General features: G+C 72.6%; 23 protein-coding genes and 1 pseudogene. 13 read left to right on the forward strand and 11 right to left on the reverse strand.

Annotated features, from left to right (window positions below; translation table 11 throughout):
- Together ABT324_RS28515 and ABT324_RS28520 are read right to left on the reverse strand one after the other, a co-directional pair.
- Nucleotides 1-15,593 (reverse strand): non-ribosomal peptide synthetase (locus ABT324_RS28515; RefSeq protein WP_351183764.1); only part of this gene is annotated, 15,593 nt, incomplete at its 3' end.
- Between the two features lie 11 nt (nt 15,594-15,604).
- Nucleotides 15,605-19,309 (reverse strand): annotated as a pseudogene (locus tag ABT324_RS28520) (condensation domain-containing protein); the annotation flags it as partial.
- Between the two features lie 200 nt (nt 19,310-19,509).
- Here ABT324_RS28520 and ABT324_RS28525 point away from each other — a divergent pair.
- Nucleotides 19,510-19,740: a hypothetical protein gene (locus tag ABT324_RS28525; RefSeq protein WP_351183722.1), complete on the forward strand. Its 231-nt coding sequence runs from the start codon at nt 19,510-19,512 to the stop codon at nt 19,738-19,740.
- 23 nt (nt 19,741-19,763) lie between these two features.
- On the opposite strand, the gene ABT324_RS28530 is transcribed toward ABT324_RS28525, so the two are convergent.
- Complete coding sequence (locus tag ABT324_RS28530) at nt 19,764-21,278, reverse strand: amidase (protein WP_351183723.1); 1,515 nt, start codon at nt 21,276-21,278, stop codon at nt 19,764-19,766.
- A gap of 312 nt (nt 21,279-21,590) precedes the next feature.
- On the opposite strand from ABT324_RS28530, the gene ABT324_RS28535 reads away from it, so the two are divergent.
- The gene (locus ABT324_RS28535) at nt 21,591-23,465 is read left to right on the forward strand and encodes an AfsR/SARP family transcriptional regulator (RefSeq protein ID WP_351183724.1); all 1,875 of its coding nucleotides are present in this window, start codon (nt 21,591-21,593) and stop codon (nt 23,463-23,465) included.
- Here ABT324_RS28535 and ABT324_RS28540 read toward each other — a convergent pair.
- From ABT324_RS28540 to leuC, 6 genes are all read right to left on the reverse strand, one after another.
- Nucleotides 23,449-24,402 (reverse strand): ornithine carbamoyltransferase, encoded by a 954-nt coding sequence (locus tag ABT324_RS28540; RefSeq protein WP_351183726.1) that lies wholly within the window; start codon nt 24,400-24,402, stop codon nt 23,449-23,451. The genes ABT324_RS28535 and ABT324_RS28540 overlap by 17 nt on opposite strands.
- 124 nt (nt 24,403-24,526) lie before the next feature.
- On the reverse strand, nt 24,527-25,888 hold the full coding sequence (locus tag ABT324_RS28545) for a sodium/glutamate symporter (protein ID WP_351183728.1): 1,362 nt from the start codon (nt 25,886-25,888) through the stop codon (nt 24,527-24,529).
- A gap of 7 nt (nt 25,889-25,895) precedes the next feature.
- On the reverse strand, nt 25,896-26,810 hold the full coding sequence (locus ABT324_RS28550) for a LysR family transcriptional regulator (RefSeq protein ID WP_351183730.1): 915 nt from the start codon (nt 26,808-26,810) through the stop codon (nt 25,896-25,898).
- A 1-nt stretch (nt 26,811) separates the two neighbouring features.
- Entirely contained in the window at nt 26,812-27,936 is a 1,125-nt protein-coding gene (solA, locus tag ABT324_RS28555) for an N-methyl-L-tryptophan oxidase (protein ID WP_351183732.1), read from the reverse strand.
- Nucleotides 27,937-28,015: 79 nt separating this feature from the next.
- Complete coding sequence (leuD, locus tag ABT324_RS28560) at nt 28,016-28,633, reverse strand: 3-isopropylmalate dehydratase small subunit (RefSeq protein ID WP_351183734.1); 618 nt, start codon at nt 28,631-28,633, stop codon at nt 28,016-28,018.
- Nucleotides 28,633-30,033, reverse strand: a complete 1,401-nt coding sequence (gene leuC, locus ABT324_RS28565) for a 3-isopropylmalate dehydratase large subunit (protein WP_351183736.1) — start codon at nt 30,031-30,033, stop codon at nt 28,633-28,635. Before leuC ends, leuD begins: the two co-directional genes overlap by 1 nt.
- A gap of 246 nt (nt 30,034-30,279) precedes the next feature.
- Here leuC and ABT324_RS28570 point away from each other — a divergent pair, with 246 nt between their 5' ends.
- On the forward strand, nt 30,280-30,762 hold the full coding sequence (locus ABT324_RS28570; RefSeq protein WP_351183738.1) for an Lrp/AsnC family transcriptional regulator: 483 nt from the start codon (nt 30,280-30,282) through the stop codon (nt 30,760-30,762).
- A gap of 167 nt (nt 30,763-30,929) precedes the next feature.
- The gene (locus tag ABT324_RS28575) at nt 30,930-31,376 is read left to right on the forward strand and encodes a hypothetical protein (RefSeq protein ID WP_351183740.1); all 447 of its coding nucleotides are present in this window, start codon (nt 30,930-30,932) and stop codon (nt 31,374-31,376) included.
- Here ABT324_RS28575 and ABT324_RS28580 read toward each other — a convergent pair.
- Nucleotides 31,373-32,701 carry a GntP family permease gene (locus ABT324_RS28580; protein ID WP_351183742.1) on the reverse strand — a complete coding sequence of 443 codons (1,329 nt, stop codon included), beginning with the start codon at nt 32,699-32,701 and terminating at the stop codon, nt 31,373-31,375. The two genes, ABT324_RS28575 and ABT324_RS28580, sit on opposite strands and share 4 nt — an antisense overlap.
- Nucleotides 32,702-32,989: 288 nt before the next feature.
- Here ABT324_RS28580 and ABT324_RS28585 point away from each other — a divergent pair, with 288 nt between their 5' ends.
- From ABT324_RS28585 to ABT324_RS28605, 5 genes are all read left to right on the forward strand, one after another.
- Nucleotides 32,990-33,349 (forward strand): cupin domain-containing protein, encoded by a 360-nt coding sequence (locus ABT324_RS28585; protein ID WP_351183744.1) that lies wholly within the window; start codon nt 32,990-32,992, stop codon nt 33,347-33,349.
- Nucleotides 33,350-33,736: 387 nt separating this feature from the next.
- Entirely contained in the window at nt 33,737-34,231 is a 495-nt protein-coding gene (locus tag ABT324_RS28590) for a DinB family protein (protein WP_351183746.1), read from the forward strand.
- A gap of 285 nt (nt 34,232-34,516) precedes the next feature.
- Nucleotides 34,517-37,396: an FAD-binding and (Fe-S)-binding domain-containing protein gene (locus ABT324_RS28595; protein ID WP_351183748.1), complete on the forward strand. Its 2,880-nt coding sequence runs from the start codon at nt 34,517-34,519 to the stop codon at nt 37,394-37,396.
- Between the two features lie 50 nt (nt 37,397-37,446).
- Nucleotides 37,447-38,790, forward strand: coding sequence for a TRAP transporter large permease subunit (locus ABT324_RS28600; RefSeq protein ID WP_351183750.1), 1,344 nt, complete (start codon nt 37,447-37,449; stop codon nt 38,788-38,790).
- A gap of 11 nt (nt 38,791-38,801) precedes the next feature.
- Nucleotides 38,802-39,032 (forward strand): hypothetical protein, encoded by a 231-nt coding sequence (locus tag ABT324_RS28605; protein ID WP_351183752.1) that lies wholly within the window; start codon nt 38,802-38,804, stop codon nt 39,030-39,032.
- A 5-nt stretch (nt 39,033-39,037) separates the two neighbouring features.
- On the opposite strand, the gene ABT324_RS28610 is transcribed toward ABT324_RS28605, so the two are convergent.
- Complete coding sequence (locus ABT324_RS28610; RefSeq protein WP_351183754.1) at nt 39,038-39,751, reverse strand: GntR family transcriptional regulator; 714 nt, start codon at nt 39,749-39,751, stop codon at nt 39,038-39,040.
- Nucleotides 39,752-40,097: 346 nt separating this feature from the next.
- Between ABT324_RS28610 and ABT324_RS28615 the strand changes: the two genes are divergently transcribed.
- The 4 genes from ABT324_RS28615 (at nt 40,098) to ABT324_RS28630 (ending at nt 45,864) form a co-directional block, all read left to right on the forward strand.
- Nucleotides 40,098-43,463: a TM0106 family RecB-like putative nuclease gene (locus ABT324_RS28615; RefSeq protein ID WP_351183756.1), complete on the forward strand. Its 3,366-nt coding sequence runs from the start codon at nt 40,098-40,100 to the stop codon at nt 43,461-43,463.
- Nucleotides 43,464-43,700: 237 nt separating this feature from the next.
- On the forward strand, nt 43,701-44,390 hold the full coding sequence (locus tag ABT324_RS28620; protein ID WP_351183758.1) for a DUF3159 domain-containing protein: 690 nt from the start codon (nt 43,701-43,703) through the stop codon (nt 44,388-44,390).
- Nucleotides 44,391-44,439: 49 nt separating this feature from the next.
- A complete protein-coding gene (locus ABT324_RS28625; protein WP_351183760.1) occupies nt 44,440-45,642 on the forward strand; it encodes a cytochrome P450 in 1,203 nt (400 codons plus the stop codon).
- A 27-nt stretch (nt 45,643-45,669) separates the two neighbouring features.
- Complete coding sequence (locus ABT324_RS28630) at nt 45,670-45,864, forward strand: ferredoxin (protein ID WP_351183762.1); 195 nt, start codon at nt 45,670-45,672, stop codon at nt 45,862-45,864.
- Nucleotides 45,865-45,993 lie beyond the last annotated feature (129 nt).

The raw sequence follows: 45,993 nt of genomic DNA on the forward strand, positions 1-45,993 counted from the left end.
CGCTGCTGCGCGACGAGTTCGGCGAGCGCATCACCAGGCAGCAGGCGGTGCGCCGGGGCCAGCACCAGGCAGGCGCCGGACAGCAGGCCCATGCACATCTCCCACGCCGCCGCGTCGAAGCTCAGCGACGCGAACTGGAGCACCCGGCTGGTGCGGTCCACGCCGAGCGCCCCGCACTGGGCGGTCAGCAGGCTCGCGATGCCGGCGTGGGTGACCACCACGCCCTTCGGGCGGCCGGTCGAACCCGACGTGTAGATCACGTACGCCGCGGCCGACGGCGGCAGGTCCCCGCGGTCGGCGGCGGTGACCTCGGTGCCCGGCATGCCGGGCAGGGCCGCGGTGGTGTCCGCGCCGTCCAGCACGACCAGCCGGACGTCGGTGCCAGCGAGGGAGCCCGCGCTGGCCTGGTCGGTGAGGACGAACTCCGGCTCGCCGTCGGCGAGCATGTGCTCGATGCGTTCCCGCGGGTAGGACAGGTCGATCGGCAGGTAGGCCGCGCCGGTCTTGAGCACGGCCAGCAGCGCCACCACCAGGTCCGCCGACCTCGGCAGCGCGACGCCGACCAGCCGTTCCGGCCCGGCGCCCCGGGTGATCAGCCAGTGCGCCAGCTGGTTGGCGCGCCGGTCGAGTTCGGCGTAGTCGAGGGTGGTGCCCTCGAAGGCCACCGCGGGGGCGTCCGGCTGCTGCCGCACCTGGTCGGCGAACAGCTCCGGGAAGCTGCGCGGTTCGACCGGCTGCGCGGTGTCGTTCCACGCGGTCAGGATGCGCTCGCGTTCGGCGGTGTCGAGCAGCTCGACCTCGCCGATGCGGCGGCCGGGGTCGGCCGCGACCGCGGTGAGCAGCCGCTCGAAGCGGTCGACGATCGTCCGGACGGTGTCGGCGGTGAACAGGTCGGTGGCGTACTCGACGACGCCTTCCACGCCGTGCGGGCCCTCTTCGAGGCTGAACGCGAGGTCGAACTTGGCGACCCCGGTCCCGGCCCCCTCGAGCTCGACGCGCAGACCGGGCAGCGCCACTTCGCCGCCGCTGTCCTGGAGGTCCAGCAGGACCTGGAACAGCGGGTGGTGCGACAACGACCGCGTCGGGTTCAACACCTCCACCAACCGCTCGAACGGCACATCCTGATGCGCATACGCCGCCAGATTCGCCTCACGGACACGGTCCAGAAGTTCCTCGAACGACGGATCACCCGACAAGTCGTTGCGCAGCACCAGATTGTTCACGAAGAACCCGACCAGATCCTCCACCGCAGCATCCGAACGACCCGCCACCGGAGTACCGATCGGAACATCAACCCCAGCACCCAACCGCGACAACACCGCAGCCAAACCAGCCTGCAACACCATGAACACCGTCACCCCACGAGACCCCGCCAAGTCCACGACAGACCGGTGCAGGTCGGGGCCGAAGGTGAACTCCAGCAGGTCGCCGCGGTGCGAGGCGACCGCCGGGCGCGGGTGGTCGGTGGGCAGTTCGATGCGCTCCGGCAGGTCGGCCAGGGCACTGCGCCAGAACTCGACCTCCCCGGCCAGCAGGCTCGTCGGGTCGTCCTCGGAGCCCAGCAACTCCCGCTGCCACAGCGCGTAATCCGCGTACTGCACCGGCAGCTCCGCCCACTGCGGCGCCGCACCGCGTTGGCGCGCCGCGTAGGCCTCGGACAGGTCGCGCAGCAGCGGTCCCTGCGACCAGCCGTCCCCGGCGATGTGGTGCAGCAGCAGCATCAGGACGTGCTCGTCGCCGCCCTGCCACAGCGTGGCGCGGATCGGCAGTTCGGTGCTGATCTCGAACGGTCGCCGCGCGGCTTCGGCCAGTTCGCGCTCGGGGTCGGTCTCCCGGACCTCGAACACCGCCTCCGCTTCGGACAGCACGAGCTGGTGCGGCGTGCCGTCGGCGTCCGGGAAGACGGTGCGCAGGCTCTCATGCCTGCCGACCACGTCGTGGAACGCTGCGCGCAGCGCCGGGACGTCCAGCGGACCGGACAACCGCAGCACGAATGGCATGTTGTAGGTCGCGCTCGGCCCTTCGAGCCGGTGCAGGAACCACAGCCGGTGCTGCGCGAACGACAGCGGCACCCGCGCCGGGCGGGGTCCGGCGACCGGACCCGAGCGCGCGCCACCGGCCGCGTCCAGCGCACCCGCCAGCCCGGCGGCGGTCGGGTGCACGAACAGCTCGCGGATTGGCAGCTCCACGGCGAACTCCGCGCGGATCCGGCTGATCAACCGGGTGGCCAGCAGCGAGTGGCCGCCCAGGTCGAAGAAGCCGTCGTCGATGCCCACCTCCGCGACACCGAGCACCTCGGCGAACAGGTCGCAGAGCGCCTCTTCGCGCCGGTTGCGCGGGGCGCGCCCGGAGCCGGTGAACTCCGGTTCCGGCAGCGCCCCGCGGTCCAGCTTGCCGTTGGGCGTCAGGGGCAGCTCGTCGAGCACCACGAACGCCGCGGGCACCATGTACTCGGGCAGTCGCCGCCGCGCCAGCTCGCGGAGCTCGTCGACGTCCGGCACCGCACCCGGCTCTGGCACCGGGTAGGCGACGATCCGCTGGTCGGTGCCCGAGTCGCGCACCGCCACCGCGACCTGCGCGAGGCCGGGGTGGTCGGCCAGGCACGCCTCGACCTCGCCCAGCTCGATGCGGAACCCGCGCACCTTCACCTGGTCGTCCACCCGGCTGAGGTAGTCGAGCTGGCCGTCCTCGCGCCACCGCACCAGGTCCCCGGTGCGGTACATGCGCTCGCCCGGAGCACCGGCCGGGTCCGCGACGAACCGCTCCGCGGTCAGCCCGGCCCGGTTGGCATAGCCGCGCGCGACACCCAGACCGCCGATGTAGAGCTCGCCCGGGACCCCGACCGGGACCGGCCGCAGGTGGTTGTCGAGCACACGCACGGTGGTGTTGCCGATCGGCCGCCCGATCGGCGGCGCGCCGTCGACGCGGTCGAGGGTCGCGGAGGCCGACCAGATCGTGGTTTCGGTCGGGCCGTAGAGGTTGGTGACCCGCCCGCCGAGTTCGACGAGTTCCGCAGCCAGCTGCGCCGGAAGCGCCTCCCCGCCGATCAGCACCCGCAGGCCGCGCAGGCGGTCCGGCGCACCCGCGACCAGCGCGTGCCACAGCGACGGCGTGGCCTGCGCGTGGGTGACGCCGGTCCGCTCGATCAGCGCGCCGAGCGCCTGCGGGTCGCGCACGGTGTCCTCGTCGGCGAGGACGACGGTGGCACCGACCGACAGCGGCAGGTACAGCTCCAGCCCGGCGATGTCGAACGACACCGTGGTGACCGCGAGCACCCGGTGGTCGGCGGCCAGGCCGACGTCCTCGCGCATCGACGCCAGGAAGTTGTCCAGGTTCGCCCGCGTCACCTGCACGCCCTTGGGGCGCCCGGTGGAACCGGAGGTGTAGATCGCGTACGCCAGTTGCTGCGGGTCCCGCGCCACGACGGGGGTCGCCGAGTTCTCCGCGGCGAGATCCACCGCGTCGACGAGCACCCGCCGGGTGCCCTCCGGCACCGGGACCTCGGTGGTCCGGTCGGTGGCCAGGATCGCGGGCCGGGCGTCCTGCAGGACGTGCGCGAGGCGTTCCGCCGGGTGGTTCGGGTCGATCGGCAGGTACGCCGCCCCGGCCTTGGCCACCGCCAGCAGCGCCACCAGCAGTTCGGGCGTGCGGGGCAGGGCCACCGCCACCACGGTCTCGGGACGTGCACCGGCGCTGATCAGGTGGTGGGCCAGCTGGTTCGCGCGCTGGTCGAGCTCGCGGTAGCTGAGCTGCTGCGTCGCCGTGATCAGCGCGCACGACTCCGGGTCCGCCTGGGCGCGGGCCTGGAACTGCGCCACGAACGTCTCGTCCGGGACGTCGCGGCGGGTGTCGTTCCAGGCGCGCAGCTGCGCGTGCTCGCTGTCGGAGAGCACCTCCAGCTCAGCGGTGGTGCGCCGCGGGTTCGCCAGGGCGTCGCGCAGCAGCCGCTGGAAGCGCTCGACCAGGGAGTTCGCCGTGCTCGGGTCGAACAGGTCGGCGGCGTACTCCAGATCGCCCTCGATGCCAGCCGGGTTGCCCGCCGCGTCGAAGGTCTCCCGCAGCTCCAGCGACAGGTCCATGGTGACCGCACCGGTGTCCAGCCCTTCGACCTCCGCGCGCAGGCCGGGCAGGCCGAGGTCGTCGGCACCGGCGTCGTGCACCGTCATCATGACCTGGAACAGCGGGTGGTGCGACAACGACCGCGTCGGGTTCAACACCTCCACCAACCGCTCGAACGGCACATCCTGATGCGCATACGCCGCCAGATTCGCCTCACGGACACGGTCCAGAAGTTCCTCGAACGACGGATCACCCGACAAGTCGTTGCGCAGCACCAAGTTGTTCACGAAGAACCCGACCAGATCCTCCACCGCAGCATCCGAACGACCCGCCACCGGAGTACCGATCGGAACATCAACCCCAGCACCCAACCGCGACAACACCGCAGCCAAACCAGCCTGCAACACCATGAACACCGTCACCCCACGAGACCCCGCCAAGTCCACGACGGACCGGTGCAGGTCAGCACCGAACCGGACGTCGACGGCTCCGCCGCGGTAGCTCGCGGTGGTCGGGCGCGGCCGGTCGGTGGCGATCTCCAGCCGATCCGGGATGCCCGCCAGCTGTTCGCGCCAGAAGGCCAGCTGCGCCTCGGCGAGGGCGGTGGGCGCCCCTTCGTCGCCGAGCAGTTCGCGTTGCCACACCGTGTAGTCCGCGTACTGCACCGGCAGCGGTTCCCAGTCCGGGAGCCCACCGCTGACGCGGGCGGAGTACGCCGCCGCCAGGTCGCGCAGCAGCGGTTCCGTGGAGCCACCGTCCGCGGCGATGTGGTGCAGCAGCACCAGCAGCGCGTGGGAGGTGCTGTCCTCGCTGAACAGCGTCGCCCGGACCGGCAACTCGGAACCGAGGTCGAACGCGTGCTGGGCGGCCTGCACCAGGTCCGCGTCCAGCGCGGTGGTGGACACCGCCTCGAACACCGGCTCGCGGTCCACCACCACCTGGTGCGGCACGCCACCGGTCTCGGCGAACAGGGTGCGCAGGCTGTCGTGTCGGGCCACCACGTCCGCGAACGCTCGCCGCAGCTGCGCCACGTCCAGCTCCCCGGAGAGCTTGAGCACCAGCGGGATGTTGTAGGTCGGGCTCGGCCCGTCCAGCTGGTGCAGGAACCACAGCCGCCGCTGCGCGTAGGACAGCGGGACCCGCTCGGGCAGCGGCTTGCGGCCCAGTGCGGGGCGGGCTTCAGCCGCGCCGGACAGCCGCGCGGCCAACCCGGCGACGGTCGGTGACTCGAAGACCGCGCGCACCGGGACCTCCACGCCGAAGGCGGCACGGACCCGGCCGGTCAGCTGCGTCGCGCGCAGCGAGTGCCCGCCGAAGGCGAAGAAGTTGTCGTGCAGGCCGATCTCCTCGACACCCAGCACCTCGGCGAACAACCCGCGCAGGGCCTCCTCCTCGGGTGTCGACTCGCGGTCCTCGTGCACGGCCTCGACCACGGCCTGCTCGACGTGGAACTCCAGCAGGCCGTCGGCGCGCCAGCGGGCGCGGTCCCCGATCGGGCACATCAACGGGCCGCCCGTGCCGAAGGGGTTCTCGATCCCGTCGACCAGCCGGGCGGTGCTCACGTGGACCTCGCCGAACACGCCGGGCGGGACCGGCCGTTGCTGGTCGTCCAGCACGTAGACCGCAACCCCCGGGGCGGGCCGCTCGGCGCCGTGCTCGCCGGTCGTGATCGCCCCGGTTCCCGGTCGACCGCGCCAGAACTCGACCGCCACGGCCGGGAAGCGCTCCCGGAAGGCGGCCAGGTCGGCGGAACCGGTCGCGCCGAACCCGACCAACCGCTCGAGGCTCGCGGGCAGGAACTCCTGCTCCACCGCGACGCGGCACACCTGCTCCAGCAGGTCGTGGGACAGCACGACCTCCTCGACCTCGTCCCAGTCCAGCCAGCCGAGCAGGTCCGAGGCGCTGCCGACGACCTCCTCCGGCGCCGCCACCCCACCGTCCACAGCGGACGGATCGATCCCGGCGACGGCGATCTCCGACGCCTCGGGCGCGGTCGCGACCGCAGGCAGCACGATGGCCAGCTCGTCCTCGTCGAGCAGCGCCACCTCGCTCGGCCGCGCGTCCGGGTCGGCGACCAGCGCTTCGAGCAGCGTCCGCAGCCGCCGCGCCAGCTTGCCCGCGGTGGCCCGGTCGAACAGGTCGACCGCGTACTCCAAGTCGCAGCTGATCCCGCCACCGTCCCGCGCCAGCAGGTGGAGGACGAGGTCGAAGCGGGCCGCGGACATCTCGACGTCCAGCGGTTCGGCCCGCAGGCCGGGCAGCGCGAAGCTGCTCCCGGCGTCGTTGTCCACCACCACCATCACCTGGAACAGCGGGTGGTGGCCGAGCGAGCGGACCGGGTTCAGCTCCTCCACGAGCCGGTCGAACGGCACGTCCTGGTGCGAGAACGCCGCCAGGTCGGCGTCGCGCACCCGGCCGAGCAGCTCCCGGAACGTCGGGTCGCCCGCGGTGGAGGTGCGCAACACCAGCGTGTTGACGAAGAAGCCGACCAGGTCCGCCAGCGCCTCGTCGTCGCGGCCCGCCACGGGCGTGCCGATCGGGATGTCGGTGCCCGCGCCGTGCCGGGTCAGCAGCGCCGCCAGCGCCGCCTGGACCAGCATGAACAGCGTCGTGTCGGTCTTGCGCGCCAGCTCCAGCAGGTCCGCGTGCAACTCGGCGGGCAGCACGAAGTTGAGCTCGTCGCCCTGGTGGGAGGCCACCGCCGGGCGCGGCCGGTCGGTCGGCAGCGCCAGGACGTCCGGCAAGTCGGCCAGCGCCGCCCGCCAGTGCGCGAGCTGCTTGGACACCAGGCTGCCCGGGTCGTCCTCGCCGCCGAACAGCTCCTGCTGCCACAGTGTGTAGTCGGCGTACTGCACCGGCAGCGGCGACCACTGCGGCGCCTCGCCCCGCAGCCGCGCGGCGTAGGCCGTGGACAGGTCGCGGGCGAACGGCTCCTCCGAACCGCCGTCGGTGGCGATGTGGTGCAGCAACAGCAGCAGCACGTGCTCGTGCTCGTCGACCTCGAACAGCGTTGCCCGCAACGGGCATTCGGCGGTGAAGTCGAAGGCGTGCTGCGATGCCGCGGTGAGCTGCGCGGTCAGCTCCGCCGGTGCCACCCGCGCGACCCGCAGCCCCGGGAAGGTGTCCACGACGACCTGGTGCGGTTCGCCGTCGACCTCCGGGAAGACCGTGCGCAGGCTCTCGTGGCGGTCGAAGACGTCCCGGACCGCCGCTTCCAGGGCGGTGGTGTCGACTTCGCCGGTCAGCCGCAGCACGATCGGCACGTTGTAGGTCGCGCTCGGGCCCTCCAACCGCGACAGGAACCACAACCGCTGCTGCGCGAACGACAACGGCACGCGCTCCGGTCGCGGCTTGGCGGACAGCGGGACGCGTGGTGCGTTCGCCGCGTCGTCCAGGCGACCGACGACACCGGCCACGGTGGGCTCGGTGAACAGGGCACGCACCGACAGCTGCACGCCGAAGGTGGCACGGATCCGGCTGAGCAACCGGATCGCCGACAGCGACTGCCCGCCCAGCTCGAAGAAGCTCTCGTCGACCGCCACCGGCCGGTCCAGGCCGAGCACCTCGCCGAACAGGCCGCACAGGATCTCCTCGCGCGGCGACCGCGGGCCCCTGCGCCCGGCGCGGCGCGACAGCACGGGCAGCGCCGCGTAGTCGGTCCCGCCTGCCGCGTCCACCGGGAGCGACTCCAGCGGGATGCACCTCGCGGGCACCATGTACTCCGGCAGCGCCGTCTCGGCGTGCGCACCGACCGCCGCCGGATCGGTGGCGTAGGCGACCAGCTGCCCGTCGTCGTCGGCGACCACCGCCACCGGCCCGGCCGCGGACAGGACCTGCTCGACCTCGTCCAGCGACACCCCGATCCCGCGCACCTGCACCCACCGGCCGGGACGCGCGACGACCTCGACCTCCTCGCCCCTGCGGCGCGCCCGAGCGCCGGTCGTCACCGGCCCGTCGGCCCCGACCAGGTGCAGCTCGCCGACCACACCGGGTGGCAGCGGGCGCCCGGCCTCGTCGAGCACGAGCTGCTGCGCGTCTGGTGCCGGGAACTCCTCGGGTGCCAAAACTTCCAGGTCCCCGAGCCGCCGCCCGGGGTCAGCGGTGGCGCTGCGCAGCAGCCGCAGCAGCCGCTCGCCGAAGGCGTCGACCGTGGCGCGGTCGAACAGGTCGGTGGCGTACTCGATCTCGCCGACGATCCCGGCGTGCGCGCCGTCCGGGGCATAGCGCTCCTGCAACCGGATGTCCATCGCGAACTTCGCCACGCCCGCGACGACGTCCTCCAGCTCCACCTCCAGCCCGGGCAGCGCGACCTCGACCTCGTCGAAGTTCTCGAAGGTCAGCATCACCTGGAACAGCGGGTGGTGGGCCAGCGACCGGGTCGGGTTGACCGCCTCCACGATCCGATCGAACGGCACGTCCTGGTGCGCGAACGCCGCCAGGTCGGTCTCCCGCACCCGGTCCAGCAGCTCCCGGAACGACGGGTCCCCGTGCGTGCGGGTGCGCATCACCAGCGTGTTGACGAAGAACCCGAACAGGTCCTCCAGCGCCTCGTCGGTGCGGCCCGCGACCGGCGTGCCGATGGGGATGTCCTCGCCCGCGCCCAGCCGGGTCAGCAGGGCGGCGACCCCGGCCTGGATCACCATGAACTGCGTAGTGCCAGTGCTGCGCGCCACCTCGTCGATGGCCCGGTGCAGCTCGGCGTCGATGCGCAGCGGTGCCTCGTCGCCGAGGTAGCTCGCCACCGCGGGGCGCGGGTGGTCGGTGGGCAGCTCGATCTTCTCCGGCAGCCCGCGCAGCGCGTCCGCCCAGAAGGCCATCTGCCGGTTGATCGCGCTGTTCGGGTCGGACACGTCGCCGAGCAGCTCCCGCTGCCACAGCGTGTAGTCGGCGTACTGCACCGGCAGCACCGCGAACTCCGGCGCGGTACCGCGGCAGCGGGCGGCGTAGGCGGTGGCGAGGTCGTTGCCCAGCAGCGACTCCGACCAGCCGTCGCTGATGATGTGGTGCATCAGCGGCAGCAGCGCGTACCGGTCACCGCCCAGGCAGAACAACCACGCGCGGATCGGCAGCTCGGAGGTGATGTCGAAGTGGTACCGCGACGCCTCGCGCAGCGCCTCCTGGAGCCCGGCCTCGGCGACCTCGACGACCTCGAGCACTGGCTGCGCCTGCTCCGGCGGCAGCACGACCTGGTGCGGAACACCGCTGTGCTCCGGGAAGACCGTGCGCAGCGACTCGTGCTGCGCGACGACGTCGGCGAACGCGGTGCGCAGGGCGACGACGTCGAGCTCACCGGTCAGCCGCAGCACCAGCGGCACGTTGTAGGTGGCGCTGGGACCTTCCAGCCGCGACAGGAACCACAGCCCCTCCTGGACGTAGGACAGCGGCATCCGGTCCGGGCGCGGCATCGGCCGCAGCGCGACCCGGGCGCGTTCGGCGGCGTCCAACCGCTCGGCGAGCCCGGCCACCGTCGGCGTCTCGAACAGGGCGCGCAGCGGCAGCTCCGCGTCGAAGGCCGAGCGGATCCGGCTGACCAACCGGGTCACCAGCAGCGAGTGGCCGCCCAGGTCGAAGAAGCTGTCGTCGATGCCGACCCCGGAGACCTCCAGCACGTCCGCGAAGAGCCCGCACAGGACCTCCTCGCGCTGGTCGCGCGGCGCGCGGCCACCGGCCAGCACCGACAGGTCCGGCGCGGGCAGCGCCTTGCGGTCCAGCTTCCCGTTGGCGGTCAGCGGGAGCGCGTCCAGCTGCACCACCGCGGTGGGCACCATGTACTCCGGCAGCGCCGCGGCCACCTGCCGCCGCACGTCGGCCGGGTCGACCGGCTCACCGGCCACGACGTAGCCGACCAGGCGCTTGTCGCCCGGCTTGTCCTCGCGGACGACCACGGCGGCCTGCGCCACCGCCGGGTGCGCGAGCAGCTGCGCCTCGATTTCGCCCAGCTCGATGCGGAACCCGCGGATCTTGACCTGGTCGTCGGCCCGGCCGAGGTACTCCAGCACGCCCTCGGCGTTCCACCGCACCAGGTCCCCGGTGCGGTACATCCGCGAGCCCGCGCGGCCGAACGGGTCGGCGACGAACCGCTGCGCGGACAGCCCGGCCCGGCCGAGGTACCCGCGCGCCAGCCCGGCGCCGGAGACGTGCAGCTCCCCGGCGACACCGGGCGCGACCGGCTGCAGCGATCCGTCGAGCACGTACAGCCCCAGGTCCGGGATGGCCTCGCCGATCGGGCTGCGCAGCTCGGCGGTGTGCGCGGCCGCCAGCGGGAAGTAGGTGACGTGCACGGTGGTCTCGGTGATCCCGTACATGTTCACCAACCGCGGCGCGTCCTCGCCGTGGCGCTCGTACCAGCCGGCCAGCTTGGCCGGTTCCAGCGCTTCCCCGCCGAAGACCACGCAGCGCAGCGCCAGCCGGTCGCCGAGCTCCGGGTCCTCCTGGTCGGCCTGGACGAGCTGGTGGAACGCCGACGGGGTCTGGTTGAGGACCGTGACCCCCTCGCGAACCAGCAGTTCCAGGAACTCCTTCGGCGAGCGGCTGACCAGGTGCGGCACCACCACCAGGCGACCGCCGTGCAGCAGCGGCCCCCACAGCTCCCACACCGAGAAGTCGAAGGCGTAGGAGTGGAACAGCGTCCACACGTCCTGTTCGTCGAAGCCGAACCAGGGCTCGGTGGCGGTCAGCAGCCGGTGCACGTTGCGGTGCGGCACGACGACGCCCTTCGGGCGGCCGGTCGAGCCCGAGGTGTAGATGATGTAGGCCGCGTTGTCCGGACCGGCGACCGCGCCGAGGTCGCTGCCGTCGCGCCCGGTGAGGTCGAGCTCGTCCAGCACCAGCCGGGGCACGTCGGTGTCCAGTGTGGACGACGCGGCGGTGAGCAGGATCGTCGGTGCGGCGTCGGCCAGCATGAACTCGATGCGGTCCGCCGGGTAACCCGGGTCCACCGGGAGGTACGCGCCCCCGGCCTTGAGCACGGCCAGCAGCCCCACCAGCAGCTCGGCCGAGCGCGGCAACGCCAGCGCGACCACGTGCTCCGGACCGACACCGCGCTCCACGAGCACTCGCGCGAGCTGGTTGGCCCGCGCGTTGAGCTCGCCGTAGGTCAGCCGGGTGTCCTCAAAGACCAGCGCGGTGGCGTCCGGGACGCGGCGCGCCTGCGCCTCGAACAGCTCGGGGATGGTGGCCGCCGCGCGGTCGCTGTCCGGCACCGCCGGGAGCAGCGCGCGGCGTTCGGCCGCCGAGAGCAGGTCGATGTCGTCGACGCGGCGCTCCGGGTCCGCCACGACGGCCGACAGCAGCCGGACCAGCCGCTGCCCCATCGCCTGCACCGTGTCGCGGTCGAACAGGTCGGTGGCGTACTCGATGAGCCCGGCCATGCCCAGCGGGGTGCCGTCCGCGGCGTAGTCCTCGCGGAAGTCGAAGTCCAGGTCGAACTTGGACGACCCGGCACCGATGTCGTGGAAGCTGGCGCGCAGCCCGGGCAGGTCCAGCTCCGCCTCGGCGTTGTTCTGGAACAGCACCATGACCTGGAACAGCGGGTGGTGCGCCATCGAGCGCGGCGGGTTGAGGACCTCCACCAGCCGCTCGAACGGCACGTCCTGGTGGGCGTAGGCGGCCAAATCGTTCTTGCGCACCCGGCCGAGCAGTTCCCGGAAGCTGGGCCGCCCGGAGGTGTCGGTGCGCAGCACCAGGGTGTTGACGAAGAACCCGACGAGCTCCTCCAGCGCCTCGTCGGAGCGACCGGCGATCACGCTGCCCAGCGGGATGTCGGTGCCCGCGCCGAGCCGGGTCAGCAGCGCCGACAGACCGGCCTGCACGACCATGAACAGCGTGGTCCCGGTCTGCCGCGCCAGCTCCACCAGACCACGGTGCAGCTCGGCGCTGATCTCGAACTCGACCTCGCTGCCCCGGTAGGACGCCACCGCCGGACGAGGCCGGTCGGTGGGCAGCTCCAGCCGCTCCGGCAGCCCGGCCAGGTTCTGCGACCAGAACGCCAGCTGCTGCGACACCAGGCTCTGCGGGTCGTCCTCGTCGCCGAGCAGGTCCCGCTGCCACAGCGCGTAGTCGGCGTACTGCACCGGCAGCGGTGCCCACTCCGGTGCCGCGCCCCGCAGCCGCGCCGCGTAGGCGGTCGAGAGGTCGCGGCTCAGCGGCGCGTCCGACCAGCCGTCGCTGGCGATGTGGTGCAGCAGCAACAGCAGCGCGTGCTCCTGCTCCCCGAGCTCGAACAGGCAGACGCGCAGCGGGAGTTCGGTGGACAGCTGGAAGCTGTAGCGCCCGAGGTCGCGCAGGTGCTCAGCGAGCCCGGCCTCGTCGGTGCGCACGAACTCGATCTCCGGCACCGACTGCTCGGGGCTCAGCACCACCTGGTGCGGGGTACCGTCGGTCTCCGGGTAGGTGGTGCGCAGCGTTTCGTGCCTGCCGACCAGGTCCGCGACGGCCGCGCGCAGCGCCTCGCGGTCCAGTGGCCCGGACAGCCGCAGCAGCAGCGGCTCGGTGTAGGTGGCGCTGTCCTCCTCCAGCTGGTGTAGGAACCACAGCCGCCACTGGGCGAACGACAGCGGCATCGGCTCCGGTCGCGGGCGGGGTTCGAGCGCCGCCCGGGTGTCGGTGGCGGTGCCGAACTCCTCGACCAGCGCCGCGACCGTCGGCTTCTCGAACAGGTGCCGCAGCGACAGCTCGACGCCGAACATCGACCGCAGCCTGCTCAGCAGCCGGATCGCCGACAGGGAGTGCCCGCCGAGCTCGAAGAAGCTGTCGTCGATGCTGACCTCGGCCACGCCCAGCACGTCCGAGTACAGCCCGCACAGGATCTCCTCCTGCGGGGTGCGCGGCGCCCGCGCCGCCTCCTGCCGCTGCACACCACCGTCGGCCGCTCCGGCGACCTGCAGCCGCTCGGCCGCGGCGAGCACCCCGGTCTGGCCAACCGGCTGGTCCGGTCGCTCGACGATGTCGCGCAGCAGCGCGAACATCTGCGCCGAGAGGCGCTCGATGCTCGTCCGCTCGAACAGGTCCGGCCGGTACTCGAAGCGCAGCCGCAGGGCCTGCCCCGGGATGACCGACAGGGTCAGCGGGTAGTGCGTGGCGTCGTGGTCCTCCAGGCCGGTGACGTCGATGCCGGGTGCCGGGCTCCAGGACTGGCCGGGCTCGTGCGGGTAGTTCTCGATCACGGTCAGCGCGTCGAACAGCTCGCCCGCGCCCACCAGCTGCTGGATCTCGTTGAGGCCCAGGTAGTGGTGGTCCAGCAGGCGCGACTGCTCGTCCTGGATGCGCGCGAGCAGCTCGCCCAGCGACTCCTCGGCGCGCAGCTGGACGCGCACCGGCACGGTGTTGATGAACATGCCGATCATCGACTCCACGCCGGGCAGCTCCGACGGGCGGCCCGCCACCGTGCTGCCGAAGACCACGTCCGCGCGGTCCAGGTTGCGGGCCAGCAGCAGGCCGAACCCGCCCTGCACCGCGGTGTTGAGCGTCAGGCCCCGGCCGCGGATCCACTGCTGGAGGCGGTCGGCGAAGTCGGCGGGCAGGTCCAGCACGACCTGCTCCGGCGTGACCACGGCACTGCCACCGGCGCCGAGCAGGGTCGGCTCGGTGCCCGCCAGCGCGCTGCGCCACGCCTCGGCGCTCGCGGCCTGGTCCCGGTCGGCCAACCAGGCCAGGTAGTCGCGGTAGGGCGTGACCCGCCCCAGCTCCGCGCCCGCCCTGCGGTAGGTGGCGAACAACTCGTCCAGCAGCGACTGCATGGACCAGCCGTCGAACAGGATGTGGTGGTTGGTGACCACGAGCCGGTGCTCGCCGGGGTTGAGCCGCAGCAGGGTGAACCGCAGCAGCGGCGGCCGGGTCAGGTCGAAGCGGCGGGCCCGGTCGGCGGCGGTAAGCCGGTCGACCTCGGCCACCTGGTCGTCCACATCGGACAGGTCGAGCTCCTGCCAGGGCAGCTCCACCTCGTCCGGCACCACCTGCACCGCGCGCGGCAGCCCCTCGTAGCGGAACCCGGCGCGCAGGTTGTCGTGCCTGCGCAGCAGGCCCGCCACCGCCTCGCGCAGCGCCACCGCGTCCAGCGGCCCGTCGACGCGGAAGACCTCCTGCACCGCGTAGACGTCCGGCGCCTGGTCGTCGTAGAGGGCGTGGAACAGCAGGCCTTCCTGCAGCGGCGCCAGCGGCAGGACGTCGCGGACCGGACCGGCCTGCTCCAGCTGCTCGACCTGGCTCTGCGACAGCGACACCAGCGGCAGGTCGGACGGGGTCAGCCCGGCGCTCGTGCGCTGCTCGCCGAGCAGCCGCAGCGCGGCGAAGAACGCGTCCAGCAGTTCCGCCACGCGCCCCTCGTCGAGCAGTTCGCCCGCCCAAGTGCAGGTGACCTTCAGCTGCGGGCCGGACGGGCGGTCCTCGGTGACGGCGTCGATCTCCAGCGGGTAGGACAGCGGCAGCCCGGCGTCGGCACCGCCGCCCAGCGCCTCACCCACCACGGCCCAGTCCTCGGTGGGCTCCCCCGCGCTGAACCGGCCGAGGTAGTTGAACCCGACCTGCGGCGTGCAGCCGGGCAGCGAGTCGCGGAGCACCCCGTAGCCGATGCCGTTGTCCGGAACCGCGCGCAGCTGCTCCTTGACCAGCTTGAGCACGCGGCCGCGGGTGCGGGCGTCGGCCAGCTCCTCCAGCCGCCGCACCCCGGCATCCAGCCGGACCGGGTAGGCGCTGGTGAACCAGCCGATGGTGCGGGACAGGTCCAGCCCGTCGGTGATCTCCTCGCGGCCGTGACCCTCCAGCTCGACCACCACCCGGGACTCCCCGGTGCCCCAGCGGTGCTGCACCTCGCCGAGCCCGGCGGCCAGTCCCGCGAGCAGCACCTCGTTCGCGCGGCCGCGGATCGCGGCCGTCACGTCGGTGAGCAGCGCCCGGGTCAGCTCGGTCGGCAGTTCGCGGGTCAACGTCCGGGCCGTGCCCCGCACGTCGCGGGCGTGGTCCAGCACCAGCTCGCCGAACGGTTCCGACCGCTCGGCGACCACGTCCGTCCACATCGGAACTTCCGGTTCCCGGGACGCGGCGGCCCCGCGCAGCGCGTGCGCCCAGTGCCGGAACGACGTGCCGACCGGGTCCAGCCGCACCGGCCGCCCGGCCCGCACCGCTTCCCACGCGGCGCGCAGGTCAGCGCCGAGGATGTGCCAGGACACGCCGTCCACGGCGAGGTGGTGCACCAGCACGAGCAGTCGCCCGGGCTCGTCCCCGGCATCCAGCCACACGACCTGCAGCACCCGCCCGGCACGCGGGTCCAGCCGCGCCTGCGCGTTCCCGGTCTCGCGCGTGACCAGCTCGTCGAGGTCGTGGCCCCGGGCGTCGACGCGGTGCACCAGACCGGACCCGACCTCGCGAGAGACGACCAGCTGGTCCTCGGCCAGTCGCATGCGCAGCACGTCGTGGTGCGCGACGAGGGCTGCCACCGCGGCGGTGAGGTGCGCCTCGGTCAGCTCGACGGGCGCGCGGAAGACCGTGGACTGGTGGTAGCCGTCGATGTCCCCGCCGCGTTCCAGCAGCGTGCGCATGATCGGCGTCAGCGGCACGTCACCGTGCGCGTCCGGTGCCGGAGCGGCGGCGGGCCGGTCGGTGTCCTGCGCGGCGACCGCGGCCAGCCGGGCGACGGTCCGGTGCTCGAAGACGTCGCGCGGGGTGAGCACCAGCCCCGCCTTGCGGGCGCGGCTGACCAGCCGGATGGCGACGATGCTGTCCCCGCCCAGGTCGAAGAAACCCTCGTCCACGCCGATGTCGGAGACCCCGAGCACCTCGGCGAACAGCTCGGCGAGCCCCACCTCCTGCGGGGTGCGCGGGCGGCGGACCGCCGCGTCCCGGACCGGTTCCGGCAGCTGGTCCACCTCGACCTCGCCCCCGGCGCCGCGCGGGAGCGCTCCGAGCGCGACGAAGTCCGCGGGCACCAGGTACGACGGGACGCGCCGTTCCAGGTAGCCGCGGAGGTCCTCGGTGCGCGCCTCCGCGACGACGTAGGCGACGAGCCGGTCACCGCGCCCGATGACCGCGGCGTCCCGCACCGCCGGGTGCCCCAGCAGCTCGTCCTGCGCGCGGCGCGGGTCCAGGCGGATGCCGCGCACCGTGATCTGCTCCGGGCTGGTGACGTGCGTGCGCTCCTGCGGCGCGAGCAGTTCGAGCTCGGTCAGCCGGGTGTCCGGGTCCTGGATGGCGGAGCGCAGCACCTGGGCCAACCGCTCCCACAGCAGCGCCACGCCGTCGCGGTCGAAGAGGTCCGTGCTGTACTCGATGATCCCGTCCGCGCCCTCCGGCACGCCCGCCGCGCTGCGGTGCTCGCGCAGCCGCAGGTCCAGGTCGAACTTGGCGACGCCGATCGGGACCTCGTCCACCTCGGCCCGCGCGTCCGGGAAGTCCGGGCGCGCCTCGGCGAGGGTCTCGAAGGTCAGCATCACCTGGAACAGCGGGTGGTGCGACAGCGAGCGGGCCGGGTTGACCGCCTCCACGACGCGGTCGAACGGCACGTCCTGGTGGGCGAAGGCGGCCAGGTCGGTCTCCCGCACCCGCGCCAGCAGCTCGCGGAACGACGGGTCGCCGTGCGTGCGGGTGCGCAGCACCAGCGTGTTGACGAAGTAGCCCACGACGTCGTCCACATCGGACGAGTCCCGCCCGGCCACCGGGGTGCCCAGCGGGATGTCCTCGCCCGACCCGAGCCGGGTCATCAGCGCGGCGAGCCCGGCCTGCACGACCATGAACGTGCTGGTGCCGGTGGCGCGGGCCAGCTCCGCCAGCGACCGGTGCAGCTCGGCGTCCAGCCGCACCCGCAGCACGTCGCCGCGGTGCGTCGCGGCTGCCGGGCGCGGCCGGTCGGTGGCAGCTCGACCAGTTCCGGCAGGTCCGCGAGCTGCTCCGCCCAGAAGGCGAGCTGCCGGGACAGGCGGCTGCCCGCCGCGTCCGCCGAACCGAGCGCCGCGCTCCTGCTGCGCATCTCCGCGGCGTAGTCGGTGGGCAGCACCGCCCACCGCGGGACCTCCCCGGCCAGGCGGGCCCGGTAGGCGTCGGCGAGGTCGCGCACCAGCGGGCGCTCGGACCAGCCGTCCGCGGCGATGTGGTGCATCAACAGCAGCAGGACGTGCCGCCGCGGCCTTGGCGAGAGCACTCGCACCCGGAAGGGGACCTCGGCCCGCAGGTCGAACGCGTGGCGGGCCTCCCGCACGAGCTCCTGCTCCAGCTCCGCCTCGTCGACGGTGCGGAAGTCGACGTCCACCGCGACGTCGGAGACCTCCGCGCGGGGCTGCCCGTCGTCCTCGGGGAAGATTGTCCGCAGCGTCTCGTGCCGGTCGGCCACGTCCTGCACGGCCTGGCGCAGCGCGGCCTGCTCCAGCGGGCCGTCCAGCCGCACGATCAGCGGGATGTTGTAGGTGGCGCTCGGCCCCTCCAGCCGGTGCAGGGACCACAAGCCCTGCTGCGCGGCGGACAGCGCTGGTCCGCCTTCGACGGGAGCGACCCGCGCCGCGACCTGCGCCGCACCGGTGAGCCGCTCGGCCAACGCCGCCGGGGTCGGTGCCTCGAAGATGTCGCGGACCGCAACCTCGACCCGCAGCCCGGTGCGGATGGCGGTGGCCAGCCGGGTGGCCAGCAGCGAGTGCCCGCCGAGCTCGAAGAAGCTGTCGTGCACGCCGACCCGCGCCACCCCGAGGGTGGTCGCGAACAGCTCGCACAGCGCCGCCTCCCGCGCGTCGCGCGGTGCCGCGCCCGCACCGGAGGCCGCCCAGGGGTCCGGCAGCGAGCGCCGGTCGACCTTCCCGTTGGGCGCCAACGGCATCTCGTCCAGCACCGCGAACGCGGCCGGGACCATGTGCTCGGGCAGCACCTCCGCCACCCGCTGGCGCAGGACGTCCACCGAGACCCGCTCGCGCGGCACGACGTGGGCGACGATCGCGGGCTCACCCGCCGGGGTCTCCCGCACCACCACCGCGGCCTGCGCCACGTCGGCGAAACCGGCCAGCACCGACTCGACCTCGCCGAGCTCGATGCGGAAACCGCGGACCTTGACCTGGTCGTCGGCGCGGCCGAGGAACTCCAGCTGGTCCCCGTTCCAGCGGGCCAGATCCCCGGTGCGGTACATGCGCTCCCCCGGCGCCCCGAACGGGTCAGCCGGGAACCGCTGCGCGGTCAGGCCGGGCCGGTGCAGGTAGCCGTGCGCGAGCTGGATCCCCGCGACGTAGAGGTCGCCCGGTTCGCCGGGGGCGACCGGGCGCAGCCGCTCGTCCAGCACGTGCACCCTGGTGTTCCACAGTGGACGTCCGATGGGCAGCGGGCGGTCCCCGACCGCCGGGTCGTAGTCCCAGTAGGTGACGTCGATGGACGCCTCGGTCGGACCGTAGAGGTGCGCCAGCCGCACGCCCCAGGTCGCCACCACGTGGGCCGCCAGCGCGGGCGGCAGGACCTCACCGGCCACGAACACCAGGCGCAGCCGCAGCGTGCGCCCGCCGAGCTCGACCCCCGCGGCCACCGCCAGCAGCGACGGGACGAACTGCGCCACGGTCACCTCGTGCTGCTCGACCAGGTCCAGCAGCCGCTCCGGGTCGCGCACCACGTCGGCCGGTGCCAGGCACAGCGAGGCACCGACGACCAGCGGCAGCCAGACCTCCGTCCCGGCCGCGTCGAAGCTGATCGCGGTGCGCGCCAGCACTCGGTCGTCGGCGCGCAGCCTCCACTCCTCGGCCTGCCACCGCATGTGGTTGACCACACCGGCGTGCGGCACGACGACGCCCTTGGGGCGCCCGGTGGAACCCGAGGTGTAGATGACGTAGGCCGGGTGCCGGGGCGTGGCGAGCGGTCCCGGGTTCGTGGCCGGGAACTGGTCGTCGTCGGCGACCAGCTCCACCGGTGCCGCGGCATCCGGCAGCACCGGGGCGATCTCCGCGGTGGTCAACAGCAGCGCGGGCTGGGAATCGGCCAGCATGAAGGAGATCCGCTCCGCCGGGTAGCCCGGGTCGACCGGCAGGTAGGCGGCGCCCGCCTTGACCACCGCGAGCAGGCCCGCGACCAGCTCCGGTGTGCGCGGCAGCGCCAGCGCGACCAGGTCGCCCGGCCGCACGCCCGACGCGATCAGCCGGTGCGCCAGCCGGTTGGCGCGCTCGTTGAGCTCGCGGTAGCTCAGCTCCTGGGCGCCGAACCGCACGGCGACCGCGTCGGGAACCCGCCGCGCGCTGCGCTCGACCAGCTCGGCCAGGGTGGCATGCCCGTCCAGGTCGCGCCCCACCAGATCATCCATGCCGACCCACAACTCCTCGCACCACGCAGTCCTCGCTTTTCCGGCGAGGCTAGGCAGCGCGATTTTCGGGTCGTTATCGTGCGCATTTCCGCAGCGCAGCACGCCTCCGCCGGGCGCGGCCAGCAGGGCGTAGCATGCGCCTGCCGGTTCCCCGCGCTACGGGCGGCGGGAACGGAAATCCGCGCGGAAAGGATTCCAGGATGGACAATCTGGACACCGGTGTCATCTCCCTGCTGATCGCCTCCACCACCTTGCTGATCGCACTGTTCGGCTACTCCAGGATTCAACGAAATCGACTTTCCCGGGAATTTCAGGAGAAGAACGCGCAAACCCAGCAGTTGGCCGCCGAAACCCGGCAAATGCGCGCGGAGTTGGCCGCGCTCACCTCGGAGATCTCCGAACTCCGGCGGCTGCTGACCGAAGCCGCTTGAGAGCCCGCCGCGGAAATCGCTGCTCAGCCGACGCCCGGCGGTTCGAAGGCGGGCGGGAACCAGGCCGGATTGGCCCGTTCGAAGGCGTGCGCGATGCGCAGCAGGACCCGTTCCGACCAAGCCCCGGCCAGGAACGTGACACCGACCGGCAGCCCGCGCACCGCGCCCGCTGGCACGCTGATCGCCGGGTACCCGGCCAGGCCCGGCAGCAGCGCGCTGCCCCGCGCGGGTGGATCGCCGTGGACCAGGTCGATCTTCCACGCGGGCCCGCCGGTGGGGGCCACCAGCGCGTCGAGCTGGTGCTCGCGCAGGACCGCGTCGATGCCCTCGTCCTGCGACAACCGGCGCATGGTGGCCAGCGCCGTCGTGCACGCCGGGTCGGCGAGGTCCCCGCTGAGCCCGTCCACCAGCTCCAACGTCTCCTGTCCGAAGTGCGGCATCTCGACGTCGGCGTGCGCGCGGTTGTACGCGATCAGCTCCCCGATGCTGCGCGGGTGCTCGCCCGGCGCGGCCGCCAGGTAGGCGTCGAGGTGGTGCTTGACCTCCTGCAGCTGCGCGAACATCAGGTTCTCGTCGGACAGGATCTGGGACAGGCTCGGAATCTCGGTGCGGTCGACGATGGTCGCGCCCGCAGCCGCCAGCACCCGGACCGCCTCCTCGGCGACGGCGTCGGCGTGGTCGTCGAACCCGAAGAACCCCTCCCGCGCCACCCCGATCCTGGCCCCGACCAGCGCGTTCTGCTCAAGGCAGTCCTGGTATCCGGTGCGCGTGGCGGCGCTGGTGGCCGGGTCCCGCGGGTCCGCCCCGGCCAGCACCTCCAGCACCGCGGCGGCGTCGGCGACGCTGCGGCACAGCGGACCGACCGAGTCCAGGCTCGGCACGCCGGGGATCATCCCCGCCCTGCTGGTCAGCCCCACCGTCGGTTTCAGCCCGACGACGCCGTTGACCCCGGCCGGGCCGAGGATCGACCCGATCGTCTCCGTGCCCAGCGCGAACCCGCACAGCCCGGCGGCGACCGCGGCGGCCGAACCCGAGCTCGACCCGTGCGGTGACCGGTCCAGCCGGTGCGGGTTGCGGCCCTGCCCACCGCGCGCGCTCCACCCAGCCGAACCGCTGATCCAGCCGCTCTTGTTGGTCTTGCCCAGCACGATCGCCCCCGCCGCGCGCAACCTCGCGACCACCGTCGCGTCCTGCTCGGGGCGCAAGCCGAGCAGCGCCGTGGTGCCGTTGCTGGTGCGCAGCCCGCCCGCGGTTTCGAGGTTGTCCTTGACCAGGAAGGGGATGCCGTGCAGCGGGCCGCGAACCGCTCCGCGCCGCCGCTCGGCGTCGCGCTCCTCGGCGACCTCCTCCGCCTGCGGATCGGTCTCAAGCACCGCGCGCAGCTCGGGCCCGCGCAGGTTCAGCCGGTCGATCCGGTCCAGGTGGAACCGGACGAGCTCCACCGCGCTGAACCGACCGGACTCCTGCCCGGCCTGCAACTGGTCGATCGTCGCTGCGGCAACTGCCACACCGTCCGCTGTTGTGCCAGTGGTTGTCAATTTCTCGCCACTCTCCCTTTCGCTTCGTTATCGATGCCTTATTGATCCGCCAGGGCCAGAACACGAGCCTCGCTCGGCTTTTTCACCATCCCCCCAGGTCGAGCAGTTCTCCCGTTCCGAGACCACCCGAACCAGGCGGATTGACCGGATCAACCCGACGGAACCGCGGAGTTGCAAACGCCGTCAAAGCCCCGGGGTTGGTCACTACCACTCGATAAGATGAACGTTGTGCCATCCAGGGCACTCCAGGGGGGATTGCGTTGGGCACGGCAACAGTTGCTCGTGGGCCGCGAGCAACAGGAAGAAGATTTCATGACCGACCGTCTCAATTTCGGGCTGCTCGGGCCCTTGCACCTCGAGTTCGCGGAACGGAGGATCTCCATCGGCGGACCCCGCCAACGCATCGTGCTGGCCATGCTGCTGCTGAACGCCGACCGGGTCGTCTCGATCGACCGGATCTCGGAAGCGATCTGGAACGGCCACCCCCCGGCGACGGCCCGGACCCAGGTGGCGATCTGCGTCGCGGAACTGCGGAAAACCTTCCGCTCCTTCGGTTTTCGCGACGACGTGCTGCTGACCTACTCGCCGGGGTACCTGCTGCGCCGCAGCCAGCACGAGATCGACCTGCTGTCCTTCCGCACCAAGGTGGCTGAAGCCCGCGCCCTCACCGACCGCCGCGAGATCGTGCCGGCCACCGAGCGCTACGACGCGGCGCTGGCGCTGTGGCGGGGCCGCGCGCTGTGCGACATCAACTCCGCCGTCATCGAGCTGGAAGCCGAACGGCTCGAGGAGCAGAAGCTCGCCGTCCAGGAGGAGCGCACCGCGCTGCACCTGCAACTCGGCAGGCACCGCGAGCTGATCAGCGAACTCACCGCGCTGGTCGAGGAGAAGCCGCTCCGGGAGCAGACCCGCGCCCAGCTGATGCTCGCCCAGTACCGCGCGGGGCGCCGCGCGGAGGCGATGCGGACCTTCCGCCAGGGCCGCCAGCACTTCATCGACGAGATCGGCCTGGAACCCGGTCCGGTGCTGCAGGAGCTGCACGAGGCGATCCTCAACGACGACCCGGCGATCCAGGAACCCGCCCAGCCGCGGCAGGTCGCGCCCCCGGTGGCGCGGCCGAGCGCCGTTCCCGCTGACGTCCTCGCGTTCCGCGGCCGGGACGCCGAACTCGCCGCGCTGGACGGGCTGGCCGACGCGCCGGGGCCGAGTGCCGCCCTCATCACCGGTTGCACCGGCATCGGCAAGAGCGCGCTGGCCGTGCACTGGGCGCACCGCAAGGCCGAGGAGTTCACCGGCGGCGTGCTGTACGTGAACCTGCACGCGTGCTGCCGCGGACCGCAGGAGCTCGACGCCCGGGACGCGGTGCACCAGCTGCTCCGGCAGCTCGGCGTCGCCGCGGCCGACCTGCCCGCCGACCTGGACGCCGCCACCGCCCTCTACCAGGACCTGATGCGCGACCGGAAGGCCCTGGTGCTGTTGGACAACGTCGCGACCTACCGGCAGATCAGCCGTGCGCTGCCGCCCGGACCGCGCAGCACGGCGCTGATCACCAGCCAGAACCAGATCAGCGAACTGGTCGGCGACGCGCTGTGGTTGCGGCTGCGCCCGGTCAGCGAGCAGGAAGCAGTGGACCTGCTCGGCTCGCTGATCGGCAGCCGGGCCGAGGCCGAACCCCGCGCCACCGCCGAACTCGCGGAGCTGTGCGCCCGACTCCCAGCGGCGCTGCGCATCGCTGCCACCAAGCTCATCGCCAAGCCGCACTGGACGATCCAGCGGCTGGTGAACCGGCTCGCCGAGCCGCGGACCCGGCTGGACCAGTTCGAGCACGGCGAGCAGCGGCTGCGCAGCCGACTGCAGGCCAGCTACCAGCGGCTGAGCCCGGACGTGGCGCGAATGTTCCGGCTGCTGGGCCGGTTGGACACCACCGAGTTCGGCCTGCACGACGCCTGCAACCTCCTGCGACTGGACCCGGACGAGGCCGAGCGGCTCATCGAAGACCTGGTGGACGCGCACCTGCTGGACGGCGTTCCCGGACCGGACTCGGAGGACGCCCGGTACCAGTTCCAGCCGCTGCTGCGCACGTTCGCGGCGGAGCTGGACCACGACGAGGTGCGGGCGGCCGAGACCACCCGGGCCCCCCGGCTGGTGGGCAGGTCCGCCAAGGCCGACCTCAGGTTCGCGAACTGAGCGCCCACTCCAGCACCGCCATGGCGCCGTGCATCTTGTTCTCCGCCTGGTCGAAGGCGATCGACCGCGGTCCGTCGAGCACGGCCGCGGTCGTCTCCTCGCCGCGGTGCGCGGGCAGGTCGTGCATGAACCGCGCCTCCGGGTATCGGTCGAGCAGCTGCTCGTCGACCTGGAACGGTTGGAACACCGCGCGCCAGTCGGGGTCCGCCTTGGTGCTGCCGGTGGTCTGCCACCGGGTGGTGTAGACGATGTCGACGTCGGCGGGCAGCTCGGCCATGTCGTGGGTTTCCCGCAGCACCGAACCGGATTCCGCCGCGTACTGCTCGGCCTGCGACCGCACGCGCGGGTCCAGCCCGTAGCCGGGCGGGGTCCGCAGGTGCAGCTCGGTGCCCTCGAAGCGGGGCAACGACAACGCCAGCGCGGCAGCGGTGCTGTTGCCCTCGCCGACGTAGAGCACCCGGGCCCCGTCAACGCGACCGAGGTGCTGCTGGAGCGTGATGAGGTCGGTCAGCGCCTGCGTGGGGTGCTCGTGGGCGCTCATCGCGTTGATCACCGACATCCCCGGTGGCGCGGCGAGCGCCCGGAGCTCCTCGGTGCTGCCCGCGGTGCGGCACACCAGCCCGTCGAGCATCCGGGACAGCACCTGCGCGGTGTCCTCGACCGTCTCCCCGGTGTTGAGCTGCAGGTCGTCCGGCCCGTAGGCGATGATGCGCGCGCCGAGCCGCAGCGCCGCCGCGGAGAACGCGGTCCGCGTCCGGGTGGAGGTCTTGCGGAAGTAGATGCCGATGACGGTCCCGGCCAGCGGCTCCCCGGCGCGCTTCCCGCGGCCGAACGCGGCCCCGTTGCGCACGATCTCCCGGATCTGCGCCAGATCCAGGTCCGCCAGCGAGATGAGATCACCGCGCTGGGCGACGGGGACCGAACTAGCCGCTGCCATGACACCCTCCTGCGAACGACGACGAGCAACCGCGTTGCCCCAAGGCCCGTGCAGCCTGGCACCCCGCGTTATCTGCCCCATATCGCCAATGCACCAGCCCGAACCGAGCAGGAGTCCGCTGTGCTCAGCCGGTACGCTGCGCGGTTCGCCCCGCATCGCGGGTCGGTGCCCGCCGGACGAGCAGGAACGGCACACCCAGCGCCAGCACCGCGATGCCGCCCCAGATCCCGGCGATCGCCCAGCCCGCGCCCGCTAGCGCGAGCACCGGGGTGAAGGTCACCGCCGTCACCTCCACCGGCAGCAGGGGCAGGTAGGCGATGGCGAAGTCCTCCAAGGTCCGCGAGCGCAGCCGCGGGTCGATGATGCGCAGCAGCGCGAGCCCGGTGGAGACCGACCCGGTCGCCCAGCCCCAGGTGAAGACCTGCTTCTCGAACCACGCGTCGCCGAGCATCCGCGGCGCCACGACGACGCCGAGCAGCAGGCACAGCGCCAGCCCGACCGCGAACAGGACCAGCAGCGGCAGCCAGTACCCGGTCACGAAGCTCGGCACGATCGAGGCGATGCCGCACACCACGAGCACATCGGTGGCGCTGCCCGAGATCGACTTGAGCGACTCGGGGTCGACGAACCGGCTCGTCCGGGTCGCCGACAGCAGGCCGCGCAGGACCAGGCCCACCACGAACGCGATGGAGAACAGCGGGAACGACACCGCCGGGAACGCTTCGCCGAGCAGCACGTTCACCCCGTAGGCCGCGGCGGAGACCACCAACACGACGGAGGCCTGGAAGCCCAGCGACTCGATCGAACCGCTGGAGAAGGTGTGCGTGCCGACCACCGGCCGGTCGTCGTCCCCGCGGAGCACCCCCGTGCGCAGGTGCTCGGGGAGCGCGTCGAGCCCTTCGAACTCCTCGGCCCAGCCGCGCTTGGCACCGACCTTCGCCTGGATGATGCCGCCGACGATGCCGACCAGCAGCCCGACGGTCGCGGCGGTGAACGCCAACGACTGCGCCTCGGTCCAGCCCCCTTCGCCGAAGACCGCCCCCATCGCCGCCGCCGAGCCGAACCCGCCGGCCCACCCGGCGAACAGCAGCAGCCCGAACCCGTCGTGCGTGCCGAACAGCGGGCCCAGCACCAGCAACCCGAGCACGACGCCGACCACGACCTGCGCCGCGTAGAACAGGACGCCGTAGCTGGCGAACCCGGCCACCGAGCGGCCGAGCCGCCGTAGGTCCACGTCGCCGGTCAGCGACAGGCAGGCGAACACCACCACGATGAGCACCGACGAGTACGCGCCGAGCTGGTCGGAGAAGGGCAGCAGGCCGAGCACCTCGGGGCCGAGCACGAGGCCGAGCACCCCGGCGAGCACGCTGGCCGGGACCATCAGGGTCTGGAGCAGTCGGACGGTCGCGCGCAGGACGGCCCCGACCACGAGGAGCAGGCCGATCAATCCGGCGTCGACGAGCAGCGACCAGGCTGAGTAGTCCACGGGACTCCTACGGTGTTGGTGCGGATGCGGTGGGGTGCCGGGCGGGCTCGCCGAAGCCCAGCGAGCGCTGGGCGGACCGGAAGGCGCGCTCGACGACCGGTAGCAGCCCGAGCGGGTCGCCGCTGGCGACCCGGGCGCGCAGCGGCGACCGGGCGGTCGTGCCGGGCAGCGGCAGGAACCGCACGCCCGGCCACGGGGTGAGGCCGGTGATCTCGGAGACGATCGCCACGCCGTGCCCGGCCGAGACCAGGCCCAGCATCGCCTGCTCGCTCTGCACGTGGGCCACCGGCTCGGCGGAGAACCCGGCTTCGGCGCAGGCCGCGGCGATCGCGTCGAAGGCGACCGGGGCTCGGTCCCGGCCGAACAGCACGATCCGCTCGGTGGCCGCGGAGCGCAGCGAGGCGGTGTCCGACCGGGCCAGCGGGTGGTCCAGCGGCACGGCGAGCAGCAGCCGCTCGTCGGCCAGCACCACGTGGTCCGGGGAGTCGTCCGCCCACTCCCGGAGGATGGCCAGGTCGATGCGCCCGGCGGCCAGGGCGTGCCGCTGCTCGGAGCTACCGAGGTCGACCACCACGGGGTCCCACTCGGCCAGCTCCGGCAGCAGCGCCGGGAGCAGGGCCGGGAAGGCGGAGGTGACCGCGGCGACGCGGACCGGTGCGCGACCGGATCCCCCGCGCACCAGCGCCTTGGTCTCCGAGGCCCGGCGCAGCAGGAAGTTCGCCTCCGGGTAGAGGACGTCGGCGGCGGTGGTCGGCCACACCGAGCGGCTGGTCCGCTCGAACAGCCGCACCCCGAGCTCGTGCTCCAGGTTGGCGATCGCCTGGCTCACCGGCGGTTGCGCGGTGTGCAGGCGGCGCGCCGCGGCGGTGAAGCTGCGTTCCTCGTAGACGGCCACGAAGTGGCGCAGGAGCCGGAGTTCCACCTCAACCCCCGAACCGGGCCGGGGAGAACCGCGAGATGTCGTGCTGCTGCGGCAGTCCGAGCGCCGAGCGCGCCGCGATCTCGCCGAACGCGGGCGCGAGCTTGAAGCCGTGCCCGGACAACCCCGCGACGACCACCACCCCGGGCTGGACCGCCCCGATGACGGCCCGCCGGTCCGGGGTGTAGGCGTCCACGTGGGCGGAGTGCCGGCTGGGGTGCGCGGGCAGACCGGGGACCAGCTCGTGGACCTGCGCGCCGACCCCGGCCAGCTCGCGCGGTTCCCGGAAGCGGACGAGTTGCCCGGGTTCGCCGATCGAGCCCCAGTTGTCGGCCCAGCCCGCCTTCACCAGCGCCCCGTCCACGCTCGGGATGCCGAACAGGTGGACGTCGCCGAGGTCCCGGATGAACCCCGGGAAGACCTCGGGCGCGAACGCCGCCGGGTCCTCCGGTGCGAACCAGGTCAACACCAGCGGGCGGATCTCGAGCAGCTCCCGCAGCTCCGGCAGCAGCTGCGCTGCCCAGGCCCCAGCGGTCACCACGACGCTCTTGGCGGTGCGGCTGCCCCGCGCGGTCGAGACCCGCACACCACCGGGGACGTCCTCGATCCCGGTGACCGGGGCGTTGTCGATCAGCTCGGCACCCGCCTGCCGCGCCCGGCGCTGCGCCTCCCGGACCGCGGGTTCGGGCCGGAGCACGCCGCCGAGCCGGTCGAGGACGCCGATCTCGTCAGTGATCGACCCGTGCTGCGGGAACCGGCTCCGCAGCTCGGCCGCGTCCAGCACCTCGTGCGGGATCTCGTGCTCGGTGACCGAGGCGAGCACGTTGCGCATCGGTGCGATCGCCGGGGACCCGATCGAGAGCACGCCCGTGGTCTGGAACAGCACCCGGCGGCCGCCCCGCTCGAGTTCCTGCCACAGCTCGCGGGCCTGCAGCAGCATCGGGACGTACTCGGGGCTCTCGTGGTACCCGGTGCGGAACAGCCGCGACTCGCCCGCGCTCCCCCCGGCGTCGTGCCCGAGCGCGTACTGCTCCACCCCGATGACCTGCGCACCGTGCACCTCGGCGAGCCGCCAGCAGGCCATCGACCCCACGCTGCCCAACCCCACCACGATCACGTCGGCATCCATGGAGGGGGATTCTCAGCGCCCCGACGGCTCCTGCCAATACCTCGTCGATATCAAAAGGCTGTAGGGCTATCCGCGAATCCTATGGATCACCCGCGCCACGCCCGGTGCGCCGGGTCGTGGTCGGCAGCGCTGGTCGGCGGCGGGCCTCGTAGGCCGCGATGTCCCCCGTGTGCCGGAGGGTCGTGCCGATGTCGTCCAGGCCCGCCAGCAGGCGGTCGCGGACCGCCTCGGGGACGTCGAAGCGGCACTCGACCCCGTCCGCCCGGACCTCCCGGGCCACCAGGTCGACCGCGACCGGGGACGTCGGCTCGCGGTCGAGCAGGTCCCAGAGGTGCTCCACCACCGGCGCGGGCACCACGACCGGGAGCAGGCCGTTCTGGTGAGCGTTGCCGGTGAAGATGTCGCCGAAGCGGGGCGCGATGATCGCGCGGAACCCGAAGTCGGCCAGCGCGTAGACCGCTCCTTCGCGGGACGAGCCGGTGCCGAAGTCGGTGCCCGCCACCAGGATCGTGGCCCGGTCGTACGGCGGCCGGTTGAGCACGAACCCGGGGTCGTCGCGCCAGTCGGCGAACAGGTCCTGCCCGTACCCGGCCTTGGTCAGCCGGGTCAGGAAGCGGACCGGGATGATCTGGTCGGTGTCCACGTTGCTCGCCCGCAGCGGGGCCGCTTGTCCGATGTGGACGGTGAACTTCTGCATCAGGGCTCCAGGTCGGCGGGTGCGGCGAGGTGACCGGCCACCGCGCTGGCGGCGGCCACGGCGGGCGAGACGACGTGGGTGCGGGCGCCCTTGCCCTGGCGCCCCTCGAAGTTGCGGTTGTTGGTGGAGGCGGCTCGCTGCCCCGGCCGCAGCCGGTCCTCGTTCACCGCGGCGCACAGGGAGCACCCGCTGGTGCGCAGCTGCACCCCCGCGGCGGCGAAGACCTCCGCGAGCCCCTCGTCCACCGCCTGCTGGCGGACGGTGTCGGACCCGGGCACGAGGTAAACCTCCACACCGGGCGCGACGGTGCGCCCGCGCAGGACGTCCGCGGCCGCGCGCAGGTCCTCGATGCGCCCGTTGGTGCAGGAACCGATGAACACCGCGTCGATCGCGATGTCGCGCATCGGGGTGCCGGGCCGCAGGTCCATGTAGGCCAGCGCGCGCTCCGCCGCGGCGCGCTCCTGGGGATCGGTGAACGACGACGGGTGCGGCACCACGGCGTCCAGCGGAACCCCCTGCGCCGGGTTCGTCCCCCAGGTGGCGAACGGGCTGATCCGGTCGCCGTCCAGCACGACCTCCCGGTCGAACGTCGCATCGTCGTCGGACCGCAAGCTGCGCCAGAAGGCCTCCTCGGCCTCCTGCTCGGGGCCGGTCGGGGCGTGCGGCCGACCACGCAGGTAGGCCAGGGTCTTCTCGTCCGGGGCGATCATGCCCGCCCGCGACCCGGCCTCGACGGTCATGTTGCACACCGTCATCCGCGCCTCCACCGACAGCGCCTCGACGGCCGGACCGCAGTACTCGACGACGTGGCCCTGCCCGCCCGCGGTGCCGATCTGCGCGATCAGCGCGAGGATCAGGTCCTTGCCGGTCACGCCGTCGGCGAGCCGCCCGGTCACGGTCACCCGCATGTCCTTCGGCCGGGTCATCGGCAGGGTCTGGGTGGCCAGCACGTGCTCGACCTGCGAGGTGCCGATGCCGAAGGCCAGGGCGCCGAACGCCCCCATGGTGGTGGTGTGCGAGTCGCAGCAGACGACGGTCATGCCCGGGTGCACCAGCCCGAGCTCCGGTCCGATGACGTGGGCGATGCCGCGTTCGCGGTCGCCCCGCCGGTACACCTCGACGCCGAACTCGGCGCAGTTCTCGGCCAGCAGCGCGGCCTGGCGGCGCATCGCCGGTTCCTCGATGCGCTTGTGTAGGTCGCGGGTGGGGACCAGGTGGTCCTCGGTGCCGAGCGTGAGGTCGGGTCGGCGCACCCGGCGCCCGGCGGCCCGCAGCCCGTCGAAGGCGATCGGGGTGTTGACCTCGTGCAGCAGGTGCAGGTCGACGTAGAGCAGGTCCTGCTCCCCTGCCCTGCGGACGACGTGGGCGTCCCAGACCTTCTCGGCGAGGGTCCGTGCCATCTCGCCCTCCTTCCGCCGTGCTGAGCGGGCCACTTGGTCGTGAACAGGGTGAACATTGGCTACCGGTGGGTCAACTGTCCGCATGAACATTGAGCAACTGGTACAGCGGTGAGCCGATTTCGCCGACCACCATGGACATCTGGTCACGACTTCCCACCGCGCGCGGCGCTCCCCCTGGCGGATGGCCCTCCCAGGTGGAGAATGTGCGCACCACTGGCCGTCCGAACCCAGCACCGGGAGTACCGCATGCCACCAGCGCTCGAACCGCTCGACACCGCTGTCCTCCAGCTGATCGCCGAGGAGCCCCGCGCAGGCGTGCGCGAGTACGCGCGGCGGCTCGGGGTCGCTCGCGCGACGGTGCAGGCCAGGGTGGACAAGCTGCAGCGGCTCGGCGTGCTGATCAGCTGGCGGCCCCAGTTCGACCCCGCGGCGATGGGCTATACGGGGCTGGCCTACGTGCGGTTGCAGCTCGCGCAGGGCAAGCTCGGGCGAACCCTGGCCGGGCTCAGCCGCATCCCCGAGGTGATCGAGGCGAACGCGGTGGCCGGTGACGCCGACCTCCTGTGCCGGGTGGTTGCCAAGGACAACGCCGGGTTGGAGGACGTGCTGCAGCAGATCATCGCGGTCGACGGCGTGGAGCGGACGTCGACTGAGGTCGTGCTCAGCCGCCGCCTGATGCCCCGCATCTCCCCGCTGATCCGCAAGATGCACGACGAACTCCGCCGCTGACCCAGCTGGTGCAGAGCACCCAGACGGCGAAGGGTGCCGTTCACCTCCGGGCGGTGCGCGGTGACGAGTGCGCTGGCGGGACCCCGCGAGTGCACTGCTGCCTCCCGCTGGTCGCGGTTTGGTCAAAGGCGGGTTCTCCGGTCACGTGCTGAGCTACTTTGCTCGACATGAATCCGCTTCGACGGCCTCGCCCGTGGGTGCGACTCGCGTCCGCAGCCGTGATCGGCTTCGCGCTGTGGCTGCTGCTGGTCCCCCGGATCGCCATGTACTTCGTGGACGACGGCAGCGATCCCTACTCCGTCCGGGCCAAGTACGCGTGGGGGCGGGGCACCAGCGACCAGATCATGCTCCTGCCGACCGACCTGTTCGGCGAGGAGGACCCGACGATCGGTGACGGCGGGGTGGACGGGATGGTCACCAGTGTTCGGCTCAACTGCGGTCTCGTGTTGACCTCCGGGGGAAACGAAGCGGACAGCCCCAGCGGTGCGGCGGCGTGCTCGCAGGTCGAGACGCTGCCGCTGTTCGGCGGCCTCGGGCTCGGTGTGCTTGGCATCGCGGGCTTCGCGCTCGCCGGGCGGCTCCCGTCGCACCGCGACGACGAGGAGCTCTTCTAACCGAACACCGCGGACAGCGGCAGGATCACCAGGATCGCGACCACCGAGGCGATCGACACCCCGCCGGAGAAGGTCTTCAGCGTGCCCCGCGTGGTGAGCCCGGCCAACGACTGCAGCAGCCAGAACGTGTTGCTGGTGACGTGGATGGCGAACAGCGAGCCCGCCCCGGCGGCCAGCGCGATCCACACCGGATCCAGCCCGATGACCGGAGCCAGCGGAGCGAGGATGCCCGCCGCGGTGATCGCCGAGATCGACACCGAACCGACGGCGGCGTGCAGGACCGCCGCCACCGCCCACACCACCAGCAGCGGCGCCGTGGTGTTCGCGGCGAAGTACTGCCCCAGGACGTCGCCGAGGCCCACGTCCTTGATCGTCAGGGCGAGCGAACCCCCGACCCCGTTGAGGACCAGGATCTGCCCGCTCTCCCGGAACCCGTTGCCCAGCGCCGCCTCGACCACCGCCGCGCCCGCGACCCGGCGGGTCACCGCGATTGTGCCGATCAACCCGAGGAACAGCGCGATCACCGGGTCGCACGCGAACGCCAGCGGCTCGACCTCGACCCCGGCGATGTCGAGCACCGCACCGGTGGCGATGAGCAGCAGCGCGAGCAGGACCGGGCCGAAGAGCACGACCAGGCGTATCTGGCGGGTTGGTTCGGGGGTTGGTTCCGTTGCGGGGACAGGACGTTCGTCCTCGTCCACGTCCCACCAACCCCGGCGGAAGAGGAACTGCACGACCGCGACCGAGATGGCGGTGGTGGGCACCGCGACCAGCAGGCCGAAGAGCAGCATCGTGCCGAGTGGGACCCCGAGCAGACCGGCCAGCGCCAGGCACGCGATGCCCGGAACGACCATGACCACGCCAACTTCCATCCCGATGCCCATCGCGGCGATCATCCGCGGCGTCCCGGTCGGCCCCATGCGCACGCCCAGACGTCGCGCCAGCGGCGCGACGATGACCACCAGGACGTCGAGGAAGATCGACTGGAGCGCGGTGGCGGCGGTGAGCGACAGGGCGTGGGGCATGCGCTTGGGCCCGACCCGGCGCAGCAGTGCCTCGACGAGGCGCTCGATCGCGCCCGACCGCTGCAGCAGCGAACCGGTGAGCACGCCGAACGCGACTAGCAGGCCGATCTCGGCCATGAGGTCGCCGAAACCGGTGGTGATGGCCTCGATCGTGCCGTCCACGCCGAGCCCCGAGGTCAGGCCGAGGTAGCAGGCCCCGAGCAGCAGCGAGATGACGGGGGTGAGGCGGAAGCGGATGATCAGCAGCACCGTCGCGAGGACTGCGAAGGCGGTGTTGACCAGGATCAGGGTGTTGGGCATGGGTGCATCCCGGTGATCACGCTCGGCATCGAGCGGGCTGGACGTCGGTGTCGCGACGGGTGCAGGTGCGCAGCTGTGCCAGCAGAAGCTAGTTGCTTATGTCCACTGGGTGAAGCTCTGGCGCAGAAACTGGACCAGTTGTCCAGCGATGCCCGGCGAATACCGACCAGACCGCGCCACCGGCCCAGCTCCGCTCGCCCTACCACGCGTCCTTGGTCCCTGGCCGCGGCGAGCGGGCGCGCCGCAGACTCGAACCGCACGCAGGATCCGCGCACTCGAGGAGGAGCGATGACCCTCGAAGTCAAGGACCTCGGCAAGCCGGACGAATCGCGCGAGTTCGCGCACGGCGAGCTGAACCTCGTCGAGCTCCCCGGGGTGACGGTCGGGCGCACCGTACTACACCCCGGCTGGCGCTGGTCGAACGACGTCAAGCCGATCGCGCAGACCGACAGCTGCCAGCAGGCGCACACCATGTACGTGCTGTCCGGCAGGCTGCACATCGTGATGGACGACGGCCAGGAACGCGACATCAGCGCGGGCGAGACCGGTGTCGTCTCCCCCGGGCACGACGCGTGGGTCGTGGGCGAGGAGGACTTCATCGCCATCGACTGGTCCGGCGCCGCCACCTACGCCCAACCGGCGCGGTGACCAACCCCGGACTGATCCGGTGATCCCTCCCCCGCGAAGCGGAAACCGACCGTCCACAGTGAACTCCAATGCGGGGTCGACCAGTTCTGGTCGGCCCCGCCGACCGGTGCGCGCGGTGGCCGCTCCTCGGCGAGGCTGGTCCAGATCGCGCTGGACCTCGTATCCGCCTTGGGATAAGGTCCAGGCAACGCCTGCGCGTGACGCGCTGGGCTGGCCGCATCCCGGCCGCCCGCGACGCGCAGCTCCAGCGAATCCGCGGCACCTCCCCTCTGAAGGCTCGCCGAGATCAGCGGAATTCCGTGCCCCGCGCCGTCATGCGCGAGCGCCCCCACCACGATGCGACGCACTTCCCCAATCCACCGACAACCTGCAGGATCGAGGCCGACGATGACCTGGTCGATACCGCTCACCACCACCGGCGCGGAACGCCACCTGCTCGAAAGCACCCTCGACCGCAACCGCGCCGAGCTGATCGGCACGGTGCGCGGCCTGTCCGAAGCCGAGGCCCGCCGCCGACTCGTCACGTCCCCGACCACCCCGATCGGGCTGCTCAAGCACGCCGCCGTCGCCGAGCGGATCTGGTTCCACCACGTCCTGGGCGGTCTGCCGAAGGACCAGTGCGACGGCGGCACGACCGCGGGGGACGCCAGCTTCCTCGTCGGCGGCCGTGAAACCGTGCGCGACGTGATCAGCGAGTTCGAGCGCGCCAGCGAGCGGTCGCGGGCGATCGCCGCGGACTTCGACCTCGACCACACGGCGGTGCACCCCGACCTGGGCGAGGTCAACCTCCGGTTCATCTACCTCCTCATCGCGGAGGACTTCGCGCGCCACGCAGGCCACGGGGACATCCTCCGGGAGCAGATCAAGCACCCCGCCACCTGACGACCCCGACCTCAACGAGGTCCGCGCGACCACCTCCACCCACTGGCGGCCGAAGGCCACGCAGCGGGGTCCCGACGGGCGCTGACCGGACGTGCCGCTCGGGTGCTGGTCCGCTGAGGCGGGCCGCCAGATCGAGAACTCGTGCTTGCCAACCTCCGCGAGTAACATGTTACTGTCCTGCGGTCGGTGACGGCGCCCACGGTTCGTGGTGGGGCGCCACCCCGCGCAGGTGCGCCTGCGGCGGCAGGACGTCACCGCCCTGCGAACCCGGAGGGAGAGCCCGCGGTGACGACTGCGTCCACCGAGGACATCCGCGCGCGCTTGCGCACCGACCGCGCCGCGCTGAGCGCTTACGTCTCCGATGCGTCGATCTTCCGCCGGGCGCCCCGCGCCGTCCTGGAACCCCGGTCCCTGGCGGAAGTTCAGGCCGGGGTCCGCATCGCCCGGGAGGAGGGGTGGCCGGTCACCGTCCGCGGCGGCGGCACCTCGGTGGCGGGCAACGGGATCGGCGAAGGGCTGATCATCGACACCTCCCGGCACTTCAACCGGGTTCTCGACATCGATCCCGAGGCGCGCACCGCCCGGATCCAACCCGGCGTCGTCTGCGACGCGCTGCGCGAGGCAGCGGCACCGCACGGCCTCACCTACGGGCCGGACCCCTCGACGCACAGCCGGTGCACCGTCGGCGGCATGATCGCCAACAACGCGTGCGGGTCCCACTCACTGGCTTGGGGAACCGCCGCGGACAACGTCGTCGAGCTCACCGTCCTGCGCGCCGACGGCGAGCTGGTCACGTTGCGGCGGGGCGGGACGAGCGATCCCGAGCTCGACCGCGCGCTCCAGCGCCTGCGGGACGAGAACCTGGCGCTGCTGCGCACCACCCTGGGCCGGTTCCCCCGGCAGGTCTCCGGGTACGGGCTGCACCACCTGCTGCCGGAGAACGGCTTCGACACGGCCAAGGCCTTCGCCGGATCCGAAGGAACCCTGGGCATCATCGTGGAAGCCGTCGTCCGGCTCGTCCCCGCGCCGAAGGCGAAAGCGCTGGCCGTCCTGGCGTTCCCGACCGTCTTCGACGCCGCCGCGGCCGCGCCGCTGACCCGGCGGCCCGGTGTGGTGACCTCCGAGGGCATGGGCGGTGACCTGCTCGACGTGCTGCGGATCAGCCAGGGCCGCGACGCCGGTGACGTCCTCCCGGGCGGTGCTGGTGATCCGCGCCCGGCTGGTGGCTGGCTCTACTGCGAGACGACCGGCGAGTCCACTGCGGACGCCCGCAGGCGCGCCGAGGAACTCGTGGCCGAGTTCTGCTCCCACCCCGAGCACCGCACCGCGGACTCCGCCGTCGTCGCCGACCCGGCCGGGATGCGGCGGCTCTGGCGGATCCGGGAATCCGCGGCGGGCCTGGTCACCCGGCTGCCCGACGGCGGCGAGGCCTGGCCGAACTGGGAGGACTCGGCCGTGCCACCCGAGCAGCTCGCCGACTACCTGCGCGACCTCTACGCGCTGCTGGACGAGCACGGGCTGCGGGGCATTCCGTTCGGGCACTTCGGTGAGGGCTGCGTGCACATCCGCATCTCCTTCGACCTCGGCACCGAGGACGGGCTCGACGTCTTCCGGTCCTTCATGTCCGATGCCGCCACCACCGTCGCGGCCCACGGCGGTTCGCTCTCCGGCGAGCACGGTGACGGCCGCGCCCGGTCCGCTCTGCTGCCCCGGATGTACCCGCCGCAGGTGCTCGCGGCGTTCGCCGCGTTCAAGGCGGCCTTCGACCCGGAGCGCGTCCTCAACCCCGGCGTGCTCGTCGACCCCGACGCCGTGGACGTCGGCATCCGCCCGGCCCCGGGGCAGCGCAGCAAGGAGTTCATCCCCGTGCACGCGCTCAGCCACGACCGGGGTTCGCTGGTCAACGCCGTGAACCGGTGCGTGGGAGTCGGTGCCTGCCGCTCGGACGAGGGCGCGATGTGCCCCTCCTTCCAGATCACCCGCGACGAGGTGCACAGCACGCGCGGCCGGGCCCGCATCCTCTCCGAGATGTTCCGCGGCGAACTCCACCCGGAGGGCGCCGCCTCCGAGGACGTCAGGGACGCACTCGACCTGTGCCTGTCGTGCCGGGCCTGCGCCTCCGAGTGCCCGGTCAACGTGGACATGGCCACGTACAAGTCGGAGTTCCTCCACCAGCACCACGCGGGTCGGCGGCGCCCCGCGGCCCACTACTCGATGGGTTGGCTGCCGCTGACCAGCAGGCTCCTGCACCTCGTCCCCGGCGCCGCCCGGGTGGTCAACGCACTGCTGTCGGTCCGCCCGGTGGCGAAGGCCGTGATGCGGCTCGGCGGAGTTGACACCAGCCGGTCGATGATCCGGTTCTCCTCGCGCAGCTTCCAATCGCTGGCGAGGTCACGGCGCTTCCGCGCGGCTCAGGCCAGCAAGCGCCCCTCCCGCGGGACGGTGGTGCTCTGGCCGGACAGCTTCACCAACCACCTGGACGCCGACGTGGCCGCCGACGCCCACCAGGTCCTCACCGCGCTCGGATACGACGTGGTCGTGCCGCGCGGGTTCCTCTGCTGCGGGCTGACCTGGCACTCGACCGGTCAGCTGACGCGGACCAAGCAGGTCCTCACCCACACCCTGGCGTCGCTGGCCCCGTGGCTCGACGGCCGCACTCCCGTCGTCGTCCTCGAACCGTCCTGCGCGGCGATGCTCACCGAGGAGGCTCCGGAACTGCTCGCCGACGACCGGCGCTCGCACCGGCTGGCCGAGCAGGTCGTCACGCTCGGCGACGTCGTGGCCCGGCACGTCGACGACGTCGACTGGCCCTTCGGGGAGCTGCCGGTCCCGGCCCTGTCCCAGGTCCACTGCCACGAGCGCGCCCGCCGCGGGCACGCGGGGACCGGCACCACGTTGACCCGGCTGGGCGTCGAGGAGTCCGAGGTCGAGACCGGCTGCTGCGGGCTCGCCGGCAACTGGGGGTTCGAACCCGGTCACGCCGAGCTCTCCCGCCGCCTCGCGGAACGGGAACTGCTCCCCCGCATCCGGGAGCTCGACGCGGACGCCGTCGTGCTCGCCGACGGCTTCTCCTGCCGGACGCAGATCCGCGAGCACGGCCCGGCGCACAAGCAGGGGCTCCACCTCGCGCAACTGCTCCGCCGCGCGCTCAACACGCGCTCCTGACCCCCGCTCCGCGCTGAGCGGCTGAACATCCGAAGAACAAGTGAGGCACGATGGGCATCCTCGCGCTGCTGGTCTTCATCGCGGTCACCGTCGTGATGAACGTCCCGCTCAAGCGACCTATCTCCGAGTCCCTGCTGGTGGCGTTGCTGGCCACCGCGCTCGTCGGCGGCAAGGACGCGTTGTCGCTGCTGTGGACCGGCATCTGGGGCGCGCTCGACAACGACGTGACGTTCGCCGGCATGGCCTTCGTACTCATGGGCGTGATCGTCTCGGCCACCGGGTTGATCGAACGGCTCATCGAGATCTTCAACTCCGTCTTCGGCCGCCTGCGCGGCGGAGCGGCCTACGTCTCCACGGCGGGTTCGGCCGCCATCGGGCTCGTCGCCGGGTCGACCGCGGGCAACGCCGCCACCGTCGGCTCGGTGACGATCCCGTGGATGAAGGCCAACGGCTGGTCGGGCGCACGGGCCGCCACCCTGGTGGCCGGCAACTCCGGCCTCGGCGTCTCGCTGCCGCCGAACTCGACCATGTTCATCATCCTGGCGACCCCGGCCGCCGTCGGCGTCAGCGCCGGGGACGTCTACGTCTCGCTGTTCGTCGCCGGCGCCTACTGCGTGCTCTACCGCATGCTCGTGGTGTTCCTCTGGACCCGCCGCGACGGCATCCAGCGCACCGACTCCGGGCACCTGGCCACCTTCCGGCAGGCGCTGGCGAGCGGGTGGACCTCGACGACGATCTTCGCGGGCATCCTCATCCCGGTGCTGCTCACCTTCGGACCGCTGTTCACCTGGCTGGAGTCCGAGGCCCGGGTCGGCGAGGAGGCGATGGGCGAGATCTCCATCATCGTCTGGGTGCCGATCCTCATCTCCGCGATCGCGCTGGTCGAGGGCCGCAAGCGCCTGCGCGGCAAGTGGGGCCAGCTGCGCCGGGCGGTCCGGGCGGAAGCTCCCCAGTTCGCCACGGTCGGCATCTCCCTGTTCGCGGCCCTGGCCGCCTCCAACATCATGGGCGAACTCGGGGTCGGGCCGCAGCTGTCCGAAGCCCTGGCCCGGATGGACCTGCCCAAGCCCCTGCTCGTCCTGGTGGTCTGCCTCACCGCGGTCCTGGTGGCCACGCCGCTCTCCTCGACGGCGACCGCCGCGGCCATCGCCGCTCCGGCGGTCATCGCGCTGGGCACCGTCGACGTCCCGTCCGTCGTGGCCATCTGCGCGCTCCTGGTGTGCACCTCGACCGAGGGGGCCTCCCCGCCGGTGGGCGCGCCCATCTACCTGGCCTCCGGGATGGCCGAGGTGAGCCCGCAGAAGACGTTCCTCCCACTCATCGCCTGGTTCGTCGCCCCCGTCATCGCCATCGCCTGGCTCATCGCCATGGGCTGGCTGCCGATTCCGAGCTGAGAGGACCCACCGTGAAGAAGGCCCTGGAACTCGTCTTCTGGACCGCCCTGGCCGCGTTCCTCGCGCTGGGTGCGCTCATCGTGCTCGGCCAGCTGCTCGGCGTGGTCCTGCTCAGCCCCTGGCTGGTCAGCGGTGCCGCGGCCGCGCTGAACTGGTCGGCGTTCAGCGCGGCGACGCTCTGCGCGCTGGCCGCCTTCGCGCTGCAGTACTTCCCGGCGGAGGGGTCGGCCGACGGGGCGTGACCCGGTCAGGAGTCGAAACCGGCCCGCAACTGCTTCCAGAGCTCCTGCGGGTCCTCGGTCCGCTCCGCGTGGCGCAGCGCCTGACCGACCAGCAGGACGGCGGTGGCTTCGAGGTGCTCCCGCATCGCGCGGGCCGCGCCGGGGCCGTCGCCGTCGAGGATCGCCGCGACGATCGGGTCGTGCTCGCCGATGATGTCGGCGTAGTCCCGGCTCCGGCCCGCCGTCGAAGCGCCGAGCAACCGGGTCGAGACCCGCAGCTGGTCGATGATCCGGCGACCGCGCCGCATGTCCCCGGCCACCAGCACGATGCCGTGCAGCTGCTGGTCGACCGCGAAGAACCGCGTCTCCTCGTCCCGCTCGGCCGCCTCGCACATCTGGCGCCGCAGTTCCGCCGCCTCCGCGGCGAAGGACTCGTCGGCGCGCAGGGCGGCGCGGTGCGCGGCCGGGACTTCGAGGGCGAGGCGGATGGAGAAGATCTCCGCGACGTCCTCGGGGGTGGTGGGGATGATCTGGAAGCCGCGGTTGCGCACGAAGCGGAGGAGCCCGGCCTCCTCCAGCCGCAGCAGGCCCTCGCGGACCGGCGAGCGGGAGATGCCGAGCTCGTCGGCGAGCTGGTAGACGCTGTACCACTCCTGCGGGCGCATCGTGCCTTCGATGACGGCGGAGCGCACGTGCTCCATGACGGCCTCGGTGAGGCTCGGCTGTCGACCCGTGCTCATGCTCTTCCCGTCCGGCCTCGGCGCCGGATGCGGAGCAGCGATCACGGGCCAGCGGCTCTTGCGTCTGCGGCTACCGGGTCATCGTATCCCCGCGGTGCGCGAGTCCGGTCGGGAGGAGCGCGGACGCCGAGCCGTCATCCACTGTGGACGAATGGGGCGGGGCCGCGCGGTGGCGCAGTCATCGCCGCCAGCAGCCCGCCGGTTTCGCGGAGTGACCCAGTCGTCACCGCCCGGACCCGCCTACCAGGACTTCCACCGCGGTCGCCGGGTACGCGGACCGCTCGCCGCGGCGTGTCGGGTACCCACGGCGCCAACCCGGACCACCGGGCATGTCAGACTTCCTCCGATGCACACCCCGTCCGACCTCGCCGACCTGCTCGAATGCGAGCACCGCAGCATCCTCGCGCAGGCGTGGGTGGCGGGGTTGCCCGGCGCGCCGCGCCCGGGCTCCGGGCCCGACCGGCTGGCCGTCAAGCACGGCCGCGCGCACGAGGAGGCCACCCTCGAACGGCTGCGCGGCGAGCGCACGACCGTCGTCGAGATCGACGAGCGCGACCCAGTCGCTGCCGCGAAGGCCACCGAAGAGGCGCTGCGGGCGGGGGCGCCGGTGGTCTACCAGGCGGTCTTCCAGGACGGCGAGTTCTCCGGCCGCGCCGACTTCCTGCTTCGCGACGACCAGGGCCGCTACGAGGTCTACGACACGAAGCTCGCGCGGCACGCGAAGCCCTCCGCGGTCGTGCAGCTCACCGCCTACGCCGACGCGCTGCGCCGCGCCGGGTGGCCGACCGGCCCGCAGATGCACCTGCTGCTCGGCGAGGGCACCACGCGCAGCCTGCGCGTCGACGACTTCCTGCCGCTGCTCGACCGCCTCCGCGACCGGCTGGTCAACCGGCCACCGCGGCTCCCGGAGCGCCTGTGGGCCGACGAGCGGCCCGCCTGCAGCGGCTGCGCCTTCGCCGACCACTGCTCGTCCGCGCGCGAAGCGGACCGGGACCTGTCGCTGGTGGCGGGCATGCGCGGTGAGCAGCGGCGCAAGCTCGTGGCGGCCGGGCTCGGCACGATCGACGCGCTCGCCGCCGCCGACCCGGCGGACCGCCCGCGTGACATGTCGGCGGGCACCTTCACGACCCTGCGCGCGCAGGCCGCGATCCAGGTGCGGCAGGACCGGACCGGGCAGCTGGCGTACGAGGTCATCGACCCGTCCGCGCTGGCCGAACTCCCGCCGCCGAGCCCGGGCGACGTCTTCTTCGACATGGAGGGCGACCCGTACGCGCTCGGCGGCACCGGGTTGGAGTACCTGTTCGGTGCCGTCACGCCCGACGCCCGCTTCACCCCGTTCTGGGCGCACACGCGCGCCCAGGAGAAGCGCGCCTTCGAGGAGTTCATCGACTTCACCACGGCCAGGCTGGCCGAGGACCCCGACGCGCACGTCTTCCACTACGCGCCGTACGAGGTCACCGCCGTCAAGCGGCTCGCCGCCGTGCACGGCACGCGCGAGGAGGCCGTGGACGAACTGCTGCGCAGCGGTCGAATGATCGACCTGTACGCGGTGGTGCGCAAGGCGCTGCGCGTGGGCCAGCGGTCGTACTCCATCAAGTACCTCGAACCGCTGTACATGCCCGAAGCGCGCGACGGCGAGGTGAAGACGGCCGCGTCGAGCATCGAGGCCTACGAGGACTACCTGACGCTGGCCGGGGCTGGCGACACCGAGCAGGCCGAGGAGGTCCTGCGCGGCATCGCCGAGTACAACGAGTACGACTGCGTTTCCACGCTGCGGCTGCTGGAGTTCCTGCACCGCGTCCGCGAGGACTCGGGCATCGAGCTCGCCACCCCCGCACCGGAGTCCGAAGTGGACGAACTGCTGCGGCGGGCGGAGGAGGAAGAGGCCGCCGAGCGCCGGGCCGAACGCGCGGCAGCACTGGCCGCGCTCGTCGACCCGCTGCTCGACGGCCTGCCCGACGACCCCGCCGACTTCACCCCGGACCACCAGGCCCGCGCGCTGCTCGCCGCCTCCGTCGGCTACCACCGGCGCGAGACCAACCCGGCGTGGTGGGAGTTCTTCCGGCAGCTCGCCGCCCCGGTCAGCGACCTGGAGGTGGACACCACCTGCGCGGTGCCGGTGTCGGTGTCGACCGGGGAGTGGGTTCCGCCGACAGGACGGCAGCGCACCGCGAAGCGCACCCTCACCGTGGCCTGCGACCCGGACCGGCCGCACCCGTTCGCGGTCGGCGACAACGTTCGCCTGCGGTACGGCGCCGATGCGCGCGACGCGAAAGTCGTGGCGGCGTCGGCCGTCGAGCTGACGCTGGAGGAGAGCAGCGCCCCGGACGCCACGTCCGACGAACGACCGGTGGCGGTCCTCCCGGGCGGCCCGGTGCGGCCCGCGCCGAAGGACGAGGCCGTGGCCGACCTCGCCCGGCTGGTCGGCGAAGCGCTCCCGCAGCTGCCCGCGCACCCGGGTGTGGACCTGCTGCGCCGGATCCCGCGGTTGCGCGGCGGCGGCGCGCTGCCCGCCTCTGGCTGGGACCCGGTGGCCACCGTCATCGAGGCGGTCGACGCGCTCGACGGGTCGGTGCTCGCGGTGCAGGGGCCGCCCGGAGCGGGCAAGACGTACCTGGCGGGCAAGCTGATCGCGCACCTGGTTCGCTCCGGGCGGACCGTCGGTGTCACCTCCAACAGCCACAAGGCCGTGGAGAACGTGCTCTCCGCCGCGCTCGGCAACGCGCCGTCCATGGCGTGCGCGAAGCGGCCGCGCCGGACGCCGGACCCCGACCTGCCGTGGGAGCAGCCGAAGACGAACAACGCGCTGGCGAAGTGGCGCACCGAGCACAACGACGGCCACCTGGTCGGCGGCACCGCCTGGACCTTCGCGAACGCCGCCGTGCGCGAGGAACCCTTCGACGTGCTGGTGGTCGACGAGGCGGGGCAGTTCGCGCTCGCGGACGCGCTGGCGGTGTCGATGTGCGCGAAGAACCTGGTGCTGCTGGGCGATCCGCAGCAGCTGCCGCAGGTCGTGCAGGGCACGCACCCGGCGGGCGCGGAGGCCTCGGCGCTGGGGCACCTGATCGGCGGCGCGGACATCATGCCGCCCGAGCTGGGCTACTTCCTGGACCAGACGCGGCGCATGCACCCCGCGGTGTGCGCGCCGGTGTCCCGGCTGTCCTACGCCGGGCTGCTGCGCTCCCACCCGTCCGCGAACCGCGCGATCGACGGCTTCGACCCCGGCCTGTACCTCGCGTCGGTGGAGCACACCGGCAACACCACGCGGTCGACCGAGGAGGCGGCGCAGGTCGTGTCGGTGATCGCGGACCTGCACGGCCGCAGCTGGCAGGGCCGCCCACTGGGGGACGCGGACTTCCTCGTGGTGGCCCCGTACAACCTGCAGGCCCGGACGGTGTCGCGGGCCCTGGCCGACGCCGGTTTCGGTGACGTGCGGGTCGGCACGGTGGACCGGTTCCAGGGCCAGGAGGCCCCGGTGGTGATCACGACGATGACGTCCTCGTCGGCGATCGACCTCCCCCGCGGGCTGGACTTCCTGCTGTCCCGCAACCGGGTGAACGTGGCGCTGTCGCGGGCGCAGTCGGTGGCGGTCCTGGTGTGCAGCCCCCGCCTGCTGGAAGCTGACATCCGCACGGTCGACCAGATGCGCCTCATCTCCGGGATGCTGGGCCTGCTGCGCGACGCCCAGCCCTGGCCGACCACCGCGAAGTAGGACGTCGGCGGCAGGAGCGCGTCGCGTCGTGGTCCGGGCGACGCGTTCCTTGATCACGATTCGGCTGCTGACGAAGCTCTTGATCTTCGACCTGCACCACCCCTGTGCAGCTAGAACACCGGTCCCAGGGAGGTCGGAGCGGTCCCTGCGTCAGGAAATCGTCAGGTTGGTGACCGCCTCGGGTCAGCTGGTGTGGGTTTGCTGGCAGCAACACCCAGCCAGCCCCTTGGAGCAGCCGTGGTCCCTTCGCCGCCCCACCAGGACGACCGTGCTGACGGCCCGCCCAGCACCGTGCAGAACAAGGTGCGGTCCGCGCTGATCGACATCGCGCCGATCGTGGTCTTCACCGTAACCTTCGCGCTGACCCGCCAGGTCGTCCTCGCGGTGGCCCTCGCCCTGGCCTGCGGCGTGATCATCACAGTGCGCAGGCTGATGCGCAAGGAACCCGCCTGGCGCGCACTCGGCGCCCTCGCGGTCATCGGCATCGGCGGGCTGCTGGCCACCCAGACCGGCAACGCCACCAACTTCTTCGTGCCCAGCCTGGTGTTCCAGGGCTCCCTCGCGCTGGTGTCCCCGGTGATGATGGCGCTGGGCTGGCCTCCGCTGGGCCTGGCGGCGGGCCTGGTCACCGGCGAGGGGACCAGGTGGCGCCGCTGCCCGCTGCGCCGCCGGGCCTTCACCCGGGCGAACCTGGTGCTGCTCGTGGGAAAGCTCCTCATCCTGTCGGTGGAGATCCCGCTGTTCCTGGCTGACCAGACCGTCGTGCTCGGGGTCACCAACTCCCTCGGTCCGGTGGTGCACGGGGTCGGCGCGCTGCTGGCCTGGCGCCTGTTCCGCCGCATGACCGGAAACCATCGCTGCACCCCGGGGGCCGACCGCTGCGAGGACCCCGAGAGCACCTCACCCGACCCGCAGCAAGCCGCTTGACGCCACCCGCGTCCGAAGCGAAACCGATGATGGAGGAAGCGAAAGTCCTATGACCGCACCACAGCTGCCGTTCCACCGCCCGAACGTGCTCGACCTGGCCCCGCGCTACGCCGTGCTGCGCCGCGAAGCCCCGCTCGTCCAGGTCCGCACCCCCTCCGGGGACCTGGCGTGGCTGGTGACCCGCTACAACGAGGCCCGGTCGCTGCTGGGCGACCCGCGCCTCGGGCGGTCGCACCCGAACCCGGAAGCGGCCGCGAAGGTCTCCGAGGCCGCGTTCTTCGGCGGCCCGACCGGCAACCACGACACCGAGCAGGCCGACCACCAACGGCTCCGCAAGTTGCTCGCACCAGCGTTCTCGGCCAAGCGGATGCGCGCGCTGGGCGAGCACATCAAGGAGCTGACCGAGGGTTGCCTCAACTCGATGCAGGCCGCGCACGACCGGGCCCCCGGTGAGCCGGTCGACCTGCACGAGCACCTCGCCTTCCCGCTGCCCGTGCTCGTCATCTGCGAACTGCTCGGCGTGCCCTACGCCGACCGCGAGGTCTTCCGCGACCTCTCCGAGCGCATCGGTCTGCTGAACCAGGGCGACGCCGCCCGCAACGCGATGGTCGAGTTCATGGCCTACACCAGCCAGCTGGCGGAAGCCAAGCGGAAGAACCCCGCTGAGGACGTCATCTCCGACCTGGTGCTGGCGCAGCAGGCGTTCCCAGGCATCACCGACGAGGACATCGCGCGCCTCGCCGTGGCGCTCATCTTCGCCGGTCACGAGACCACCGCCGGGCGCATCGACCTCGGCGTCCTGCTGCTGCTGTCCGACCTGGAGCGGCGGGACGCCTTCGTCGCCGACCCCGACGGCCGGGTCGAGGGCACGGTGGAGGAGATCCTGCGCCGGACCGCGCCCGGCAGCCTGGGCTTGGTGCGCTACGCGCACGAGGACGTCGAGATCTCGGGCCAGACGATCTCGGTTGGGGACGCGGTGCTCATCGCCGTCGGTGTGGCGAACCAGGACCCGGAGGCGTTCCCCAACGCGGAGGAGTTCGACCCGGAGCGCAAGGCGCCCGGACACCTCGCGTTCGGCCACGGCGCCCACTTCTGCATCGGCGCGAACCTGGCCCGCACCGAGCTGCGCACGGTATTTCCCGCGCTGTTCCGGCGGTTCCCGACCCTGCGGCTGGCCGTGGACCTCGACGACATCGCGGTCCGCAGCGACCGGCTGACCGGCGGGCTTAACTCGGTCCCCGTCACCTGGTGAGCACCCCGACCGAGCGGAGGACATCCGATGAACATCAGCGCTGACAAGGACAAGTGCATCGGCGCCGGGCAGTGCGCGCTGATCGCCCCCGACGTCTTCGACCAGAACGACGAGGACGGCCAAGTGGTGGTGCTCAACCCCGATCCGTCGAGCGACCTGCTGCCGCAGGTCGAGGACGCCGCGGCGGGCTGCCCCGCGCTGGCGATCACGCTGCAGAGGTGAGCCCCGGACGCCGTGGTCCTGGTCGGGGACCAGGACCACGGCGGGTGCGCAGCCGGGGAGGCGAACGGCCGGCCCGCCGCGGCGGAGGCCGCGGCGGGGCGGGAGTGGTTTTATAGGAAGAGCGTAGTG

The organism is Saccharopolyspora sp. NPDC000359, from assembly GCF_040300525.1.
Classification (GTDB): Bacteria; Actinomycetota; Actinomycetes; order Mycobacteriales; family Pseudonocardiaceae; genus Saccharopolyspora.

Excerpts from the sequence above, each read along its gene's own strand:
- ABT324_RS28525 (WP_351183722.1), top strand. The coding sequence starts at position 19,510 with ATGGACAATCTGGACACCGGTGTCATCTCCCTGCTGATCGCCTCCACC.
- ABT324_RS28535 (WP_351183724.1), top strand. The coding sequence starts at position 21,591 with ATGACCGACCGTCTCAATTTCGGGCTGCTCGGGCCCTTGCACCTCGAG.
- ABT324_RS28540 (WP_351183726.1), bottom strand. The coding sequence starts at position 24,402 with ATGGCAGCGGCTAGTTCGGTCCCCGTCGCCCAGCGCGGTGATCTCATC.
- solA (WP_351183732.1), bottom strand. The coding sequence starts at position 27,936 with ATGGATGCCGACGTGATCGTGGTGGGGTTGGGCAGCGTGGGGTCGATG.
- leuD (WP_351183734.1), bottom strand. The coding sequence starts at position 28,633 with ATGCAGAAGTTCACCGTCCACATCGGACAAGCGGCCCCGCTGCGGGCG.
- leuC (WP_351183736.1), bottom strand. The coding sequence starts at position 30,033 with ATGGCACGGACCCTCGCCGAGAAGGTCTGGGACGCCCACGTCGTCCGC.
- ABT324_RS28570 (WP_351183738.1), top strand. The coding sequence starts at position 30,280 with ATGCCACCAGCGCTCGAACCGCTCGACACCGCTGTCCTCCAGCTGATC.
- ABT324_RS28575 (WP_351183740.1), top strand. The coding sequence starts at position 30,930 with ATGAATCCGCTTCGACGGCCTCGCCCGTGGGTGCGACTCGCGTCCGCA.
- ABT324_RS28580 (WP_351183742.1), bottom strand. The coding sequence starts at position 32,701 with ATGCCCAACACCCTGATCCTGGTCAACACCGCCTTCGCAGTCCTCGCG.
- ABT324_RS28585 (WP_351183744.1), top strand. The coding sequence starts at position 32,990 with ATGACCCTCGAAGTCAAGGACCTCGGCAAGCCGGACGAATCGCGCGAG.
- ABT324_RS28590 (WP_351183746.1), top strand. The coding sequence starts at position 33,737 with ATGACCTGGTCGATACCGCTCACCACCACCGGCGCGGAACGCCACCTG.
- ABT324_RS28600 (WP_351183750.1), top strand. The coding sequence starts at position 37,447 with ATGGGCATCCTCGCGCTGCTGGTCTTCATCGCGGTCACCGTCGTGATG.
- ABT324_RS28610 (WP_351183754.1), bottom strand. The coding sequence starts at position 39,751 with ATGAGCACGGGTCGACAGCCGAGCCTCACCGAGGCCGTCATGGAGCAC.
- ABT324_RS28615 (WP_351183756.1), top strand. The coding sequence starts at position 40,098 with ATGCACACCCCGTCCGACCTCGCCGACCTGCTCGAATGCGAGCACCGC.
- ABT324_RS28625 (WP_351183760.1), top strand. The coding sequence starts at position 44,440 with ATGACCGCACCACAGCTGCCGTTCCACCGCCCGAACGTGCTCGACCTG.
- ABT324_RS28630 (WP_351183762.1), top strand. The coding sequence starts at position 45,670 with ATGAACATCAGCGCTGACAAGGACAAGTGCATCGGCGCCGGGCAGTGC.